We start from the raw sequence: 55767 nt of genomic DNA, 5'->3' as shown, positions 1-55767 counted from the left end.
ACACGACCGTTAAGCCCTCTAGCGCCGATGGTACTTGGACCGCAGGGTCCTGGGAGAGTAGGACGATGCCAAGCAGCAAGACCGCTGTTGAGACTCAGTTCTCGATAGTGGTCTTTTTTGTGTCCACATGTGAATAACTCGTATGGAAATGCAATGAGTTATCCATGTGGATAATAGGTTCAAATTTCTTCAATCCACAGCTAAATAGCAGACTATCCACGGTTTGCTCCACATTTCGTGGTTTTTCCACATTCAAGCATGAGTTATTATGCACAATTCCCTTGTTTATCCACGGGTTCATCCACATCACACACAGCTTATACACGGCATGTGAATGGCGTTGTTTTCGCGCGAATATTTATCCACAGTTCATAAATGTTAGATTAAATGTGTCAAAACGAAAATATGAAGTGCATCTTCATGCGATTTGCGATATCCTAGTGTTATTGTGTTTAAAAGCAAAGGTACAAAGAACTCTATTCAATAACATCCAGAATATGTAAATTACAAGTTTGATGAGGTGCATGATATGTTGATGATCGGGATTGACGTAGGAACAACGAACAGTAAAGTAGGCGTAATGGACGCGAAAGGTAAAGTGCTTGCAATTGCCAGCCGTCCGACAATTTCATATATGCATGAAGAAGGATTCTCGTATTATGATCCCGAACAGATGTGGGACGATATTGCGGGTATGATTCAAGAAGTTACAAACAAAGTCGATGCAGCACAAATTGCTTCGATCGGAATCACGAGTATGGCCGAGAGCGGGCTGATTCTTAATGAGGAGACAGGCAAACCGCAATCGACATTCGTGCCATGGTTCGATACATGTTCACAAGATCAGGCACGCCATATTGCAGCCGAATCCGACGCAATGGAACAGTTCACGAAGTCTGGATTAAATTTATCTTTTAAACTGGGCCTGGCCAAAATTCTTTGGATTCAAAGTCGCAATCCACAAGCACTTGAACAAGGGAAGTGGTTGACGGTATCCGGTTATATTGCATACCGCTTATCTGGTGTGATGGCTTGCGACTATACATTAGCTGCACGTACGTATGCATTCGATTTGAATACGAAATCATGGGATCGCGCGTTCATCGCTCATTTTGGCGTAAATCCAGACTTATTCCCAGAACTGGTTCCAAGCGGAGCACCTCTGGGGAAAGTTACGGATGAAGTACGTACACTTGGATTGCCTGCTCATACGGTCGTAGCGATCGCAGGACATGATCATGTCAGTGCAGCGCTGGCTGTTGGGGCAATCTCTTCTGGAGATGTATACAACTCCATGGGAACGGCCGAGACTTTAGTAGGGATCATCTCTGAACGCAAACTAGGTGCTGAGGAATATCACTCTGGGTTGTCCTACGGGGTCCATGCGGTTCCTGGGCAGTATTTCTGGATGGGTGGTAATTCATCTTCTGGTGGCTCGGTTGAATGGATCCGGAAGGTTATCGGCGTCAATACATTAGACTATATGACGATGAAGGACGAAGTGGCTTCCTGCCTGCCAGGACCTACAGGCATCCTATATTACCCTTATCTCTCAGGATGCGGAGCACCGACACCGGACTCAGGCGCCAAAGCAGCATTTATCGGCTTATCCAAAAGTCATGGCCGTCCACAAATCCTTAAGGCATTGCTCGAAGGGACAGCCTATCAGCAGGAATACATCCGTAGAAGCGCAGAACAAGTTACAGGTCAGCACATTCATCAAGTACGTGTGATTGGCGGCGGAACGCGTCTTGAGCAATGGATGCAGATCAAAGCTGCGGTATCAGGTGTCGAATTGATCTTACCGGAAGTTGATGAAGCTGCCGTGCTCGGCGCAGCCATGATTGCTGCCATTGGAGCGAAGCAATATGCGAATGCGGAAGAAGCGGTCGCAGCGATCCAGCAAGAAGCCAGCCTAAGACGTGTTAGCTACGCCGAAGAAGAGCATCAAGCGTATCAACAATTCTATACGGATAAATTCGTTCCGATTCAAGCAGCGCTTAGGAATTGGGAATTATAAAACAACACAGCAGAATATAATTGCAGAAAGAGGATGACACGCGGTGTATCGAATTCTTATTGTTGAAGACGATGACAAGATTGCAGCCATTCTAAAAAGGAATTTAGAAAAGTATAACTACGAAGTGATTCGTGGATTGAATTTTGATCAGGTTAAGCAGGAAGTGATCGAACATGAGCCGCATCTTGTGCTCTTGGATATCAATTTACCGCATTTTGACGGATATTATTGGTGCCGCCAAATTCGTACCGTATCCAATGTTCCGATTATTTTCGTATCGGCCCGGACAAGCAATATGGACCAAGTGATGGCGATCGAAAATGGCGGGGATGATTTCATTACGAAGCCGTTCGATCTGGATGTCGTCCAAGCCAAAATCAAAGGTACTTTGCGTCGTATTTATGGTGAGTATGCCCCTTCGCTGGCGGCAGATCAAGAATCGGAGGAAGATAAGCTTCTTCTCCAATATCAAGGATTGCAGCTTGATCGAGGGCGGAACATCCTGTCTTGGCAGGATCAGCGCACGGAATTGACAAAGAATGAAAGTCTTCTTCTTCAACGACTGTTGTCCACACCAGGAATCATTGTCAGTCGGGAAGAGTTGTTAGAGCTCTTATGGGATGATGTGCAATTCGTGGATGATAATACGCTCTCTGTGAACGTAGGACGTGTACGGAAGAAGCTTGAGGAACTGGGCATTACGGATGCCGTGGATACGATACGCGGACAAGGGTATCGGTTCGTGCAAGAATGGGGGAAACCGCAGTCATGAGACGCATGGTTCGGCAGGTTCTCCGTTCTTATTTGAAGGATCGAATTGTCCTTATTTTCACGTATTACGTGGGTATCCTTCTTACGGTGATCTTAAGTTGGTTAGATATGTTAGGTCAGGGTCTCGGCTTCATGAAGCCAGAGAACCTGATCTATTTGCTTATTTTATCGACATTCATTCTCGGTCTCGGGCTTGCATATGATTTCATGCGGCAGCGCAGATTCCTTATGACGATGGTTCAAATGAGTAACAATACGAATCCTGACCTGCAAGAGATCATTGACATGGCTTCTGGGACAACCGAAGAACAGAAATGGACGCATGGGGCGCTACATCATCAATATCGGGCATATATGGATCAATTGAACGCACTGCAGCTAAGTCAGGAGCAGCAGCATCATTTTACCAACCAATGGGTGCATCATATGAAGACACCGGTGTCTGTGATTGATCTACATATTCAAGAGACGAAGAATAGTGAACAGTTGGAAGAGACGAAGTCTGCCTTGACGAGTATCCAAGAGGAAAATGAACGGATTCGCCTCGGACTCGAAATGATGCTGCATACGGCCAGATTGGACAAATTTGAATTTGATCTTCATGTACAGCGTATCGACCTCATTGCATTGGTTCGCCAAGTCATTAATGAGCACAAAAAGGCATGTATTCATGGCGGGATTTTTCCAAAAGTTGAATGTGATGAACCGTTGATCGAGATCGAGACAGATGAGAAGTGGATGCGGTTTATATTAAACCAATTAATCATCAATGCAATTAAGTATTCCAAGCTGAAACCGGGTACGAAGCAGCTTACGATTCGTGCAGCACGCGCAGAGGATGGTGCAGAGACAATCATACAAGTCATCGATACGGGGATTGGGATTGCAGCGCATGATTTGCCTCGCGTGATTGAACCGTTCTTTACAGGAGAGAATGGTAGAAAAGGGCCGGAGTCAACAGGAATGGGATTATTCTTGGTGCATGAGGTCATCCAGAAGCTTGGTGCGCAGATTGCATTCGAATCGACGGAGGGAGAAGGTACGACGGTTACGCTCCGGTTCCGATCCACAGGGATCTACCATGAAGTATTGAAGAAGCCAATCTTTCAATAATGTAAGAAATCGGATTTGAATTTGAAAGACGGATCAATAGGTGATCATGATTGTTTTCCATATAATGAGAAACATAAGGGATGAATAATGGAGGGGACAACTCATGACCGTTCTACAAGCAGAGCAGTTATGTAAAATATATGGTTCGAGCAAAAGCGTTCAATATCGAGCGTTGAATACTTTCGGGATTAAGATCCAAGAAGGGGAGTTCGTTGGGGTGATGGGCCCCTCAGGCAGCGGTAAAACAACCCTGCTCAATATCCTTGCGACGATCGATAAGCCTACGTCGGGCCGCGTATATATTAATGGCAAGGATCCCGCAACGCTCAGCAATAAACAGCTAGCAATATTCCGCCGCAGGGAGCTCGGATTTATTTTTCAAGATTTCAATCTGCTGGACACGCTATCGATGAAGCAGAATATCATTCTTCCGCTTGCGCTTGAGAAGATGCCGGCTGCTGAGATGGATAAGCGACTACAGGCGATTGCTGAGCTGCTGGGTATCACACATATTCTTGATAAAAGAACGTATGAGGTGTCCGGAGGTCAGAAGCAGCGTGCGGCGATTGCTCGTGCGATGATTCATACGCCATCGATTATTCTTGCCGATGAGTTAACGGGCAATCTCGATTCGAAAGCCGCGAAAGATGTGATGGAGTCTCTGAAAGATCTGAATCAAAAGATACGTGCGACGATTTTGATGGTCACGCATGATCCTTTTGCCGCAAGTTATTGTGATCGGATTGTATTTATTAAGGATGGGTGCTTCTTCTCGGAAATTCGTCGTGGTGCGAACCGCCCAGCGTTCTTTCAGCAGATATTGGATGCGTTAAGCGTGTTGGGAGGCAATTTCGATGACCTTTCGCGAACTCGCCATTCATAATATTAAAGGCAATTGGCATCGTTACGGGGCTTATTTCTGGAGCAGTGTCTTCTCCGTCATGGTCTTCTTCATCTATGCGTCGTTCCTCAATCATCCCGACATTATCCACGGCGTGATGCGTGCCGCGAAATCCGTGAAGAACAGTCTTATCATCTGCCAAGTCATCGTTATGGTCTTTTCTTTTTTTTTCGTCCTCTACGCGATTACGTCATTTATCCGGACCAGGAAGAAGGAATTCGGTCTATTCAGCTTATGCGGGATGACGTCAGGGCAGTTAAAATGGATGATCCTCCTGGAGAATATGTTGATCTCAGCGCTTGCGATCTTGGTCGGCATCGTGTTCGGGCTGATGTTCAGCAAGCTATTCTATATGGGGATCGGGGTGCTGCTTGGCAGTGAGCTACCGCTTCGATTTGCGGTGTCGATGAAGGCGGTGCTGCAGACGGCTCTCGGATTCACCCTTTTGTTCTTGACGATAACCGTCTATTCCATATTGAAAGTCGGTCGCGCAGAGATTATTGAACTGATTCAGGCGTCGCGACAGCCGAAGAAGCCGCCGATTGCGTCGAAATGGCTGCTCCTCGTCACGGTGCTCAGCCTTGGCGGATGCTACTACATGGCTTATATCATGTCTGCGCAGACAGCTCTCGTCTTCTTCATGCCCATTATGACGCTGGTGATGATCGGGACGTACTTCTTGTATACCCAAGGCAGCATTGCGATTCTGAACCGACTGCAGCAAAGCCGCCGAATCAGTTATCATGGGACGAACCTTGTCACGCTCGGTCAACTGCTCTTCAAGGTAAAAGATAACGCACGCGTCCTATTCATGGTCTCGATTCTGAGTGCAGTCGTGTTGACGGCGTCCAGTACGGCCTATATTATGGACCGGCAGACGTATGCGCAGTTTAAAAATAATTTTCCGCAGACCTATAGCTATGTGGAGCAGGGATTAAATACACACGAGGTTGTCAATCCGGATGAGTTCATTCGTGTTCTACAGGAGAATGGGCACTCACTGGATTACGCGCTGCATACGGCAGGGTTTAGGGTACGTTCAGAGCTGATTGATGACCACGGAAATATGAGAGTGCAGGACAACTTTGTGATTTCGGAACGCGATTATAATGAGGCCGTATCCTATAAAGGAAAACGGTCGATTCAGGTGGAGAAGGATCATGCCGTGCTCGTACTGCCTTTTGATGATATGGGTGCTTATCAAGCCGTGTATCCAGGGGAGGTCGTGAAAAGCATACGAAGTGACGGCAAGCCGCTCATACTCACGGTGGATGAGCAGCGCAGTGGGTCGCCTTTTTCCAGAGACTCGGGTTTCTCGCAGCTTATTGTAATGAATTCGGAACAGCATAATGCAGTAATGCAGGGCATTGCAGACCGGGACAAGTTCGTGAACTATGCGCTCGAAGTAAAGGATTGGGAGACGATTACGGATCAGACGAATCGTAAATTGATGGCTCTGGTAAAGGATAAAGCTATGTTCGATAGTCGCATGACCTACTATTTGGATGTGAAGCAAACCTCGGGGATTACCTTATTCGTCGGCATCTTCGTAAGTCTATTATTCGTGATCGCGACAGGGAGCATTCTCTATTTTCGATTGTTCACCGAGATTGAAGAAGACCGGGAACATTACCGAGCCCTCGCTCGCATGGGTATGACCGTGATGGAGATGAAGCGGGTGGTGAATGCACAGGTGGCGATTCTGTTCTTCCTGCCATGCATTGTCGGATTAATACATTCTGCCTTCGCCATGAAGGCGCTTGGCAATCTGTTATTCATAAGCACATGGGGGTATGCTTCCATTGTGGCTGTTATTTTCATAAGCGTTCAATTTGTATATTTTGTGGCAGCTAAGCGAAACTACCTTCGTCGCGTGATGGGAGAGCTCTAGTGTGATATAATAGAGGCAGCAGGTACGAGATTTGGGGGATAGGATGAATTCATTACAGATTGTCTTGTGTGTGGTTTACCTCTTGATGAATATCATAAGCTACCAAGTGATGGCGGCGGATAAAGTCCGGGCCAAGAAGCACAGGCAGAGAGTGCCTGAACGTACTTTATTTACGCTTGCGGCGCTTGGTGGTGGATTAGGTTCCATACTTGCGATGCAGCGTAAACGGCATAAAACGAAACATTGGAGTTTTCGTCTAGGTATGCCACTATTATTTCTTGTGAATGTGATTGTATATGGTTATCTATTTCAGGCGGTATGATAAACTCCCGAATCCTTTCTGCTTAATTCACACTGGAAGAGAGTGATAGGTATGTTATTCAACAACGTGTTAGTGCCTTATGATGGAACAGAACAATCGAGGAAAGCACTTGAATCTGCGATCGACATGCTTAAGCTTAATCCAGCGGCGAAGCTCTTCGTGCTGCATGTCTATGATTTCAAGAAAATGTACATGGCGGATTCGGTACTAACGGTACCCGTCAGCGTGAACATGGAGCAGTATGAGATTGCGGAACAAATTGTTGAAGAAGCGAAGCAGCGGGTTGCATCCCTTGCGAATGAGACCCATGTAGAGCTCCAGCAAGGTACACCTGCGCAGATGATTCTTGAGTTTGGGAAGAAGCACGCCATCGACTTCATCGTCATTGGCAGCAGAGGCTTGCGCCCGATCGGTGAATGGGTGCTCGGCAGCGTCAGCCACCATGTGGTGCAGCATACGCAAGTACCGGTCCTGGTCATAAAATAATAAACGTAAATCACACAAGCTGGCGTCTGTTTATCAGGCGCCAGCTTGTTATGTATAACCCCAGGCTAATGCTATAATGGTGGGGATAAGCTTGTGGTTTATAAGGTGAAATAAAGGTTCAAAAATCGACTTATTAGCACCTGAAAGTTTCCGAAGGAAACTACATCGTAAGCATAAGCTAAGGTTGGATGAAGCAGAAGCCAGACTTCCGAAGAGAGTTTTTCTTCGAAAAACTTTGAGGAGGAGCGGAGTTTAGGAGAAAACTAAATGAGCACCTGAAATGTTTCCAGAGGAAACATACTTCGTAAGCATAGGCTGTTCGAAGTTGAATGCAAGATTCGATGTCGAATTCACTTCTCGATACCCTGCGTGATAATAAGGTGATTTTTGAACTACCGTAAAGGAGTAGGGAATGAAGACATTAGTGTTGGCTGAGAAGCCCTCCGTAGCGAGGGAAATAGCAAGGGTGATGGGAAGTCACCAGAAGCATAAGAGTTACTTTGAGGGGCCCAAGTATATTGTGACCTGGGCTCTCGGGCATTTGGTCGGCCTGGCGGAGCCGGAAGATTATGACGTGAAGTATCGGACATGGGAGCTTGAGCATCTACCGATCATGCCGGAGAAGATGAAGCTGAAGGTGCTGCGCGAGACATCGCATCAATTCAAGGCGGTCCAGCAGCTTGCAGGTCGTCAGGATGTGGCGGAACTCATCATCGCGACGGATGCGGCGCGTGAAGGAGAACTGCTTGCGCGATGGATCATGGCGATGGTGAAATGGAAGAAGCCGTTCCATCGGCTCTGGATCTCTTCACAGACAGACAAGGCCATCCGTGAAGGGTTTGCGAACTTGAAGCCTGGTTCACAGTATAACCGTCTGTATGAGTCGGCACGCTGCCGTGCTGAGGCGGATTGGCTCATCGGGCTCAATGTGACGCGCGCGCTCACCTGTAAATTCAATGCGCAATTGTCGGCGGGCCGTGTGCAGACGCCATCGCTCGGGATGATTATGGATCGGGAGAATGAGATTCGTAACTTCCGTTCTGCGGAATATCATACGCTCCAAGGGGAGTTCGATGGTTTCCAGGCACAGTGGCGGCCACGCGGAGGTCAGGGTGACGGCCGAATTTTCGAACCGAATCAAGCTGAGGCTTTGCGCGGCAAAGTGGACGGAAAGAAGGGCAAGGTCACCTCGGTGAAAAAATCCGAGAAATCGGAGCCGCATCCGCTTGCGTATGACCTGACCGAATTACAACGGGATGCGAATAAGCGGTATGGCTTCTCTGCCAAGCAGACTTCGAACGTACTGCAGAGACTGTATGAGCAGCATAAGCTCGTGACGTACCCGCGTACGGATTCTCGTTATCTATCCAGTGATATGACGGACACGCTTCCAGAGCGTATTCGCTCGGTTGCTGTTGGGCCTTATGCAGCGATCGCCAAGCCGCTCTTGCGCGGCAAGCTGCCGATCACGCGTCGTGTGGTAGATGATTCGAAAGTATCCGATCACCATGCGATCATTCCGACCGACCAGACGGTCATTCTGAACGCGTTATCGAATGAGGAGCGGAAGCTCTATGATTTGATCGTAAGACGATTCTTGGCATTATTCTACCAGGCGGCGAAGTATGAATTAACGGCCTTAACGATTGATGTCGAAGGTGAGACGTTCACGACGCGTGGCAAAACAGTGATTCAGAGCGGTTGGCGCGAAGTGTATGGGCAAGAAGATAGCTGGGACGATGATGAGGATGAAGCGGGTGCCGGGCGTGAGGATGATCGTACGGGTACACAGCTGCTGCCAAGTTTGCGTGAAGGAGAAACGGTTCAGTTGAAGCGGGCGAACCTCCGTAAAGATCGGACACAGCCTCCGAAGCGGTATACCGAAGCCTCGCTGCTCGGTCAAATGGAGAAGTACGGTCTCGGGACGCCTGCGACACGCGCGGATATTATTGAGAAGCTCGTCTCAAGCGATACGATTGAGCGTCAAGGTTCTTCGCTCCATCCGACGGGTAAAGGCGTTCAGCTCATCGATCTTGTTGCTAGTGAACTTCGAACACCTGAGCTTACGGCGAAATGGGAGCAGGAGCTTGAGAAAATCGCACGTGGTCAAGGCGGTACTGAGCCATTCATGAAAGGGATTCGCCAAATGGCGGAGAGTCTGGTGAGTGGTGTAAAGACAAGTGATGCGGCGTATAAACCACATAACTTGCTGAACAGTCGATGTCCAGAATGCGGCGAGAAGATGATGGAGAAGAAGGGGAAGCGCGGTAAAATGCTCGTCTGCTCCAGCGGGGACTGCAGTTACCGGAGATCCGGCGAGAAGCAGCTTTCCAATCGACGTTGTCCACAATGCCACAAGAAGATGGAATTGAAAGATGGGAAGGCTGGCAAGTACGTACAGTGTATCGGTTGTAATGTGATCGAAGTGCTGGATGGCGAACGCGGCGGTCGCGTGAATAAGCGGGAGCAGCAGCAGCTCGTGAAGCAGTTCGAGAAAAAAGAATCGATGGGCTCGAGTCTGGGCGATGCATTGCGCGCGGCGCTTGAACGAAATGAGTGAATTGTCTGAAAATACGAACTTTAATTTAATGTAAACATTTAAATGTTCGTCTTTAAGTTGACATCTCATGTAATGGACTGATAATATAGGGATATAAAGTGGCGAGCCACGAATAAAATGATCTCGTATAATTATGGGGATATGGCCCGAAGTTTCTACCCAAAGACCTTAAATTTTTGGACTACGAGTGAAAGTTGTGCATCTGGCGAAGACAGTATTGAACTATGGGTTTTTGCTGTCGAAATGAACTGTCGATTGATGCGGGATTGGCGCTCTGTGAGCGGGATGCTGCTACGAACGAATCGACGGTGACGCGAGTGTACTAGACTCTTTCATTTAATTATTCCTAAAAAAACGGTCCGAAGATAGAACAATGTGTACGGTTGTTTACGTATACGCCTATCCGAGGACCTTATTCATTTTCATACATTACCGAATCGATAGAAAGTGGGTTATGACATGTCAGTACAAGTAGGCGTCATTATGGGCAGTCAGTCCGATTGGGAGACAATGAAGCATGCATGCGACATGCTGGATGAGCTGGGGATTGCGTATGAGAAGAAAGTCGTATCGGCTCACCGTACGCCGGACCTGATGTTCCAATATGCGGAGAGTGCCGTAGAGCGCGGCTTGAAAGTGATTATTGCTGGCGCAGGAGGCGCAGCGCATCTCCCAGGTATGGTGGCAGCGAAGACGATTCTTCCCGTGATCGGCGTACCTGTAAAGTCGTCTACCTTGAATGGTCTCGATTCCCTTTTATCGATTGTACAAATGCCGGGGGGTATTCCTGTTGCAACGGTAGCGATTGGCAATGCCGGCGCGACGAATGCAGGGCTGCTTGCAGCGCAAATCATCGGCGCATTCGATCCAGCGGTGCAAGAACGGGTGCAAACGCGTCGTGATGCAATTCGTGATCATGTGCTCGAAGGCAGTGATTCCCTATGATGGAATCGAGAGTGAGTACATCGCCTGAGAAAATCATTGCCCCGGGTTCAACGATTGGTGTACTTGGCGGCGGGCAGTTGGGACGAATGATGGCGTTAGCGGGAAGCAACCTAGGCTATCGATTCGTGACACTGGATCCGATGCCGGATGGACCTTGCGGGCAGATCGCGGAGCAGATCATCGCGAACTACGATGATAAGGATGCAGCGAGACAGCTCGCGGCGAAAGCGGATGTCATCACGTATGAATTCGAGAACGTGGATGCTGAAGTTGCAGCGATGCTGATGTCAGAATCCTACGTCCCGCAGGGCAGTAAGTTGCTTTACACCACACAGCATCGTCTACGGGAGAAGCGGGCAATTGAGGCGGCTGGCGTGCGAGTTGCTCCCTACGCAGAGATTACTAGCGAGGAGGACCTTCGCGCAGCAGTGGAGCGGTTCGGATTGCCTTGTGTATTGAAGACGGCAACAGGCGGCTATGATGGCAAAGGGCAATGGGTCATTCGTTCGATGGATGAAATCCCCGAGGCTTATGCAACCCTCGCGGCTGCGAAGACAGAGCTTGTGCTTGAACAATTCATTCGGTTTACGAAGGAGTTGTCCGTCATTGCAGCACGAAGCCCTCGCGGTGAAGTGAAGGCTTTTCCGGTGGCAGAGAATATTCACGTGAACAATATTTTGCATCTATCGATTGTCCCCGCTCGGGTGTCGTTCGATGTAAAAGATCAAGCGGAAGCGTTGGCGATACGAATTGCGGAATCGATGAATGTCGTCGGGTTGATTGCGGTGGAGTTATTCTTAACGGAAGATGGCGAATTATTCGTAAATGAATTAGCACCAAGACCACATAATTCAGGGCATTATACGATGGAGGCCTGTAGAACATCGCAATTCGAACAGCATGTGCGGGCCATTTGTAATTTACCTCTTGGAGACACGATGTTATTGACACCCGTCGTTATGGTCAATGTGCTAGGAGAGCACGTTGAACCGCTGCTTACGCATATGGCGCAGGAAGATGAGGCGGCTGTGGCATTTAATGTAGCTCCGAAAGTTCATCTATATGGGAAAAAAGAAGCGAAAGAAAAACGGAAAATGGGCCATGTGAACGTCTTAGCAGATCACTTGGATGACGCCCTCGCATGGATCGACAAAACACAAATTTGGAGGAATCAATAGATGTTAGAACGTTACAGCAGACCGGAAATGAGAGCCATTTGGACGGAAGAGAATAAATTCAATTCTTGGTTAGAGGTTGAAATCTGTGCTTGTGAAGCATGGGCGGAGCTTGGTGTCATTCCGAAGGAAGATGTTGTGGCACTTCGCAAAGGTGCAAGCTTCAATATCGATCGGATCTATGAAATCGAGCAAGAAACACGCCATGACGTCATCGCGTTCACGCGTGCCGTATCCGAATCCCTAGGGGAAGAGCGCAAATGGGTGCACTACGGACTAACTTCGACAGACGTTGTCGATACAGCGCTTGGTTATGTTTTGCGTCAAGCGAATGAAATTATTGAGAAAGACATTGTCCAATTTATCGACATTTTGAAAAATAAAGCTCTTGCATACAAACATACGCCGATGATGGGCCGTACGCATGGTGTGCATGCCGAGCCGACAACATTTGGTCTTAAGATGGCACTCTGGTATGAAGAAATGAAGCGTAACTTGGAGCGTTTCCGTCATGCGGCGAACGGTGTGCAATACGGTAAAATTTCCGGTGCTGTCGGAACATACGCGAATATTGACCCATTCGTAGAGAAGTATGTATGTGAGAAATTAGGAACAACTGCTGCTCCAATCTCGACGCAAACGTTGCAGCGTGACCGTCATGCAGAATATATGGCGACACTTGCGTTGATCGCGACAAGCTTGGATAAATTCGCAACGGAAATTCGCGCATTGCAGAAGAGTGAAGTGCGTGAGGTAGAAGAAGCATTCGCTAAAGGCCAAAAAGGATCTTCCGCGATGCCGCATAAACGCAACCCAATCGGCTGCGAAAATATTTCAGGCCTTGCGCGTGTCATCCGCGGCTTCATGGTATCGGCTTACGAGAATGTGCCGCTCTGGCATGAGCGCGATATCTCGCACTCCTCGGTTGAACGTGTGATTTTGCCGGATGCGACAATGCTCTTGAACTATATGTTGAACCGCTTCGGTAACATCGTGAAGAACTTGACGGTGATGCCAGAGAACATGAAGCGCAACATGGAAAGAACATATGGCGTGCCGTTCTCGGGACGCGTAATGACGAAGCTGATCGACAAAGGCATGAGTCGTGAGCAAGCGTACGATACGGTTCAACCACGTGCGATGCAAGCATGGGAAGAGCAACGCAGCTTCCGTGAGATTATCGAAGCAACACCTGAAATTGCAACCGTGTTAAACGCCGAAGAAATCGCGGATGCTTTCAATCCGGCTTGGCATTTGAAGCATGTCGATACGATTTTTGCGAACTTAGGCTTGGAATAGAAGAGGGAGAAGGGGAGGAACAACGTGTCTGTCAGAGCGATTTCGACTGCTGTTGATCTAGTTAAAGCGCCGCTGCTCTATAAAGGGAAAGTGCGCGAGTTGTACGATCTTGGGGAACATTATTTAATCGTCGTGACCGACCGCATTTCCGCTTTTGACTATGTGCTGGAGCCAGCGGTTCCTGAGAAGGGAAATGTACTCAATCGTCTGGCGGCATTCTGGTTCGAACAGACGGCGGCAATTGAGCCGAATCATGTCGTTCATACGGATGTCGAGAAACTAGGGGATCTAGTCACAGACCCGTCCTTACTGAAAGATCGCATCATGGTTACCAAAAAAGCAGAACGTATCGATATCGAATGCGTTGTGCGCGGCTACATTACAGGCGGCGGATGGCGGCAGTATCAGCAATCGGAATCGATTAACGGGATTAAGTTACCGCAAGGGATGAAGAAGAACGAGCGCTTCGCAGCGCCCATCTTCACGCCGGCAGCGAAAAATGATGTAGGTCATGATGAAGACATCTCCTTCGATCGTATGAAGGAGCTAGTCGGCGAAGAGTTAGCCCATGAGCTGCAAGTGAAGAGCCTCCAGCTCTACACCTTCGCACATGCATATTGCGAGCAGCGCGGCATTATCCTCGCGGATTGCAAGTTCGAGTTCGGCTTGATCGACGGCAAGGTGATTCTGATTGATGAGTTGTTTACCCCGGATTCCGCACGGTTCTGGGCGAAAGAGAATTATGCATTGAACATCGAGATTGACAGTATGGATAAAGAGCCTGTGCGCACGTATCTGGCGAACAGCGACTGGGATAAGAATAGCGTGCCGGATCCGTTGCCGGCTGAAGTGGTGGCGGAGACGACACGTCGATATCAGGATATTTATCGTCGATTGACGGAGTAGGAATGATGAGGGGATGAATTTGGAATGAGTAAGTCGGGGAGGGGTATCTCACTCCAGCCGCTTCTTGTCCGCCCTTTGCTTTGATTAGATAGGTGGTGGCAAAGGGCTCCCAAAGAGCGGACGTAGACTCTTCCGTGAGACACCCCTCCTCCTGTTTCATCCCATCTTCATCCCAGCCTACACCGTCCCCCTCACGAGGGGGAGGGGCAAGGGGGGCACCGTTTAGCCGGAGGCGTTAACGGTGTCGCGGCGGTGCGCGCGAGCGAGTGCGCCGAGAATCGGTCGCACGGCAAAGCGATAAGCGTATGGCAGTTGCCGTTCAGGCGAAGCCGAGAACGGCTTCTGCGTCTAGCGGAAATCGCAAGCAGCAAGGGCGCCGAGCATCGGCCGCACGATGAAGCTGCAAGCGAATAGCAGTTATATGACCTGCTGATCTGCGAGAAGCAGGCAATGATTTCGGAATAGTAGAGCGTGTGCGCCGGGGTTGTCGGATAGGCAGCCCCAAGCACAGTAGCGCTCCTAGCACATGGTATCGGCCGAGGCACGCCCTTTTGCATCTCCACCGATAGATTTGAAGTTACTAGATCCGCACGTATGGCAAGCGTATGTGGAACGATGTTTCGATAGTGCTAGAGGCAATATCGAAACATCGTTCCACATAAGAGCGATCATTGCACACAAGTTAGATAGATTCCGCCACAGTCAGTCATTCGACCGATTTCGGGGTCCAGGGGCGTAGCCTCTGGGGTCCCCTTTCCAGATGGAAGGGGGATTTAGGGGGATGGCAAAAAGGTTTTAAAATAAGGCCCCCTGCCCAAGGGAATAAACAATCTCCATTTTTATCAATAATTTTTCACTCTAGGAGGAAATAATCGATGTTCAAAGCAACCGTGTATGTCACTGTGAAGGAAAACGTATTGGATCCGCAAGGCGTTGCCGTTCAAGGCGCACTTCATTCCATGGGATTTAGTGAAGTAAGCAAGGTTCGAATCGGAAAGTATATGGCGTTCGAAATCGATACGACAGATCGCGCGGAAGCGGAAGAACGCGTGCGTCAAATGTGCGAAAAACTGTTGGCGAATACGGTAGTGGAAGACTATCGCTTTGAATTGGAGGGTTAAGGGAATGAATTTTGCAGTTCTCGTATTTCCAGGTTCCAACTGCGATATCGATTGCTATAAAGCAGTGGAACAGACAGTTGGGCAGCCGGTTGATTACGTATGGCATACAGCGACGGACTTATCCAAGTATGATTGCATATTGATTCCTGGTGGATTCTCCTACGGTGACTACCTACGCAGCGGCGCGATTGCACGCTTCGCACCGGTTATGGCTGAAGTAGCGAAGGCTGCAGCAGCAGGCAAATATGTGATGGGGATCTGCAATGGGTTCCAAGTATTGACGGAAGCGGGATTGCTGCCGGGTGCACTTCGTCGGAACATGTCTTTGAAATTCCGCTGCCACTCGACAATTCTACGTGTAGAGAACAATAAGACAGCTTTCACGAACCAGTATGAAGTTGGCGAAATGATCGATATTCCGATCGCGCATGGTGAAGGCAACTACTATTGTGACGAAGCAACGCTTGAACAATTGAAGAAGAACGACCAGATTATTTTCCGCTATTCGGATAACCCGAACGGCTCCATGGAAGATATCGCAGGGATTTGTAACGAACAGGGTAATGTCCTGGGTCTTATGCCGCATCCAGAGCGCGCAGTGAATCAGCTGTTAGGCTCGGAAGACGGTAAGAAAATGTTTACATCGATTTTGAATGCATGGAGGGAACAACATGACGCAGCAAGTATCGGCTAAGGAGCCAACAGCACAGCAAATCGCTGATCAGCAAATTTATAAGCAATTTGGCGTATCCGAATCCGAGTACGCATTAATCTGTGGATTTCTAGGCCGTCAGCCGAACTATACCGAGATTGGTGTATTCAGTGTCATGTGGTCAGAGCACTGCGCATACAAGAACTCGAAACCGCTGCTTCGCCGCTTTCCGGTAACCGGAGAACGTGTCCTGATGGGACCGGGCGAAGGCGCAGGGATCGTCGACATTGGCGACAATCAAGCGGTTGTATTCAAAATCGAAAGTCACAATCACCCTTCCGCGGTTGAGCCGTACCAAGGTGCAGCGACAGGGGTGGGCGGGATTATCCGCGATATTTTCTCGATGGGGGCAAGACCTGTTGCTCTATTGAATTCTCTACGTTTCGGGAAACTAGAATCTGAGCGTGCGAAATATTTGTTCGAGCATGTCGTGTCCGGGATTGCGGGATACGGGAACTGTATCGGGATTCCTACCGTTGCAGGGGAAGTCATGTTCGATGAGAGCTATGAAGGCAACCCGCTCGTCAATGCTATGTGTGTGGGCCTCATCGATCATGATAAAATTCAACGCGGCGTTGCCAAAGGAATTGGAAATCCAGTGTTCTACGTTGGGCCTCCAACAGGACGTGACGGGATTCATGGCGCGACATTCGCATCCGAGGAATTGACAGCTGAGACGGAAGCCAAACGTTCGGCGGTACAAGTCGGCGATCCATTCATGGAGAAGCTGGTTATGGAATCAACATTGGAATTAATTAATGCCGGTATCGTTGTCGGTATTCAAGATATGGGTGCAGCAGGCTTAACTTGCTCTAGCGCAGAGATGGCGAGTAAAGCAGGGAATGGCCTTGAGCTATATCTGGATGAAGTGCCGCAGCGCGAGCCGAACATGTCGGCCTATGAAATGATGCTCTCCGAATCGCAAGAGCGGATGTTGTTCGTCGTTGAACCGAAGGACGAAGCGCAAGCGATGGAAATCTTCGAACGTTGGGGCGTTATTTGTGCCAAAGTCGGAAAGGTAACCGATGATGGTCGTCTGCGTCTGATCCATAATGGCGAAGTGGTCGGCGATATGCCAGTTCAAGCACTTGTTGACGAGTGTCCGGTATACAACAAACCATCGGCCGTTCCTGCTTATTACACAGCGAACGAGAACGTTGATACGACGCGTTATGCAGAAGTGACGGACTTGAACCGTGCATTAGAGCAAGTTCTTGCTTCCCCAACGGTAGCAAGTAAAGAGTGGGTCTACAACCAATATGACCACATGGTTCGTACGAGCACAGCGGTTCGCCCGGGTTCGGACGCAGCAGTTGTTCTTGTAGACGGCACGCGCAAAGGGCTTGCAATGACAACGGACTGTAACGGTCGTTACGTCTATCTTGATCCTGAAGTAGGCGGACGCATCGCGGTTAGTGAAGCGGCTCGTAACATCGTTTGTTCCGGTGCTGAACCACTAGCAATTACGGATAACCTCAACTTCGGCAGCCCGGAGAAACCGGATATTTTCTGGCAAATGGAACGTTCTGTAGATGGCATGGCTGAAGCTTGCCGTGAGCTCAATACACCGGTTATCGGCGGAAATGTCAGCTTGTATAACGAGAACAAGAACGGCGCGATCTACCCGACACCAGTCGTCGGGATGGTAGGGCTTGTACACGATACAGATCATATTACAACGCAAGCGTTCAAGAACGAAGGCGACGTGATCTTCCTACTTGGAGATACGCAAGCAGAGCTTGGCGGTAGTGAGTTCCAATATGTCGTTCATGGCGTAACCGAGGGCAGACCGCCGCAGCTCAATCTGGCGACAGAACGCACATTATTGAACACGGTGCTTGGTGCAATCCAGCAAGGTCATGTGGCATCGGCGCATGATTTGTCCGAAGGCGGTCTAGCTGCAGCCGTAACAGAGAGCTGCATTAGCGGCAACATCGGCGCTGCGGTAAATTTCGCAACAGAATTACGCCCGGATTTCGCATTATTCAGTGAGAGCCAATCCCGTATTCTATTAACAGCATCTGCATCACAAGCCGAAGCATTGGCGACTTATGTGCGTGAGCAAGGGGTACCTGTTCAGCAAATCGGAACTGTGCAAGGCAGCGATCTAACCATCACGGTGAACGGCAAACCTGCAATCGCAGCTCCTGTATCTCAATTTGCGAAGGTTTGGAAGGATGCGATTCCATGTCTCATGAAATAAATGCATCTGAGACCACTCCGAAGTTGTGGGTAGGCGAGTACTACAATGAGGGTATGGGTCGAGACGATATTTTTGACAAGTTAAAAGAGGAATGCGGCGTGTTCGGGGTGTTCGGTCACCCCGACGCAGCTTCCTTGTCGTATTATGGCTTGCACGCTCTTCAGCATCGTGGTGAAGAGAGTGCGGGGATCTGTGTCACAGATGGCGGAGACTTTAACTATCACCGCGGGATGGGACTTGTAAAAGAGGTGTTCGATAAAGACCTTTTAGCGTCCTTGATCGGCTCCCGTTCTATCGGTCATGTGCGTTACTCGACATCAGGCGAGAGTAAGCTCGCCAACGCGCAGCCGCTTGTGTTTAAGTACCGTGACGGAGATCTTGCGATTGCGACGAACGGAAATATCGTGAATGCGAATCAAATTCGTCGTGAACTCGAGTCCTCGGGTTCGATTTTTCAGACATCGAGTGATACCGAGGTGCTCGCGCATCTCATTGCGCGGTCATCCAAAGATTTCGTCACGGCGACGAAAGAAGCGCTTCAGAAGCTGGTTGGCGGTTTTGCGTTCCTCATCATGACGAACGACAAGTTGATCGTTGCTTCTGACCCGAACGGGCTTCGTCCGGTTACGATGGGTCGTCTCGGCGATGCGTATTTGTTCGCTTCGGAGACATGTGCGTTCGAAGTCGTTGGCGCAGAGTTGGTTCGCGATATTCAACCCGGAGAAATGCTTATTCTGGATAGCACAGGCATGAAGGAAGATCGTTATACCGAGATGCAGCGTCGTTCGTTATGCGCGATGGAATACATCTATTTCTCCCGTCCGGATACGGATTTGAACGGTTCCAATCTTCACGCCGCTCGCAAGCGGATGGGCAAGAAGATGGCACAGGAATCCTTCGTGGATGCGGATATCGTCACAGGCGTACCGGATTCCAGTATCTCGGCCGCGATCGGTTATGCCGAGGAGACAGGAATTCCTTACGAATTAGGATTAATTAAGAACAAATATACAGGCCGGACCTTCATTCAACCGAGTCAAGAACTGCGGGAGCAAGGCGTGAAAATGAAGCTTAGCGCCGTACGTAAAGTCGTGGAAGGCAAGCGCGTCGTTATGATCGATGATTCGATCGTGCGCGGGACAACGTCTCGTCGCATCGTCAACTTGCTGCGGGAAGCGGGTGCGACAGAGGTCCATGTGCGGATTACATCGCCACCTTTTAAGAACCCATGTTTCTATGGAATTGATACCCCAAGCCGCAAGGAATTGATCGCTTCCTATCAATCGATTGATGAAATTCGTAAGGAGATTAATGCAGATTCGCTCGCTTTCCTCTCCAAAGACGGATTGATCGAAGCGATTGATAGCTACTCGACGAATGAGATGAATGGCGGATTGTGCCTGGCTTGTTTTGACAATGATTACCCGACAGAAGTGGAGTTTCACGGGACAGAGAAATTCGGTTGCGGATGCGACTAATTGAATAGATAGATCGAATTGTGAACGATAGATTGACCACCAGATTGTAAAAGGAGTGTACATGATGTCCTCAGAAGCCTACAAAGAAGCTGGCGTCGATATCGCAGCAGGAAATGAAGCAGTCGAGCGTATGAAGAAGCATGTCAAAAGAACGTTCCGTCCTGAAGTGATGACAGACCTCGGAGGATTCGGCGGTTTGTTCGGATTGAACAAAGACAAATACGAAGAGCCTGTTCTCGTATCGGGTACCGATGGTGTAGGGACGAAGCTCAAAATTGCATTCGCAATGGATAAGCACGATACGATCGGTGTGGATGCGGTCGCGATGTGCGTCAACGATATTATCGTTCAAGGGGCAGAGCCGTTGTTCTTCCTTGATTACTTAGCTTGTGATCGTGTCGTTCCGGAGAAGATCGAAGCGATTGTCAAAGGGATTGCGGATGGCTGTTCGGAGTCGGGTTGTGCGCTAATTGGCGGCGAGACGGCAGAGATGCCGGGCATGTATGCCGAAGGTGAATATGATATTGCAGGCTTTACGGTCGGCATTGTCGATAAAAAGAAGATCATTGATGGTTCTACGATTGCTCCAGGCGATGTTGTGCTCGGTCTTGCATCGAGCGGCGTGCACAGCAACGGATTCTCGCTTGTACGTAAGCTGTTGCTCGAGAAACACGGCTATCAATTGACAGATACGTTACCTGAACTTGGCGGCGCAACACTCGGTGCAACTTTGCTCGAACCAACGAAGCTTTATGTGAAGCCGGTTCTGAAATTGATTGAAGACGTGAAAGTCAAAGGGATGGCTCACATTACAGGTGGCGGATTTATTGAGAATATTCCGCGTATGCTGCCGGCGAACGTGAATGTGAACATCGAATACGGCACATGGCCGATTCTGCCGATCTTCCAGCTCATGCAGTCGAAGGGCGAGATCACGAATCGGGATATGTTCACCACCTTTAACATGGGGATCGGCATGGTGATTGTGGTGCCTGCGGATCAAGCAGAACAAGCGGTTGCTGCACTGGCATCGCAAGGTGAGCAAGTCTATCGTCTAGGCACCGTTACTGAAGGAGAGCGTGTGGTTACCTTCACAGGAGCGGATGTGTAATGGAACGATTGCGCATGGCGGTGTTTGCTTCCGGGAACGGGAGTAATTTTCAAGCGCTGGTCGATGCGATTCAAGAGGGACAGCTCCATGCGACGATGGAGCTGCTCGTCTGTGATAGACCAACTGCGAAAGTCGTTGAGCGCGCTGAGCAGGCCGGTGTTGACACCTTCCTGTTCCATCCGAAGCAGTATGCGAATCGCGAAGCGTATGAAATGGAGATCTTGAAGCAACTGGAGGAGAAACAGATCGATTTGGTTGTGCTGGCGGGTTATATGCGAATCATAACAGAAACGCTCGTGACGCCTTACTACGGTCGACTGATCAATATTCATCCGTCCTTGCTTCCCGCCTTTCCAGGGAAGGACGCCATCCAGCAAGCGCTAGACTACGGAACGAAGGTGACGGGGGTCACGGTTCATTTCGTCGATGGCGGCATGGATACAGGTCCAATCATTGCCCAGCGTGCTGTCGCGATTGAAGAGGGAGCACATAGTGAAGACGTTACACAGTCGGTTCAACGCATTGAACGTGAACTGTATCCGCAAGTGGTACAGTGGTTCTGCGAAGGCCGCATTCAACTAATAGATCGAATTGTTCATATCAATTATTCATAGCATGAGGGAGGAATCAGACGTGGCTATTCGTAGAGCGCTGATTAGCGTATCGGATAAGACGGGGATAGTAGATTTTGCACGTGAGCTTGCAGCAGCAGGGGTTGAGATTATTTCGACGGGCGGCACGAAGAGCTTGCTCGAGAAAGAGAACGTTCCAGTCATCGGCATTTCCGAAGTAACAGGATTTCCTGAGATTATGGATGGCCGTGTCAAAACATTGCATCCAGCGGTTCACAGCGGATTGCTCGCAGTTCGTGATAATGAAGAGCATACGGCGCAAATGAAAGAGCTTGGGCTTGATTATATCGATATCGTGGTCGTGAACTTGTATCCGTTCAAAGAAACAATTGCGAAACCGGGCGTCTCGTACGAGGATGCGATCGAGAATATCGATATCGGCGGACCGACGATGCTGCGTTCCGCGGCGAAAAACCACGCGTTCGTGACGGTGGTTGTGGATGCAGCGGATTATGCGAGCGTGATCGAGGAAGTGCGTGCTGGCGGCGATACGACCCTAGAAACGCGTAAACGTCTTGCGGCCAAAGTATTCCGTCACACGGCTTCGTACGATGCACTCATTTCGGATTATCTCTCCAAGCAAGTGGGCGAGCCATTGCCTGAGACATACACCGTGACGTATGAGAAAGTTCAAGATCTTCGCTATGGGGAGAACCCGCATCAGAGCGCAGCGTTCTATCGCAAACCACTAGCTGGACTCGGGAACATTACAACGGCAGAACAGCTTCACGGCAAAGAGCTATCTTACAACAATATTAACGACGCAAACGCAGCGCTCTCGATCGTTCGTGAATTTGACGAGCCTACGGTTGTTGCTGTTAAACATATGAATCCTTGCGGCGTAGGGATTGGTACAACGATCCATGAAGCGTATCAGAAAGCATATGCGGCTGATCCAACATCGATCTTCGGTGGCATTGTCGTGGCGAACCGTGTCATCGGTGCAGAGACAGCGACGCTGCTCGGCGAGATTTTCCTCGAGATCGTCATGGCACCAGACTTCACACCTGAAGCATTCGATATCCTAGCGAAAAAGAAAAACATTCGTCTGCTGAAGTTGGGCGAGTTCTCCGCTTCAACGGATCGCAAGACAGAATTCTCCGTGACATCGGTCGATGGCGGAATGCTTGTTCAAGAGACGGATATTCGCCAATTGGACGAATCCGATCTGAAGGTTGTAACAGACCGTCAACCGACGGCTGAAGAGCTGAAGCAATTGTTGTTCGGTTGGAAAGTCGTTAAGCATGTAAAATCCAACGCGATCGTACTTGCCAAAGACGACATGACAATCGGTGTAGGCGCAGGCCAAATGAACCGCGTAGGCGCGGCTCGTATTGCCATCGAGCAAGCGGGCGAGAAGGCGCAAGGCTCCGTGCTGGCGTCCGATGCATTCTTCCCAATGGGTGATACCGTAGAGTTGGCTGTCAAAGCTGGCGTAACCGCGATCATCCAACCAGGCGGATCGATCAAGGACGAGGAATCCATTCGCGTGGCGAATGAGCACGGCATTGCGATGATCTGCACGGGTGTGCGTCATTTCAAGCACTAATAATCTATATATTGCTACATGGCGGGTGCAGCGTAGGGGACGGAATCGTGCTGGAAAAGCGTAGCGTTCGCCTTTGTCCTCTGATTTCATCCATTCGAATCAGTAATCAGATCAAGAAATCAGAGGACAACAGCGATTGGAAGGACGATCCGTACCCGGAGCGGTTGCCTTGCGAGAGTAGTGTTTTATCATATTAGGGGGTGCAAGGATGCGTGTTATGGTTATTGGCCGCGGCGGGCGTGAGCACGCGATCGTGTGGGCCTTGAAGAAGAGCGAGAAAGTGAAGCATCTCGTCTGTGCGCCGGGTAATGCGGGAATTGCGCAGCTTGCTGAGTGCGTCGATATCGCAGAGAGTCAGTTCGAAGAGCTTGCGCAATATGCGCTCGATCATGCAATGGACCTTGTGGTCGTCGGACCAGATGATCCGCTGGCAGCTGGAATTGTCGATGTCTTCGAAGCGAAGGAGATTCCGGTCTTCGGGCCGCGCAAGAATGCAGCGATTATTGAAGGCAGCAAGACGTTCATGAAGGATCTGCTGCGCAAGTACAGTATTCCGACAGCCGCATATGAGAAGTTCGATAATTACGAGGATGCCCTTACCTATTTGCGTCAGCAGTCCGCACCGATTGTCATCAAGGCGGACGGATTAGCAGCGGGTAAAGGCGTGATCGTCGCGCAGACGATGGAAGAAGCGGAGCAGGCACTGCAAGAGATGATGGTCGGCAAAGTGTTCGGCAATGCCGGGAACCAAGTCGTCATCGAAGAATTTATGGCAGGCCAAGAAATGTCGATCCTCGCCTTCGTCGATGGAGAGACGGTTCGTCCGATGAGTCCGGCACAAGACCATAAACCAGTTTATGACGGAGATAAAGGGCCGAATACAGGCGGAATGGGGACGTATTCACCATTGCCGCATATTCCGCAGTCCATCATTGACGAGGCGATTGAGACGATTGTGATTCCGACAGCCAAAGCCATGGTCGCCGAAGGTCGTCCATTCCGCGGCGTCTTGTTCGCAGGTCTAATGATTACTCCGGATGGTAAGCCGAAGACGGTTGAGTTTAATGCACGTTTTGGCGATCCTGAGACGCAAGTGGTGCTGCCGCGCCTGAAGACGGATCTCGTCGATATTTTCTTGGCCGCTGTGAACGGAACCTTGCATGAGCTTGAGATCGAATGGAGCGAAGAAGCGGCGGTATGTGTCATCTTGGCTTCGGGCGGCTACCCAGCATCGTATCCCAAAGGATTGCCAGTGAAGGGGCTGGATGAAGTGCAGGAAGCGCTCGTGTTCCATGCGGGGACGGCAACCAATGAACAGGGGCAATTTGTAACGAACGGTGGCCGCGTATTTGGTGTTGTAGGCCTCGGAGCGACGATTGCTGAAGCACGTGCCAAAGCATATGCCGATGCTGATCGGATTCAGTTCGAAGGCAAGCAGAATCGTTCGGATATTGCGAATAAAGCGCTCGTCTAGTCAAGATCACTCTTTGCGGAACAATTGAGTACGGTTCTTATACACGTAAATAGCAGCATACAGAACGATGAGAATCAGTACTATTGGCTGCCAATATGCACGTAGAAAGTCTAGAAAAGTCATAGTCGACGGACGCTCCTCTGTGAACTGGGAATTGCCCCTATTGTTACCGATCCGGGGCATAACTATCCAGAGCACCTAGTTGATCGGTTGAAGCTTAAGCAGATGCTTAAGCTTTTTTTTCTTGTCTCCATGCATAGAATGAGGGACTCTTTTGCCACACTAGCGAAGAAGCAATGAACAGCATGCTAAAGTGGGGTGATGGAGAATGGAGCGTTATGACGTGAACTACGGTGAGCAGGATGAGTCGGTAACGGCTGCTCAAGAGGTTCAGAGTACAGCGGATGCGACGGATGCTGTTACCTCGGAAGTGGACCAAGCAGGTGTAGAAGTCAATCACAACGATACGAATTTCTTGTTGAAGCAATTCTATGGGATGTACGAGTAAGCTTGTAGACTTACGCGATGTCCTGGGACAAAGCCAATGGATCTGACTCCTAAGGGTCAGGGCATTGGCTTTTGTTGTTCTTGGACATGACGTACAGTAACCGCAGGCCGATAGCCAAATAACTGGCGGAGCAGCAGGGCGGCGAATCGAAAGACGATTTCTGCGAGGATGATCGCACCGACCGCATCCAATAAGGCATGCTGCTTCACGAAAAAGGTTGAAATGATGATCGACCATGAAATCGAACCAATAATCATTTTGACGGAGAAGGGGATGGCATGACATTTTCGCGCTCCGATCCAGAGCAGATAGCTCGTCAATACATGAATGCTGGGGAAGCAGTTGTACGGACCATCCAGCGTATAGATCCCTTTCACCATTTGAATAAGTAGACCGCTGCCGTGAAGCTCAGGTCTTGGTACGGTCGTCTGAAAAACATAATAAATGAGGTAGCTTCCTATCAGTCCTAGGATGACAGCGAACAGCGTCTGGTAATAGATAGAGCGATTTTTAAGGCATAACAGGACGAAGACCCCAATCAGGAAGGGATACCAGAGCACATAGGGAATGATGAAGACCGGGAGGAACGGGATCGCATTGTCGAGGTCTGTCATGAGATTGTATACTTGCTCTCCGCCGTGGTTCAGCACCATGTAGAAGATATTTAGCACAGGAATGACGAGCAACCAGAGGAGCGGGAACAGGGATTGCAGACGAGTGTTTCGTTTCACGATAGATTCTCCTTTTTTGCGTGCCGCAGCACGTTGATGAATTTATCGTAACGGGAGAATCTGTAGATTCGGCAAAGAGATAACTAAAGAAAGTCTGAAGATATAGATCGCTGCCAAAAATCATTCTATATCTGTCCCGTTGACAGTGCTTGGAGGTTCATGATAATATGATTTTAATAATTCACAGTAAGTTTATCGGAATTAAAGGTTAAAGGATATGGAAGTAGGGAGATGAGCGTATGGAACGTCATATTACGATCAAACACGAGGATTTGCAGCTTGCAGGAACGATTCATTATCCGGAGGGTGTCTGCTCTGCAGGGAAGCAAGGCCATGAAGGCTTTCGGGTTCCGCTAGTTGTCATTTGTCACGGGTTCGTGGGCAACCGGATCGGCGTCGATCGATTGTTCGTGAAGACGGCGCGCGAGCTGGCGCTTGCAGGCAACCTAGTGCTTCGATTCGATTATGGCGGATGCGGGGAGAGCTCGGGTGAGTACGGAGACCTTGGACTCGAATCGATGATCGCCCAGACGCGTACGGCATTAGACTATGCGCTGGATTGCTGTGATGTGGACTTGTCGAGAGTTACGCTGCTCGGTCATAGCCTGGGGGGAGCGGTTGCGCTTCTAACAGCGGTGAAGGATCGCCGTGTGAAAAGACTCGTTATGTGGTCGGCCGTAGGCTATCCTTTTAATGATATCGTGAAAATTATTGGACGGAACGGGTATGATGAATCGAAGCTCAAAGGGAAGACGGACTACGCGGGATATAGCTTTACACCGAAATATTTCGATTCTCTCGGGCTCTATCAGCCTTTCCAAGAAACGAACAGGTTCTCAGGAGATGTCTTATTGATTCACGGGACAAGTGACGATGTAATTCCTGTAGACTATAGTTTCTTGTATGAGAAAACATTCTGGCTGCGGAGTGATGGCCGGTGCGATAAAGAAATTATTTTCCAAGCTGACCATACGTATTCGACAGGGACACATCAGACACAGGTAATTGGCAAGACGAAGATGTGGCTGCGTGCACTGGAGGAACGTAATTCTGATTGGCAGCACTGGAGTATATAAGTTCATAATGCGTGTAAGCAGGGGCTGATTTCATCGCGGATTCCTAGTACAATAGAGATTAGTTGGCATGGAAATGTTGCGTGAAGGAGTCGGCAGATGAATAGCAAACAAGAAATAGAACGTCAGATGACACAGCAATTTGAACGGGATGAGCGTATGATGATTCTCGTATTTGTACAGTGGTGCATCAACAATGATTTGGATCCTGTTGCACTGTATACGCGGGCCTATCCGCAGCAAGCGGATAATGTGGAGCTGCGCGAGGCGCTGAAGATTGCCGTAACGAAGGAAGAAGCGGGACCAATCGGTGAGCACATCGTGCTGGGCATGCTTGCAGCTTATAACAATGATGACCTCGCAGCAGTTGTGACCGAGGAAATTGCACGATTGAAGAAGTAGTACGTTATTTAGGAAAAAGAAGAACCTTCGGTTCCCTGCCAAAATGAGGGGGATCGAAGGTTCTTTTGTATTAATCGCGTCGTTTCATCTTCGCTATGAAGCTAGCCGCACCAATGACGACGATCGCTGCGTAGATGATGCCTGCCATCGAGCCGATATATTCGAGTCCTAAGGGAAGCAAAAGGGTAAGAACTCCGATCGTCACATATGCGATACCCACGGTCTTCGCAAGTTTGTCTTTATTCCCCGTAAACGTCTCTTCGCGATATCCCGCGATGAGGACGAGCATTTTCTTCACGCCAATCAAATAGCCGAAGACGATAAACAACAATCCGAGCAGTCCCATGACTAGAATCGAAGAACTCAATGATCTCACCTCGTGCTATAGAATCTATTAATTATAAGGGGAGGGACCGGGAAAGTCGAGTGTAGGGGAGGTCAGATGTAATATCAAAAAACGCCCCCCGCATGAGAAGCGGAGGGTGTATTTCCAATGTGCCATTATTGATAGCTATTCGCTCGTTCCTTACGGCCGAACAGGCGGCGGATGTAAGGGATGACGAAGTAGTCAAGTCCGATGCGGCCTGCGTTGAAGCCAGCGACGACGATGAAGATCTCAAGGATGAGCATTTGTGCGTTCGTGCTCACGGTACCTGCCATCAGGAAGGCGAAGTTCATGACCATACCCATTAAGACGGCGAATGTTGTAAATGTACCAAGGATGAGTCCAAGGCCGACTAAGAATTCTCCCCATGGGACGAGGACATTGAATAGTTTGACGTTCGGCAGTGCGAAGTGCTCTAGGAAGTTCGCGAACCAAGGTTGTACGGCAGGGTGATCGCCTCCTGCTTTAGCGATTGCGCCTTGCATAAATCCTGCGGCATCAAAGCCTCCGCCTGTGATTTTGCCCCAGCCGCCCGTGATCCATTGATAACCAAGATATACGCGGATAATGGTGAGCAGCCAAGCTGCGACGATGTTGTTTCTTAACCAATGTGTGAACATTGATACCAGCTCCAGTCCGTTTTGTTATTTATTATTGTTGTTCTCTATGGCTTAATCATACATTCAGTCTTCTCCTCAACATGTGATTTTTATCACATTATTAGCCTGAATTTGAAATTTATGAATTTGAAGTACATACTTTGTTCACATTTTCACAAGCGCAAATATCACACTTTTCCAAATACATTTTTCCATAGCTCTCAAGCGTCGAAAGAACAGACAAATCTTCCAATATATGCTTAAATAAAGACCATGGACATCGCTTATCCAAAATTTTGTCAATTGAAAGGGGTCTTCATGAAGTCGAAATCATTCTATCGAACACTCGGCATACTATGTATTCTACTGACGCTGCTTCTCAGTGCTTGCACGAGTAAAACGCCTGAAGCTGAGAGCACACCTGAGCCGCAATCCACGGAGCAGCCAGCACCGGAACAGGAATCGGGGCAAGATCCTACCAAGGCTTATATTGCGCCATTAACAGGCTTACCCACTACAGAGCCAGTAACCGCGAGGCCAATCGCAGTCATGATCAATAATATGTCCAAGGCAAGACCACAGTCTGGACTCACCCATGCGGATATGTTGTATGAAGTGCTCGCAGAAGGCGGGATTACGCGGATTGTGGCCATTTTCCAGAGCGAGAATTTCCAGGAGCCCATTGGTCCAATCCGCAGCATCCGCCCATATCTCATTGATCTTGGCGATAGCTACCAAGGGGTCTTGGTGCATGCCGGGGCGAGTACCGACGGGTATGCGGTCCTTCAACGTCAACACAAAGAACACTTGGATGAAATTTTGAACGCCGGGCCGTTCTTTTACCGGGATAAATCGCGAAAAGCGCCGCACAATCTGTACTCAACGCTAGAGAAGCTGCGTGAAGGCGCTGCGAAGAAGAAGTATAAGGCAGATGTGCCTGTGACGACGTATCCTTTCGCCAAAGAAGAGGACATGCCTGTGGGGGAAGAGGCGGCGAAAATTACGATCAACTTCCTGCTCAAGAACTATAAAGTGACCTATGATTATGATGCGACGAGCAAGCGTTACAGCCGTTCGATCAACGGACAGCCGCATATCGATCTGAATACGAAGGAGACGCTTACGGCGACGAATGTCGTTGTGCTGGGAGCAGATCATCGTACGCTAGACGATGTGGGACGCTTGGATGTGAATTTGATGAAGGGCGGAGAAGCCGTACTCTATCAACGCGGCAAAGCCATCTCTTGCACGTGGTCGCGCAGCAAGACAAGTGATGTCATTCGATTGTATAAGGATGGGCAAGAGTTGCCACTCTACCCAGGGAAGACAATTTTCAACATCGTTCCAAACACTCCAACATTTGAGAGTCATACCCAAGTGGGATAATTTGTTAAATCCGGCAAGGATTCCTTGTCGGATTTAATTTTGTCGAGCGGACTGGATAATTGTAGGCGAATATCGACAAACTGTTAAAAGAAATTCACGATTTTGTTTTACAATTCCTTTACAAGCACTATGTCACTTGTGATAAGATAACAAAGGTTATAATTCTCATTATTAAGGTAATCTAAGCAATTTGAAGCAGAGGGGACAGCGTATGTTTAAGAAGAACGATGTATTTTTTCAAAATCTGCAAAATATGGCCGATGCCATTGTCCAAGGCGCGGATATTTTTGCGAAGTATGTAGCAAAGCCAGGAGATACGACAGCTTTCACCAAAGAAATGAAAGAGCTGGAGTCGAAATGTGACGTATTCACCCATACGATTATTAAAGAGTTGAATAAGACGTTCATTACGCCGATTGAGCGTGAAGATATTATGTCGCTGGCTACCTCGCTGGACGATGTGTTAGACGGGCTTGAAGCTTGTGCATCGCGCTTTGATATGTACCATGTGAAGGAATACGATGCTTCGATCGAACAATTTGGTAAAGTGCTGCTCGATAGCGCATTTGAAATCCAAAAAGCGATTCGACTATTGTCACAGAAAAAATTGCTCGCGATTCGCGAACATACGATCCTTATTAATGACCTTGAGAACCAAGCAGACGATATTCTGCGTAAGAGTATCAAAGATCTATTCGCTGCGGTGAAAGATCCGATTGAGCTGATTAAGAAAAAAGAAATCTACGAGCGTCTGGAGCAAACGACGGATAACTGCGAAGACGTTGCTAATATTCTTGAAACCATTATTATGCGCAACTCCTAAGGTCGCGTGAACGATAGGTGAAATAAAGGAGGACAGAGTTGCGCGGGAACACCTAAATAGTGTGTTTCAAAAAGTTACCTTTTTGAAGAACCTCTAGTCGTTCTGTGCAATACATTTCTATGGATCATACAATGATCGTTTTAGGTATTGTTATCTTACTAGCTCTAGCATTTGACTTTATTAACGGATTTCACGATACGGCGAATGCCATCGCGACATCTGTCTCGACGCGCGCACTCAAGCCGCGGCATGCGATTCTGCTCGCAGCAACGATGAATTTCATCGGTGCCTTGTCCTTTACCGGGGTTGCGAAGACGATCGGGGGAAGCGTCGCAGACCCCTCCAAGCTGGATAATGGGGTAGAGATTGTAATAGCGACCTTAATCGCCGCGATCATCTGGAACCTTGTGACTTGGTGGTTCGGAATTCCTTCGTCCTCATCCCACGCACTCATTGGTGCACTCGCGGGTGCAGTCTTTATAGGAGCGGGTTCAGACAGCTTGAACTATGCCGGGTTTACGAAAATCGTAGAAGGACTTATCTTCTCACCGCTTATTGCATTTGCTCTTGGTTATATCGTGATGACGATCCTGAAGTTTATTTTCGGTCGAATGAGTCCGCATTCGGTCAATAAAGGCTTCCGCACAGGGCAGATTATGACGGCAGCGCTTCAGTCTTATACGCACGGGACGAATGATGCGCAAAAGGCGATGGGGATCATTACCTTCGCTCTTGTCTCAGCAGGAATACAAGATAATTTGGATGTTCCGTTATGGGTTAAAATTTCGGCGGCAACAGCGATGGCACTCGGTACATCTGTCGGCGGGTGGAAAATTATTAAAACGATGGGTACGAAAATCTTCAAAATCGAACCGATTAACGGTTTTGCAGCGGATTTATCGTCAGCTGCTATTATTATGACTGCAACGCTAGCGCATTTGCCCGTTAGTACAACGCATGCGATTACCTCAGCGATCCTCGGTGTAGGTTCCGCGAAGCGTTTTTCGGCGGTAAAATGGGGCCTAGCAGGTCGTATTGTCATCTCTTGGATCGTGACGATTCCGATTGCATTCGTGCTTGCGATGGCCGTGTTCAAAGTGATTGATCTATTATTTTATAGATAAATGTGGAGAGAAGCTAACCTTCGGTGAAGAGGGTTGGCTTTTTTTGTATGGCGGTGCTCCGATGCATGTGCATTCATCCTGAAATTTGCGCGAAAGTGATCTAACGAGCGAAAATAGGAGGTTTCGAGAGATTCGTGTCATTCATAACGCTTTCATGACGATTTCCAGTATTTTCAGATTCCATTTAGAACCAATTTAAGGTTTTACAAGTTGCAACGCGAGGAGTATGATACGATTCATGAACATTGCTGAGTCCTTGCACGTGCAAGGAGCGGGGGAACCAATAAGTCATGAACCTGTGGCTCGTGTGAGAGCGAGAGCAGGAACATGTGGGGTGAATCCTTGGTACAACGGTACCGAGGTAGGGTGACTCTCACCATCCGAATCCGACAGCTAACCTCGTAAGCGAATGAGAGAGGATGAAGGAAAGTGTAGACGAATGTTGGCTGCAGATGCGAAACAGATCTGTGGTTATGATGTGAAATAGATTGATGAAGCTATGAAAAATGTTTTACATGTCTTTAACGCTGAGTCTTTGCTATGGCAAAGAGCGGGGGAACCAACGGTCAGCTGAGCTGACCATGGGGTGAATCCGAGGCACCGTCTTGTACGGCGCTAAGGTAGGGCGACTCTCAAGGCCCGAATCCGACAGCTAACCTCGTAAGCGTCTCGAGAGAGGCAACTTGAACGTATTCAATGAGTGCGCAGCATGGTGATTCGCCATGCCCATTATTGAAGCCGCGATGGATAACCTCCCCCGCAGGCTTCTTTTTTTATGCCTTTTTTTAGAGGGAATGAAAAAAATTAACTTTTTTCACGTTGATTAAAATGTTGTTGAAAAGGGAGATCGACTATGAACTGGGGAATGGATTTATTGCAAATCGTGATTGTTATCGGGCTGCTGCTCTTGATCGTGAAGCCGCTCGGTACGTATATCTATCATATATTTTCGAACGAGCCGAACCGGAGTGATCGGATATTTGGTCCGGTGGAGAAAGGGATCTTCTGGATGATCGGGCTGAAGAACCGCGGCGATATGTCTTGGAAAAGATATGCGCTTAGCTTGCTCCTGACGAATCTCGTATTAACCTTGGTGGGGTTCGGCGTCTTGCTGACACAGCGCTGGCTGCCGCTCAATCCGAACGGCATTGACAATATGGAGCCGACGTTATCTTTTAATACGATTATCAGCTTTATGACCAATACGAACTTACAGCATTACAGCGGGGAGTCAGGCTTATCTTATTTCTCGCAAATGATCGTCATCATGATGATGATGTTCACCTCAGCGGCTACGGGTATTGTGGTGGCGATTGCCTTTATCCGCGGATTAACGAAGAAGGGCACAGGGCTAGGCAATTTCTTCGCGGACTTCGTGAAGGCCCATACCAGATTGTTGATTCCAATGGCGATCGTAATGACACTGGTGCTCGTTGGACTCCAAGTGCCGCAGACGCTAGACGCTACGGTTCAAGCGCACACGATTACGGGCGAGACGCAGCAGATCGCGATTGGTCCTGTAGCATCGCTCGAGTCGATTAAACATTTGGGGACGAATGGCGGCGGATTTTTCGGAGTGAACTCCTCGCATCCATTCGAGAATCCGAACCCGCTTACGAATGTGCTCGAAATGTTGATGATGTGGTGTATCCCAGCATCCTTGACGTATACGTACGGACGATTCGCTCGGAATCAGAAGCAGGGCTGGATCGTGTTCGCCGTTATGAGTATCCTGTTCGCAGCTTTCCTAAGTCTTGTGTATATCTCGGAAAGCAACGGCAACCCGGTCTTGAATACGATCGGTGCAGACACATCTCAAGGCAGTATGGAGGGGAAAGAAGCACGATTCGGGATTGCGCAATCCGCTCTATTCACGACCGTGACGACTTCGGCAACGACGGGTACGGTCAACAATATGCATGATACGTTAACGCCGCTCGGTGGTCTTGTCCCGATGTCGCTCATGATGCTGAACGTGGTGTTTGGCGGTGATGGTGTAGGGCTCGTCAATATGCTGATGTATGCGATCCTCGCGGTGTTCTTGGCTGGCTTAATGGTCGGTCGTACGCCGGAGTTCTTGGGTCGGAAAATTGAACCGCACGAGATGAAGCTGATTGCGATTGCGATTCTCGTCCATCCGCTGATCATCTTAGGCCCGACGGCCATTGCTTTCTTAACCGATCTAGGATCGGGTGCCATTACGAATCCAGGGTTCCACGGCATCTCGCAAGTACTCTATGAATACACCTCATCGGCAGCGAACAACGGCTCCGGGTTCGAGGGCTTGGCGGATAACACGCCGTTCTGGAATATGACGACAGGGATTGTGATGTTCCTCGGTCGATACGTCTCCATCGTGGCACTGCTCGGTGTAGCAGGTTCGCTCGTGCGCAAGAAATGGGTGCCTGAGACAATTGGGACATTCCGCACCGATAACAAGCTATTCGCCGGGGTGCTGCTCGGAACGGTCATTCTCATTGGTGCATTGACGTTCCTGCCTGTACTCGTCCTTGGGCCGATTGCAGAGTTCCTGACATTAGGGTAGAGATCAATTAACGAGGTGAAAGAACATGGATTCGACCATGAAACGTAAATCATTAATAACTTCAGATATCGTGAAATATGCGCTAGGCCAGAGCTTCGTCAAATTGAACCCGCTGATCATGATCAAAAATCCGGTCATGTTCGTGGTAGAGCTAGGAACGTTCATCGTCCTGCTGTTAACGCTGTTTCCATCCGTATTTGGCGCGGAAGCGAATTTCGGCTTTAACTTAACGGTATTCATTGTCTTGCTGTTCACCGTCTTGTTCGCAAACTTCGCCGAAGCGATCGCAGAAGGACGTGGGAAAGCGCAGGCGAATGCGCTGAAGCAGACGAAGAGCGACGTGATGGCGAATAAAGTGCAGCCAGGTGGTGGCGTGAAGCAAGTGCCAGCGACAGAGCTTCGTAAGGGGGATGTCGTCGTCGTATCCATGGGCGAGATGATCCCTGGAGACGGTGAAGTGATCGCAGGGCTGGCGACGGTAGACGAATCCGCGATAACCGGTGAATCTGCGCCAGTCATGAAGGAAGCGGGCGGCGACTTCAGCTCGGTAACGGGCGGAACGCGGGTTGTCAGTGACCAGATTAAAGTACGGATCACGAATGATCCGGGTGAATCGTTCCTCGATCGCATGATCTCCCTCGTCGAAGGGGCCGAGCGTCAGAAGACGCCGAACGAAATTGCGCTTAATATTTTGCTCATTACTTTGACCGTGATCTTCTTAATTGTAGTTATGACGCTAGCGCCAATTGCCAAGTATGTAGGGGTCGACTTAGAAATTCCGGTGCTGATCTCCTTGTTAGTCTGCTTGATCCCGACGACCATCGGGGGCTTATTGTCCGCGATTGGGATCGCGGGGATGGACCGCGTGACGCAATATAACGTACTCGCGATGTCCGGGAAAGCCGTTGAAGCGGCAGGGGACATTAACACAATGATTCTGGATAAAACCGGGACGATTACGTTCGGGAATCGGATGGCGAGTGACATAGTGCCCGTGGGGAAAGCCACGGTCGAAGAAGTATCCCAATGGGCTGCAGTGAGCTCCATGCAGGATGAGACGCCGGAAGGCCGTTCTGTGCTGGAGTGGGTACGAAAAGAAGGTTATGCCTTTGATGATAAAATTGCGAGAAATGCCGAGTTTATCGATTTCAAAGCCGAGACGCGGATGAGCGGCGCGGACCTAACCAATGGATGGAAGGTTCGTAAAGGTGCAATCGATGCGGTGAAGCGATGGGTACTGGATCAAGGCGGCGTGATTCCGGCTGATCTGACAGACAAAGGGAACAAGATCGCCTCGGAAGGCGGAACGCCGCTTGCAGTAGCGGTAAATGATCGATTGTTAGGCATTATTTATTTGAAGGATACCGTCAAACCGGGGATGCGCGAGCGGTTCGAACAGCTTCGCCGTATGGGCATCAAGACGATTATGTGTACGGGCGATAATCCGCTCACGGCTGCGACGATTGCGCGTGAAGCAGGTGTAGATGACTTCATCGCTGAGAGTAAGCCGGAGGACAAAATCGCTGTCATTCGCAAGGAGCAAGCGGAAGGCAAGCTCGTCGCGATGACAGGCGATGGCACGAACGATGCGCCAGCGTTAGCGCAAGCGGATGTAGGGCTCGCAATGAACAGCGGTACGATTGCGGCGAAGGAAGCAGCGAACATGGTGGATCTGGATTCCGACCCATCGAAGATCATTGAAGTCGTATCGATCGGGAAGCAGCTGCTCATGACGCGCGGTGCGCTGACGACGTTCAGTGTGGCGAACGATGTGGCGAAATATTTTGCGATTATCCCCGCGATGTTCATGTTGGCCATTCCGGAAATGCATGTGTTGAACGTGATGGGGCTCGGGTCACCGATGTCCGCGATCTTATCGGCATTAATATTTAATGCGGTTATTATTCCGCTCTTAATCCCGCTTGCGATGAAGGGTGTAGCGTATCGGCCAATGAGCGCGAGCAAGCTGCTGAGCCGGAACCTGTTGATCTATGGTCTTGGCGGCGTGATTGCGCCGTTCATCGGGATTAAAATAATAGATTTGTTCGTTCATATCTGGATTTAGCGTGGCATGGAGAGAAGGAAGGATGGAATAATCATGAATATGAATCTGCATACAAATACAAATGTTGAGGTGCCTGCCCGAACGTCGGTGGGCTCGATCATCTCGGTAGCTATACGAATAAGTCTTGTCTTTATTATCCTCTGTGGGTTGGTGTATCCGCTCCTATCCACAGGCCTTGCGCAAGTGCTGATGCCGAAGCAGGCGAACGGCAGTCTGATCAAGGACGCGAACGGTACCGTCATCGGTTCCGAGGTGATTGGGCAGATGTTCAAGGATCAGAAGTATTTCCAAGGGCGGGTATCCAGCATTGAATATAACGCAGCGAGTTCGGGATCGAACAACTATGGGCCTTCGAACCCCGATTTGTTGAAGCGGACACAGGAATCGGCGGCGGAATGGACGAAAAATAACCCGGATGTGCCGCTCAGTGAAGTGCCAATTCAACTGCTCACGAACTCGGGATCGGGCCTAGATCCGCACATATCACCAAAGAGCGCCGAAGTACAAATTCCGCGGATCAGTAAATTGACGGGGATCAGCGCAGGAGAGCTGGAGAAGCTTGTTGAAAGCCATACCGATGGCCGTGACCTGGGTGTGTTCGGGGAACCGCGTGTGAATGTATTGATGCTGAATATTGATTTGCAGAAATTAATGAAATAATGCGGATGTGTCCACTCGGTCGCTTGGATCGGGTGGACATATTCATGTCAACATATAAGCCAAAGGGGTAGGGGCATGGAGCAGTTTCGAAGGAAAACACCGGAGGAAATTCTGGAGTCGATTACGCGGTTGTCGCGAGGTTATCTGAAAATTCTGATCGGAGCGGTCAGCGGTTCGGGGAAGACGTACCATCTGCTCCGTGAAGGGCACCAGCTGGCTAAGCAAGGGGTGGATGTTGTCTTCACGGCGATTTCCACGCGGCAGCGGCCCGAGACGATGGAACAGATCGGCGATCTGGAGCGGATACCGAGCATCCATTGGATGAAGGGTGGCGTCGAACAGAAGGATATCGATCTGGAGGCGCTCATACAGCGGGATCCAGAAGCGGTGCTCATCGATGGACTCGCGCATCGCAATCGACCTGGCGCGCTCCATGCCACACGGCTAGAGGATATTCAATATCTATTGAAGCAAGGCATTAGCGTGACGACGACGGTCAATGTCTACGAACTGCAGGAGGTCGCGGAGCTTGCCGAGCCGTATATCGGCTTTAAGCCTGAGATTACGGTGCCTACGGATACACTCGAAATGGCGGACGAAGTCCGGTTAATCGACGTCACGCCAGAGACATTATTGAAACGAATGGCGGAAGGGCATCTGGATGGACTGCAGCTTCCAGCAGATGTCTCCGTGTTCCGGCATGGCAATCTGGCTGTTCTGCGGGAGCTCGCGCTGCGGCTGGTTGCGGAGGGCGTCAATGACTCGCTGGAGCGGCACCGGGAGCGAATGGGGCTCATCGGACCGTCTTGGGCTGCGGAACGGATTCTTGTCGCTGCCCAATACCATTGGAATGGCTCGATCTATATTCGGCGCGGTCAGCAGATTGCGAAGCGGTTGAATGGGGATCTGCGCGTCGTCACGTTCGTGAAGCCAGGGATGGAGCTGACGAAGGAGATGGCGACGTTCAAGCGGTCGATCGTGAAGCTGACGGAGAAGATTGATGCGCCATTCGAAGAACTGCCCTTGTCCTCGCAACGTCTTCTTCCGCGCATACTCATGGATTATGCGTTAGAGCATCAAGTGACGCGTATTGTGATCGGGCATTCGAAGATGACGAGGTGGCAGGAGCTTCTCAAAGGCTCCGTCTTGAATGGATTAATCGCGCGAATGAACCAGGTGGATATGTTCATCGTGGCGGATCGGGCGGAGTCGGATGGGGAACGGATTCTGCCGACCAAACGGTTAGCGTTACGTGGAGACGTGGACACAGCGGGTGTACCTAGCGGAGAAGAGAAAATGTTGCACGGCAAGGTGCGTGTCCGAGGTCAGCTGGGGGATTTGGAGAAAAACCGATACCGCCGATTGACACAGGAAGAGATTGATCGCGAAGTAGAATCGATGCAGCGCGGGCATTTCAAGGTCTATATTGGTGCGGCGCCGGGCGTAGGCAAGACGTATACCATGCTGCGGGAAGGCAATGAACTGCTCCGCAAGGGGGTGGACCTATGTATCGGGTATTTGGAGACGCATGGTCGCCGCGAGACGGCGGGGCAAGTGGGCGCACTGCCGCTCGTGCCAAGGCGTAAGGTCGATTATCGCGGCGTACAGATGGAAGAGATGGATACGGATGAGATCCTGCGTCGCAATCCGGAAGTTGTCTTGGTCGATGAGCTGGCCCATACGAATGTACCGGGGAGTGAGCTGAAGAAGCGTTACGAGGATGTTGAGCGGCTGTTGGCCGCTGGGATCTCGGTCATCTCGACGATGAATGTGCAGCATTTGGAGAGCTTGAATGATGCGGTGGAACAGATTACAGGGGTCCGCGTGCGAGAGACGGTGCCAGATCATATTTTGCGGTTAGCCGATGAAGTGGAATTGATCGATGTGGCGCCGAAGACGCTGCAGCAGCGGCTGCGGGACGGACATATTTATCGCAAGGAACAGGTGGAGCAGTCGCTGAATCATTTTTTCAAGACCGGGAATCTGATTGCTCTGCGGGAATTAGCGTTGCGGGAACTGGCGGATGACGTGGATGAACGTCTGGAATCGTGGGAGCGGAAACCATCGCTTCGCGGCCCCTGGCGTCGGAAGGAAGTGATCTTCGTCGGGGTGACATTAAGCTCGAATGCGGAACGGTTAATCCGACGCGGATTCCGCATCGCATACCGCTTGAAGGCGGCGCTCTATGTGACCTACATTCACACAGGGGGACCGCTGACGGCGGAGCAGCAGGAGCGGGCGGATGCGATTGGAGCGCTCACGGAACGTTTTGGCGGGACATTCAAGGTTAGCCACGCGCCGCATGCGAGGAAGATGGCGGGCATATTCATGCAGGAAGCGAATCAAGTGAAGAGTACCCAGTTGATTCTTGGGCAATCGGCGCGTCCATGGCATGTGCGTCTGCTGCGTGGGTCGGTGATTAACAAGCTGCTGCGGATGGCCCGGCATATGGATGTGTTGATCGTCGCGAAGCCTAAGGGCTAAGTGGGGCAATAGGGACATGTTCATAGAGCTGGTGTGATCGGGCGGTTGAAGCCGCTGGATAACACCAGCGAAGAGAGCGGTGAAAATGATAAATAGGCTGAGGCGAGGGGGCTTCGGCCTATTTTTGTATGATGAGGGGAGGGGGAGGAAGGGGAATCTATCTTTTGTAGCTTTTGTTGCCTTTAGAGCTGGTAGGACGGCGGTGTTGTTTCGATTTGTTGGTCGATTGGCGTTTGCGTTTGCGGCGCCGTCTGCGTTTGGACCAATCGTCATCATCTTTTTTCTTTTTTTTGCTAGGGAGCAGGACGTCGGCCATCAATTTCATGACAGGCGCCAACTGGGAGACGCTCTGCATCACCTCCCGAACCTTGGTCACCGTGCTCACAATCCCGTCAATGCCGCCCATGCGGTCGATGAACCCTTTGATATCACCAATATTGAAGGGAAACTTACTCTTGGTGGCGACGGGTGTGACGGGGGTTACGGATGGATCAACAAAGGGGATCATGGAAGTAGATTCGGCCAAGTCAATGGCTGCGGGTGTCGTCTCGGGAATCAGCGATTCTTGCAGGGGAGGCCGATTATATGGATTGCGCACGCCGGGGTACGGAGAGACGTGATGTGAGCGCACGTGAGGGTGCTGAGGCATGGAGATTTCACTTCCTTTATGGGTGGATGTATAGAATACTGTATGTGATAGGCGAACAACATGACTGGACGAATGCCCGGTTTTTGACAAAAAAGTGTGGGCAGATTTTCGCTCTGTAGTGCAGGAAAACGGTAATGCTTGAAATAGATTTGCACTCTACGTTACAATGGGGGTAAGTACCAGTAGCTGGGGGATGAGAATAAGTGCAACTCAAGAAACTTAATGATAAAACAATCGATCAATTATTCGAAGCAGTATTAACGTTGAAGTCCGTAGAAGAATGCTATGTTTTCTTCGATGATCTGTGCACGGTGAATGAAATCCAATCGCTGTCGCAGCGTCTGGAAGTGGCAAGAATGCTCGGCAAAGGCAGCACGTATAATCAGATCGAAGCGGAGACGGGCGCGAGCACGGCTACGATTTCGCGTGTGAAGCGTTGCCTCAACTATGGCAATGACGGTTACACGATGGCTCTCGAACGATTGGAACGATAACACATGCGTCCGGGTATACTGATCATTAGTCACGGGTCACGGGACGCTGCTTGGGTCTCACTCGTGGATGAGGCCGTGGAGCATGCGAAGCTGCCTGAGGGGATACCTGCTGAGGTTGTGTTCCTGGAAATCGTCGAAGGTCGACTTATACAAGATGGCATCGACCGTCTCGAAGCAAAGGGAGTTACGGACCTGTTCGTGATTCCTTTCTTTGTGTCGGGCGGAAGTACGCATGTCGATGAAATTGCGTATGCGCTCGGGGCGAAGAAAGCCGCGTCCTTTGATACAGATCTGCAGCCGTTCCGCGTTCAAGCACGCGTCTGGTTCGGGGAGCCGATGGATGTCGATCCGGTGGAGATGGCGCAGATTGTGATGGAACGCAGCCGCGGATTGCTGGGTGGTCGCCAGCCGGAGGAGACGGTACTCATGCTCGTAGCCCATGGCAGTGATCACCCTCTATTCTATGAGCGCTGGGTAGGCGGGGTGCAGCGGGTGGCCGTCAGGATTCAGCGCGAGATGAATTACGCTGCGGTAGATACGAGCCTACTGCTTCCGGAGCAATTATATGATAAGATAATAAAATGGCAGACAGAGACGGACTACACCGTGATGGTGGTGCCGTTATTTTTGAGTTCGGGCTATTTTATTAATCGTGTAATACCGAATCGTATTGGGCAGGCTGTATGTGTATATGACGGTCAGGCACTCTTGCCGCATCCGCTCGTATCGCGCTGGCTATCGAGGCAAGTGCATCAGGTTATGCAGCGACGGTGACCCGTACGAAATGAATAAACAGGTGGCAGGTAAAAATGGGTATGGATCGAATCACGAAAAGAGCGAGGCTCATATACAATCCGACATCCGGCAGGGAAGAGATGCGGCGACGGCTCCCTGATATTCTGCAACGGCTGGATCTTGCCGGCATTGAGACGACTGCGCACGCGACGATCGGCGAAGGCGATGCAACCGCATGTGCGATCGATGCAGTGGAACGCGGCTATGATATGATCATTGCAGCGGGCGGGGATGGGACCCTCTATGAGGTGATTAACGGCTTGGCGCCGCTTGAGAAGCGTCCACCACTCGGCATCTTGCCCGTCGGAACGACGAACGATTTCGCACGTGCGATGAACATTCCGCGGAATTGGAGTGACGCTTGCGATCTCATTCTGGGACAGCACACGCGGCCGATTGACCTTGGGCTTGCAGGAGATCGTTATTTCATTAATATTGCAGGCGGCGGCTCATTGACGGAGCTGACCTATGAAGTGCCGAGCAAGCTGAAGACCATGATCGGGCAATTGGCCTATTACGTAAAAGGTCTTGAGAAAATGACGCGGCTTCGCCCGTCTCAGCTGTATATTCGCGCAGATGGTATCGGCGAATTCCATGAGGAATTCATGCTCTTCCTGATCGCGAACAGCAACTCGATCGGCGGTATGGATAAGCTTGCGCCGAATGCGCGGATCGATGATGGATTATTCGACGTCTTGCTCGTGAAGAGATGCAATCTCGCAGAATTCATTCGTATCGCGAGTCTCGCGATACGCGGCGAGCATATGACGGATCCGCACGTGGTACATTTCCGTACCTCGCAGCTGGAAGTAACATCGCCGGAATACGTGCAGTTGAACCTGGACGGCGAGCTCGGCGGAACGCTGCCATGCAACTTCTCGGTGCTGCCGGCACATATTGAGATTTTTGCGGCGGAGTAGGGAAGCGGGAGCGTTAGCGATTTCCGTAGATCACAGGCGTATGAAAGAAGTAGTGAGCGTAAACATTGGGGGGATTGCGTTTGGCTCTGGAAAGGGCAGGGCGGTCCTCTTTTTGATGTAATGAAAGTGGAAATGATGGGGAGTGCGAATGAGGTTCCCTTTAACATATATTATGAGTTGGGCGGGGTTAGGTAGATGACAAGAGGTAGAAATCGCGGAGGAAATTCGCGCAATAGCAGCAAGGCACCATCGCAGGCGATACTCGATTTGCCCGTGGCGAAGAACGAAGACGTGGAAGTCGAGATCATCGGCTTAACGCATGAAGGCGAAGGCGTGGGCCGCGTAGAAGGCTACACGTTGTTCATTGGCGGCGCATTGCCGGGTGAGCGTGTGCGTGCGAAAGTGCTGAAAGTAAAGAAGCAGTATGGGTATGCGAAATTGCTAGATGTCTTGGTGGCAAGTCCGGATCGGATTGCGCCGCCTTGCGAGATTTACAAGCAGTGCGGCGGCTGCCAACTGCAGCATTGGTCGTATGAAGCGCAGCTCGATTGGAAGCGTCAGCATGTGGTGGACAACCTGGAGCGGATTGGGAAGTTGAAGGTTGGTGGCGATGCTGAGGGTGAGACCAGTGAGGGATTGAGCGAAGAGGCAGGGATTGTGGTTCATCCGACGCTTGGGATGAACGATCCGTGGCGGTATCGGAACAAGGCGCAGGTCCCGATGGGCATGGCGGAAGAGGGCGGCTTGATCGGTGGCTTCTACGCGCGTAATTCCCACCGCATCATCGATATGGATGCTTGTCTGATTCAGCATGATCAGAACGATGATATCGTGCGTCGTGTGAAAGCGATTGGTCGTGAACTCGGTGTGACGGCTTACAATGAAGAGACTGGTGAAGGTTTGTTGCGTCACGTTGTAGTTCGCGTCGGCTTCCGTACGGGTGAGCTGATGGTCGTGCTAGTGACGAATGGGGCCAAGCTACCACGTGTTGAGGCATGGATTGAAGCCATTCGTGCGCAAGTGCCGGGCGTAGAGAGCATCTGTCAGAACATTAACACGAAGCGCACGAACGTCATCTTCGGCGATGAGACGAAGACCCTCTGGGGCCGCGATGTTATTTATGACTACATCGGTGATGTGAAGTTTGCCATCTCGGCGCGGTCGTTCTACCAAGTCAACCCGGTACAGACAGAGGTTCTGTACGGGAAGACGCTAGAGTATGCCGGCCTGACCGGCTCCGAGACGGTCATCGATGCCTATTGCGGGATCGGTACGATCTCGCTGTTCTTGGCGCAGCACGCCAAGCGCGTCTACGGCGTCGAGATCGTCCCCGAGGCGATCGAGGATGCGCGCGCAAATGCGGCATTGAACGGGATTAGTAATGCCGAGTTTGAGGTAGGGGCTGCGGAAGGTGTCATGCCGCGATGGCTGGAGCAAGGCGTGACTCCGGACGTTGTGGTCGTTGATCCGCCGCGCAAGGGGTGTGATGAGCGGTTGCTTGAGACGCTCTTGACGATGCAGCCGGAGCGCATCGTGTATGTGTCGTGCAACCCCGCGACCTTGGCAAGGGATTTACGGGTGCTCGAGGATGGAGGGTACCGTGTGAAGGAAGTGCAGCCGGTGGATATGTTCCCGCATACGGTTCATGTGGAGAGCTGTGCACTATTAGTTTGTCACGGAAAGAATGAGTGAGAAGTTAATGTGGGATTGCCCTCTCTTGAATGAGAGGGTATTTTTTTGTCTTCATAAAGGAGCGGGAGTAGGGTGCCATAAGACACTAGGGGGTGGCTTAAAGCCAAATGAATGGTTCTGTTAGCAATATAGGGTAGTACACATCTAATCAGCAACTAGATGGAAAAAGTTGAACGATACGAGAGGAGATTCCAACATATGGTACAATAAAACTACATAAAAAAAACTGGAAGGAATCATTTGAGAGGTATTCAATATTCCATCTGGATTGAGGCAGAACAATGGGCAGATGGAGAATGGAACATACATGATGATAATACTGATGTAATTGTCAAGTTTAAAGATGGATCAAAATGGGTTGCCTCATTTTACACATATAAAAACATACTAAGACTTGCAGAAAAAAAATCAACTAACTGGCGAGTGTTTATATGGGAAGTATTTTTGGGGGAGCGATATGCTACTTGTGGATGAATGTACTCGTAATCGCATTGAAGAAGTAATTGAACATCTAATAAAACAGAGTGTTTTCGAATCGATATTTAGTATACGATTAAAACGAGGAATTTAAAAGCAGGGTGAAATTCATGGGATGGGAATCTTATAATTTTTTGCTATTTGCTAAAGGTAATAAGGCAATGATAACACCAGATGAATATGGTGAAAATTTGTTGGATATTGTTTGCTTCAATGCACTACTCTCTAAATGATGGTAATAGCATCATTGAAATTAACTGTGGGGAGTTTTCAGAACAAATTGAAGAGATTTCGATTAGATTTGCTGTCAAATTTAGATCAACGTATTTTGAAATATAAAATTAGCCAACAACTCAGTAAGGTTGTAGGCTAAATTACGGTGAGCCTTACCATAAATAAGGGCAAGTTTTCAGGTTTAGATGCAATAGGGACATTAAGCTGTCGGAGGTTGTTATTACAATCTCAAACTTAGCAAGAATAGTTACGTATTCTTATAAAACCAAATAATATTTGTAAGAATTAACTGTCGTTTTTTGGTATGTCTATATTATAATCATGATAAAACCATTTAGTATTTAGGGGAGTATAAATTGAGAGCATCTTTACATGTTATGCATTACTCAAGCAGCAAAGTTGGGCAAGTACTAAAGAGAAGGTTTTTAGACTGGAAAAAAATGATAGTATATCTAAGGAAAACAAAGGATCTTGGAAAGAATGCTTTTTTTGAACATTTAAATAAAAATTATGCTATCGGAATGATTACATCAACTGCCGGAGATGTATATTTTTATTCTACTTGTGCGATTAAAAATCGGGATGCATATCTTACTTTCAAATTAAAAGTCGATAAACACAAAAACCATAAATGGGATGAAATGGTAAGAAACTTGCACTTTAATTCTCATTCATTCTTGTATTCTTATTTAGAGGTAGACCGATCAAGAGGAATTAGAACACCGACCTCTTGGTGCAGGAAACACGATAGTGAGAGTGTGATTTTAGAGAAAATAAGCGAGTATATGTTTAGTCATAGATTATTTGATTGTGAGGTTTTCATTTACTCACAAAAAGAACCTTGCCTAAATTGTGAAACTGTGTTTCAGCAATTTTTAGAGAGGCATTCATTATTAAGACTAACAATATTCTATAATCAAACTAATTATCATCAATTACCTTCAAAATATAATTGGAGATATAAATAGTATGGAAATGAAAATTGATAAGAAATTTATGGATGCAATTATTAAAGATGAAGAAGAATTAAGACTTGAGAATTTATTCACTAGTCAGGAGTTGATAGATTTTACAAATTCAAGTTTAAAAGATAATCTCGAATTGGACACGAATTATTATTATATTAAAGCAGTAGATCGAACAATTGATGACCTATATTTGTTGTATACTGAAAGTGTAAAAACACGATATATATTAATTGCAACTTGTACATATAATTTATTAAAATACTACGAATCGGATATTTTTTTTCCTTTTCAAAAAGAATACATTTCAACAGATAATAATGTAAAAGCGAAACCAAAACCAATTGCAAAGTTTTTTAAAGAAGTTTCGGATTTAATGAAAAACAGACTAGTTTCAAATGAAACTCAAATGAGTATTAGTTATTTACCTTTAGTGGCAGAATATATTCTAAAGTTAACTGAAGAATTATTCTTACTGACTCCAGTTCACATGAGCGATGGATTCAAGGAATTAAACTCAAAGATATTACAAATTATTGAATAATAGATAAAGGGATAGACATAGAATGCTTTTCGTATTCTTATTTGATTGCTTCCGTAATTGCGTATCCCCTAAAGGTAGAATTATCTTAAAAGCAATTGTTCAAGGGTGGAATCCAAAGGGAAAAGGCTTACCGTTAGTATGACTGGGATAATACTAATTTGAAAAGCAAGTAAGTTGATTAAATAAAAGAGAAGTTCTATGCAAAGAAACCACTCCATTGTCAGGAGTGGTCTTGTCTTTATATACTGATGTATATTTTGTGGTCAAGTTGTACTTTGTGCTTAGATGTGCTGCGGTGAACCGTACCATAAATGACAGGTCAGGTCATTAAGCTAACGCAGAACGATAGCTCAATTGAAACATCGGCAAGTCTAAGACTGTTATTTTCAAAACCCTAAGGTATTAAAAGAGAGGATAATTTAATGGATAGAAAGTCAGAATTGGATTGGATAGAGCTTGAGTATTTCGGTCGTTACGGGGGAGGTTATTATAAACTTCATTTCGACCCTCAGGGGATAATCGAATACGAGGGAAATTTAGTACCTCTGCAGGGCCATCACAAATGGTTTGTGTCTACACGTGTGTTTAATAACTTAGAAGTGCTCCTCCTTGAGCGCATCTGGGAGAAAGAGATTGATCTAGTGGGGAAAGATTTCATAGTTTGCGATGGATGGGCCGAGACACTACGCTGGTCCATTAAAGGGGAAATAAAGGAATATAACGTCGAGATCGGCATCGGTCCTCAGAGTATTATAAAAGTGATAAGACGGATTAATAAATTGGTGAGTGAAGAAGCAAAGAAACACCCACCTAGAATTAGAATTGATTGATAGCTATACACACTCGCTAATATTTCCGAAAAGGAAGCCAAGAAAATAATTAAGGAAGAAATTGACCGTAAACGATATGGATCCGACAAAGGAATAAGAAAACTATAGTTGGACGATTTCACTTATATATGTTTCTAATCGCTTCTCGTTGAAGATCACATCGTCACACATTAGACTCTCCATTCGCTAACAGTGATGTCGATGTCGCATTCATACTCGTTACCCACTATGCTGACTTCTTTTATATAATCATTAGTATTCCCACTATGTCTTCCCCGGTGCTCACAGGTGGTCACCTTCCATCTGAATCAACATTGAGGATTTCGAAAAGGTTAGAATAGCTAAAAAGGAAGAGAGTGGTGGGTTTATGGAGAAGTTGATGCTGATTAGTGTTAATGAATAGATTTGCTTAATATCTCACAGCAATAGAAAGGGTTATATACTACTATCTCTATTGCTGTAACAAATAGTCATGAACTCCAAACACAACTTACAGCCGCGATACTGAATCGGGCTATTTACTGTGTGATTAGGACTACATAGCATATGCTATCGTAGACCAAATGTACTAATCATGATATGCTTTTTATGGATAAATTTAGTGTGAGATTTTATATCGAGTATTAGGAAGATCAATGTTTTCCAGTACCATTCCACCATTATGGTACCTCAATACAGTCAATAACAGAAGTTCAAAAAGTTGTGTCTCAGCATAGCTATTTCAGTAAGAATCGTAAATCCGACGTTGCCATTAAATGCCTAGAATATCTTTGTGAATCATTGAAGAGTTATTATGCAGGCTGATTAATATCTGGATTAATTGCCATTCAAGAATGCTTAGATCAATTATGTAAAATAGGATTCACGAAAACTCTAGAGGAATCAATTAAAAATCTCTCACCTATATCCGTGCTAACATAAAGGAGGCATAGGAAATGTCATATAAATTATGGAATAAGGTCATAGCAGAGCATTTTTTTCATCCCGAGATGGATGGTCGTGAAGTATTGTTGTTCATAGATGACCAAGTTATTAATGAGCTTGGAAAATCAATTGGACAGGATTTACGTGGTTTTATTTCAGCTGTAATTCAGGGACCTTTTAAATGGCGTGATGAAAGTATCAACTTGTGTCAAAAGGCTTATTCGGTTTTTTGTGATTGGCGCAAGAAAGATGCAAGGTACCCACCATACATCGCTTATCTTGCTTTATTTGTGCTTGCAGGTAGTGCGGACAACGAGAACTTTTCTCCCAATGCTTATTACCCCAAATTACGCAAATTGCTTGGAGAAGAAGAGATACAGGGGCAGTACCCTAAATTTGACCAAATGGGGTTGTTATGGAGGGACTTGGAATTATGGAGCAAAAAAGATAAGAATGAATCATTAGGACGATTTACTGTAAGGGTTAGAGGACATAAGAGACACGTCGGAATTCCACAGTCTCAGTCCATCTTATCAGCAAATGAAAGACGAGCCCTCCCGCTTTTATTTCATAGAGGTGATCTTTATCCAACCAGCCCACCACTTAATAACGATTTAGTTAACGTACTAATTAACCATGGACAGGATATTTTTTCAAGAAGGACCATGCGCTTATTACAAGGTGAAGAAGAATATCGGGAACTTTTTGAAGCCTTAATAGACTTAGTAAGGGATGATCTTGTTCATTGGAATGGGACGATACCGAGCACGGCATTATCAAAAGTTGAAGGGAAAGTGCGCTCTAGTTTGTTTCTCTGTTTGGATCATGACAAGACTAAGAACAGTCCGAAATTTTCCTTTAGGATTTTTTCCAATAATACATTCCCTGAGGAACCGCTAAATCTAATAGCAAATGGAGTTAAGGGCACATTTAATTGTAAAGGTAGCCTACAGAATTGGTCTACTGTCCTTCAAGATGAAAATAATAAGATGTTAGAAATCACAAACATTGACCTATCTCGAAGTTGGATCTTTGAAGATAAAGATAACAAGTGGTCTACAAAGTTGGTAGGGAAGCATGTCCGTGTATTTACAAGAGGACAGAGATTGGGTCTTAATAACTATTACGTAGAAATCCCCCAATTGCAACGCGGAGCTCAGTTTGCGTTGTTATGTCACAGTTATGTTGTTGAGAAGATTATAAAATGGGGTAAGGAAGCCTGCGATGCTTTTGGTCAAATTCCAAATAGTATCCTTCCGAAAGGATGGGTTCTATTTCAAGGGATAAATCCTAAAATTTCGTGTAATGGTATCGCCGAGCTCACATTTTCAAGCCAAGTACAAGTTCGGCTATCTGGTGGTATTCGATTAGGTAACAGCAATCGATTTTTAGATGTTGTACTACCAGCCGCAATAATCGAAAATACGGATCATTCAGAGACCCTTAAGATAAATGACCAGCGCTTAAAATATAATGCAGAACATGATTGTTGGACTTTACCTCCAGGGTTACCATTGAATGAGCCATTAGTACTGCAAGTTGATGGAGAACTGGATGAAATGAGAAAAGTAACTTTCCAGCTCGTAAAACCTGCTATTCGTATTAAGAATAAATCAATGTACTTGGAACAGGTGAGAAATGCTACTGACAATACCGAAACACTTTTAATTGGTCCTAACGTATACAATCGTCCGGATTATGTTATTGAACATTACTCCCTGCCTACATTTCTGTCAAATGAAATTATTTTTATTGGAAGGCAAATTGGTCAAGTAATTCACTGGGTGCGTAATTCTGAAAGGGAACAATTTTTATGGAAACCTGTATGGGCTATTGCAAAAGAAGGCCGAAACAGATGGAAACTTCATTACTGCAGTCCTGACAGAATTACTCGTAGTAAGCCAGTAGCCCAGAATGGTGATTATACTAATGTGTCTCAATGGAAAGATGCAATTCTTTTGATGCCTAAGGTCATGGAAGCGCCTACCTTTGAGTTTGATTTGCTACATGAGTTATGGAACCAATATGTCGAGGTGGCAGAAAATGCTTAACGATGTTTTAACAGTAATAAGTTCTCTTGGTAGGGTAACATTTGAAAAGTTTAGATCCATTTATGAGACCCTAATGCTGACCCGTCTAGAGTGTGACGAACTTAAATTGAGGCCGGTTTCAGAAGTTTTAATTCACCTAGAGGCACTAGGACATTGCGAAGTGAATTACGAAACGAGGCATGTTACCGTTTGTCCACCAACGCTGGCTTTGCTTCCACAATTAGGTCTCCCTGTAGCTGTTCTAACCGGGGGAAGGGATGAAGCCCTTTTACATAAGCTGCTAAACTCAGCTCAAAAAAACCAACGTTTTTTTAAGGTATCAATACAAACTGATGAATCAGCAGAGGTCCCGGTGCTTCCCTCTGTTATTCAAGTAGTCGCAACAAGTATATATATTCTTTCTCAATTGGCGGAGCGCTTAAACTTAGAATGTCATTTAGAGTATCCAGCCGCTTATTCTGTACTTACGATGGCTTCAAACTTAGAGGAGATTGAACATTCACTTGTTTATTCCGACCAATCAGAGCCCAACTGGAAATGTAGCGTGTTTAGCCCCAACAGATTACGATTTGTCGAGGGGAGAGACAATTCTATGAATAAGTTGATGATGTATACGAACCCCATTACACAACAGCAAATAATATGGTTTTGGGCTGGAAAAAAGGCTGCTGCTGTAGATAAAAATTGGGGAAGGTACCTATCACTTCAACGTCATAACATAAGTGTTTTACTATATGATGTGAAAAAACAAAGAATGGCCGTTCCACTTACGATTCCCCTTCCAAAACCGATACATCGAGCCGCGGTTCTTTGCTCTGGTTTATATCCAAGAAAAGGAGAACTTATGCAATCCGTTGGATTGTTAAAGGAACATATGTCGTTGATTATTTATGAGAGAGTCCCTGACCTCATGGCTAAGTCCATTTCAACAAAGCTGGGTCAACAGCAATTGCACGAAACAAACCTAATATAATAACAGGGGGATTCTATGTCTAATCCATTTTTGGCTTTCGAAGAAATTCGGGAAAATTTTATCAGATATGTACAGACCGCATTCGGTACTAGGTACCCCTCTCTCGAGAAGGAGCGCAAACAGCTACTATTAACACCGGGGGTTTTATCGCAAGACCCTTGGATTGAACCTTTGCCAAGATACAAAAGTTCTCAAATGCAAATTAATGATCTATCGAAACATGATTTACATGGCTTCACTCCAAAAGAGATAAATTTATTTCAGCAGTTGGCCACTTGCGGGCTATTCAAAGAAGATCTTCCTTTATACACTCATCAAAAGCGTATGTTGTCGACAGCTCTAACTGGAAAACATTGCGTTATTACTTCAGGAACAGGCTCAGGTAAAACAGAGTCCTTCTTACTTCCGTTATTCGCATATTTAGCAAAAGAATCTGTAAGCTGGAACAATCCAGAACCCCCACATCCAAGAGTGAACGATTGGTGGAAAAACGAGGACTGGCATGACACATGCAATCCGGTGGTAGGGAAAAAACATAGCATGCAACAGTCGTTCCGTGTGCCTCAAAGAGGGCATGAGACCCGCCCCTCTGGCGTACGTGCAATGATTTTATATCCGATGAACGCACTTGTAGAAGATCAATTAACACGGCTTAGAAAAGCGCTAGATTCAGATAAAGCTAGAGAGTTCTACCAAAGGGAACTAAATGGTAACAGAATTTATTTTGGAAGGTACAACGGATCAACACCTGTTGCAGGTCATGAACTCAAGAAGACTGGTAACCCCAACACCGGTAAAATCAAAGAATTGACGGATATAATGAGCAGTGTGGAACAAGTAAGTGTCGAGGCGGCACGATACGCTCAGGAAGTTGGTAAGAGTGATATACCATACTTTTTCCCGAGACTGGATGGTTCAGAGATGAGATCTCGATGGGATATGCAGGATGCACCTCCAGATATATTAATTACTAACTACTCCATGCTTAGCATTATGATGATGCGTCATGTCGACGGAGGAATTTTTGAGAATACAAAGAAATGGCTTGAGGAAAGCAAAGATCATATATTTCATTTAATTATTGATGAGCTTCACTTATACCGGGGGACGTCAGGAGCTGAAGTATCTTATTTGTTGAAGATCATGCTTCAACGTATAGGCTTGACCCCAGATCATCCGCAATTGCGGATTTTGGCATCCAGTGCATCATTGGAGCCTGAAGATCAAGATAGCCGGTTATTTCTTCAAGATTTCTTTGGTGTTCCAGAGGAGCGTTTTGAGATCATTACAGGTGTTCCTGATGAGATTCCTACAGAATCAGGAGTCATCTTACCGAGTCAGGTTTTTGCAGACTTTCAAACAATGTATACTACGGTGCCAGATCAGGCAGTTTCGATCTTGGTCAAAAACTTAGGATACACAGGAGAAAAAGACGGAATTGTTGCACTAAAAGATACGTTAGAGTCCAAAGGGTTGAAACTCGCTTCGACCATGCTCGCCGCATGTAAAGATGAAATAACCAATATGGTTCGTGCGGTTTCAATAGATACTTTTTCGGAAAAACTCTTTGGAACCCATATTAAGGAAGAGGAACGGAATCTTGCATTAACTGGTCTTTTTACAGCACGTGAGTTGTGTGATACAAAAAAAGAGCTAAGCAGTCTACCATCGTTTCGTTTCCACTGGTTCTTCCGTAATATCGAGGGATTATGGGCATCCACTACATTAGAAAATCCGGCTAATCCCGTTGGTAAGCTCTACGCAAAACCTGACATTGTCGATAGTAAAGGAAAGCGTATTTTAGAACTCCTATATTGCGAACAGTGCGGTACAGTGTTTTACGGTGGTAACCGAATGAAATTAGCAGATGGTAACTTAGAATTGCTGGTTACTCATCCTGATATTGAGGGAATTCCGGATCGAAATCGTAAAAACATAGTAGAACAAAAAAAATATAAAGACTACGCCATTTTTTGGCCTTCTAATACCGAGTCGCTACATAAAGATGTCCGTCCTTGGAAACAGAAGAACCCTAGAAAACAAAAGCAAGAGGTGAATGCTGAATGGAAGCAGACGTCACTTAGCTCTGCAACAGGATCCGTGACCTTTACACATGAAGCTGCAGATGAAGATCCTGCTAATTTTATCAAAGGATTTCTGTATGATCTTGAGTGTAATGATGATGAGATTGAAAAAGATTTCAACACGCTTCCATCTGTTTGCCCATGTTGTTCAGCAGATTATTCCTTGCGTAAATCTAGAAAAAGTCCTATTCGGGGATTCCGAACTGGCTTTTCGAAGGTGAGCCAAATCTTATCCAAAGAACTTTTTCACCAAATTTCGAGCGATGATGAGAAAAAATTGGTTATCTTCTCTGATAGTCGAGAAGATGCTGCTCAAATATCCAATGGGGTAGAACGTAACAATTATAACGACTTGTTACGTGAAATTGTTGTGAGCGAATTGCGATTATGTACCCTAGGGGAAGCCCAACTACTAGATTATTTGGAAAATGATGTTCCTCTTACTGATTTAGCCAGAGAGTATATGTCCGTCTTTCCAGAAGCAGAGACGGGTTTGAAGGATTGTATCGAAATGGCCCAAATGCTACGGCCTACAAACTCAATATTTCGTGCAGCATATGATGATTGTCTGGAAAAACTTGGGCGAATTAGACAAAGAAAAGAAACAGCGATCTATCAGTGTAAAGAATTATTTCATGCCAGTTCAGATAGGGAATGTGGGCGTCTTATTTCCCGATTCATTGCCCTTGGTGTCAATCCGGCCGGTAATAATATAGAGTTCCAATCCTTTAAATGGGGACTCAAAGAGCACAGATGGACTGAATTATTTGACTTCAATAAAAACAGTTGGGTGGAGGATTTACCACCCGAAGCAGGAACGGTAAAAAATAAAATTATAGCCAAAGTCAGGGAATCACTTAGTGATCTTTTCTTCAGTCGACTTTATTTTAGTTTTGAATCATCAGGCTTTGGATACCCTGCTATACAACTTGATGACTCTCTTTTGGAAGGTACTGCGGCGGACTTATCGATTAATGTGGAAATATACAAACAAATATGTAATTCTTCGATTCGGATTTTAGGTGATCTTTACCGTCATGAGGGTTCTGATTTTCCACAACACTCTTGGATAGAGTTTAAGAATGCAAGAAGTACATTTAAAGATTATATAAGCTCAGTTTGTAGCGTGAATGGCATTCCATCTAGCCGCATAGAGACGCTAGGAAACAAAGTTCTCCAATCCATAAACCGCTCCGGTCATGAAGGCGCGATGATTATTACAGATAAACTCGATTTAAAAGTATCTTCACCAGAAGATTCATTTTGGAATTGTCCTAACTGCAAACGACCACATCTACATCGTTCTGCTTCAGTTTGTACAAAATGTTATACAAAACTCGCAGATGATCCAGATGGTTCATGTGGAGATCTGATGGATAAGAATTATCTTGCATATATGGTTTCGAATGATCGGAGGCCAACCCGCTTGCATGCCGAAGAGCTCACAGCACAAACTGATGATCAAGCGGAACGGCAAAGGCTTTTTCGGGGTATTTTGCTTGACTCGAATGGAACACAACAAGTTAAACAAGTAGATGAAATTGATATTCTCAGTGTTACTACGACCATGGAGGTAGGCGTTGATATTGGTAACTTGCAATCTGTTATGTTAGCCAATATGCCTCCAATGCGCTTTAACTATCAGCAGCGTGTCGGTCGGGCTGGACGAAGGGGTCAAGCTTATTCTTATGTCCTCACGCTCTGTAGAGGAGGCAGAAGCCACGACGACCATTATTTCCAAAATCCCGCTGCTATCACTGGAGATCCTCCTCCGGTCCCGTTTATTACCACGAACCAACCACAAATCATTAAACGGTTGATTGTGAAAGAAAGCTTGCGGCGGGCATTCATTGGAATTGGTGTAAAGTGGTTTGATGGACCAGATAATCCACCAGATTCTCACGGAGAATTCGGACTTAAGTCCGATTGGCCTGAAAGGAAAGACAAGCTTAAAGCTTGGCTAAAAAATAATACAATCGTCTTAAAAGAGGTTGTTCGGGCGATTATTCCGATTTGGGAACATGATGTCGAAAACATTAATCATTATCTAGAGTATATTCAAAAAGATATCGTCTCTGAAATTGAAAGATGCTATGAAAACTCTGAACTCACTGGGGAGGGGCTAGCAGAATGCTTGGCTGAAGGAGCTAAATTGCCGATGTTCGGAATGCCATCCCGGACGAGATATCTGTACCACGGAGGTGTGGAAGAAAGGTCACCGGCTGTTTTGAACATAGATCGTGATATTGAGCTTGCGATTACTGAATTTTCACCAGGTGCCCAAAAAACTAAGAATAAGGCGATACATACGGCAATTGGCTTTACTGCGCCATTGAGAAAGGTACAAAACGCATGGAAGCCGTCGGATCTTAGAAACCCCTTACCACACCGGTATCAAATAGCACACTGTAATGCTTGTGGTTATTTGAGAGTCAATCAGCCATCGGAGATGTGTGCACAATGCGGAACTCCGAAAGGGACAGCCTATAGAGAGATAAATGTCGCCATTCCGATAGCTTTTAGAACTGATTATTCGAAGGGGCAAGATGCCATGGAGGAGGAGTGGACGACTTCTGGTGCCCCGGCCAACATAGCTGAAGGGACACATGTTGATTTTAGGACAATTAGTAGCTCTAACACTTCAATCAATCTAAGCAATGAATCACGTGTATGGAGAATCA

The 55767-nt window shown here is 47.7% G+C and carries 46 protein-coding genes and 3 riboswitches (1 of these 49 cut by a window edge); of the genes, 42 read left to right on the top strand and 4 right to left on the bottom strand.

Translation table 11 applies throughout. The annotated features are described in order from the left end of the window. Positions 1 to 529: 529 nt before the first annotated feature. From AC3WU2_RS26505 to AC3WU2_RS26400, 22 genes are all read left to right on the top strand, one after another. Positions 530 to 2020, top strand: coding sequence for an FGGY-family carbohydrate kinase (locus AC3WU2_RS26505; RefSeq protein ID WP_492457951.1), 1491 nt, complete (start codon positions 530 to 532; stop codon positions 2018 to 2020). A gap of 43 nt (positions 2021 to 2063) precedes the next feature. Beyond that, positions 2064 to 2792, top strand: a complete 729-nt coding sequence (locus tag AC3WU2_RS26500) for a response regulator (RefSeq protein WP_492457950.1) — start codon at positions 2064 to 2066, stop codon at positions 2790 to 2792. Next, positions 2789 to 3904, top strand: a complete 1116-nt coding sequence (locus tag AC3WU2_RS26495; RefSeq protein WP_492457949.1) for a sensor histidine kinase — start codon at positions 2789 to 2791, stop codon at positions 3902 to 3904. Before AC3WU2_RS26500 ends, AC3WU2_RS26495 begins: the two co-directional genes overlap by 4 nt. 103 nt (positions 3905 to 4007) lie before the next feature. Next, positions 4008 to 4787 carry an ABC transporter ATP-binding protein gene (locus tag AC3WU2_RS26490; RefSeq protein ID WP_492457948.1) on the top strand — a complete coding sequence of 260 codons (780 nt, stop codon included), beginning with the start codon at positions 4008 to 4010 and terminating at the stop codon, positions 4785 to 4787. After that, the gene (locus tag AC3WU2_RS26485) at positions 4759 to 6696 is read left to right on the top strand and encodes an ABC transporter permease (RefSeq protein WP_492457947.1); all 1938 of its coding nucleotides are present in this window, start codon (positions 4759 to 4761) and stop codon (positions 6694 to 6696) included. The genes AC3WU2_RS26490 and AC3WU2_RS26485 overlap by 29 nt, the downstream gene beginning before the upstream one ends. A 43-nt stretch (positions 6697 to 6739) precedes the next feature. Then, a complete protein-coding gene (locus tag AC3WU2_RS26480) occupies positions 6740 to 7018 on the top strand; it encodes a DUF1294 domain-containing protein (protein ID WP_492457946.1) in 279 nt (92 codons plus the stop codon). A gap of 51 nt (positions 7019 to 7069) precedes the next feature. Then, positions 7070 to 7504, top strand: a complete 435-nt coding sequence (locus AC3WU2_RS26475) for a universal stress protein (RefSeq protein ID WP_018758434.1) — start codon at positions 7070 to 7072, stop codon at positions 7502 to 7504. A gap of 412 nt (positions 7505 to 7916) precedes the next feature. After that, the gene (locus tag AC3WU2_RS26470) at positions 7917 to 10064 is read left to right on the top strand and encodes a DNA topoisomerase III (protein ID WP_492457945.1); all 2148 of its coding nucleotides are present in this window, start codon (positions 7917 to 7919) and stop codon (positions 10062 to 10064) included. Positions 10065 to 10167: 103 nt separating this feature from the next. Further along, a riboswitch (purine riboswitch) is annotated at positions 10168 to 10268 on the top strand. A gap of 255 nt (positions 10269 to 10523) precedes the next feature. After that, positions 10524 to 11009, top strand: a complete 486-nt coding sequence (gene purE / locus AC3WU2_RS26465; protein ID WP_492457944.1) for a 5-(carboxyamino)imidazole ribonucleotide mutase — start codon at positions 10524 to 10526, stop codon at positions 11007 to 11009. After that, a complete protein-coding gene (purK, locus tag AC3WU2_RS26460; protein WP_492457943.1) occupies positions 11006 to 12187 on the top strand; it encodes a 5-(carboxyamino)imidazole ribonucleotide synthase in 1182 nt (393 codons plus the stop codon). The genes purE and purK overlap by 4 nt, the downstream gene beginning before the upstream one ends. Beyond that, a complete protein-coding gene (purB, locus tag AC3WU2_RS26455) occupies positions 12188 to 13483 on the top strand; it encodes an adenylosuccinate lyase (RefSeq protein WP_492457942.1) in 1296 nt (431 codons plus the stop codon). 24 nt (positions 13484 to 13507) lie between these two features. Further along, positions 13508 to 14389 (top strand): phosphoribosylaminoimidazolesuccinocarboxamide synthase, encoded by an 882-nt coding sequence (locus AC3WU2_RS26450; protein WP_492457941.1) that lies wholly within the window; start codon positions 13508 to 13510, stop codon positions 14387 to 14389. 266 nt (positions 14390 to 14655) lie between these two features. Further along, on the top strand, positions 14656 to 14787 hold the full coding sequence (locus AC3WU2_RS26445) for a hypothetical protein (RefSeq protein ID WP_492457940.1): 132 nt from the start codon (positions 14656 to 14658) through the stop codon (positions 14785 to 14787). Positions 14788 to 15264: 477 nt separating this feature from the next. Beyond that, positions 15265 to 15510, top strand: a complete 246-nt coding sequence (gene purS / locus AC3WU2_RS26440) for a phosphoribosylformylglycinamidine synthase subunit PurS (RefSeq protein WP_314588382.1) — start codon at positions 15265 to 15267, stop codon at positions 15508 to 15510. Between the two features lie 4 nt (positions 15511 to 15514). Beyond that, on the top strand, positions 15515 to 16204 hold the full coding sequence (gene purQ, locus AC3WU2_RS26435) for a phosphoribosylformylglycinamidine synthase subunit PurQ (RefSeq protein WP_379349016.1): 690 nt from the start codon (positions 15515 to 15517) through the stop codon (positions 16202 to 16204). Continuing rightward, positions 16182 to 18425, top strand: coding sequence for a phosphoribosylformylglycinamidine synthase subunit PurL (gene purL / locus AC3WU2_RS26430; protein WP_492457939.1), 2244 nt, complete (start codon positions 16182 to 16184; stop codon positions 18423 to 18425). Before purQ ends, purL begins: the two co-directional genes overlap by 23 nt. Continuing rightward, the gene (gene purF / locus AC3WU2_RS26425) at positions 18410 to 19903 is read left to right on the top strand and encodes an amidophosphoribosyltransferase (protein ID WP_492457938.1); all 1494 of its coding nucleotides are present in this window, start codon (positions 18410 to 18412) and stop codon (positions 19901 to 19903) included. The genes purL and purF overlap by 16 nt, the downstream gene beginning before the upstream one ends. Before the next feature lie 64 nt (positions 19904 to 19967). Then, positions 19968 to 21014: a phosphoribosylformylglycinamidine cyclo-ligase gene (purM, locus tag AC3WU2_RS26420; protein ID WP_492457956.1), complete on the top strand. Its 1047-nt coding sequence runs from the start codon at positions 19968 to 19970 to the stop codon at positions 21012 to 21014. Further along, positions 21014 to 21628, top strand: coding sequence for a phosphoribosylglycinamide formyltransferase (purN, locus tag AC3WU2_RS26415; RefSeq protein WP_492457937.1), 615 nt, complete (start codon positions 21014 to 21016; stop codon positions 21626 to 21628). The genes purM and purN overlap by 1 nt, the downstream gene beginning before the upstream one ends. A gap of 19 nt (positions 21629 to 21647) precedes the next feature. After that, on the top strand, positions 21648 to 23195 hold the full coding sequence (gene purH / locus AC3WU2_RS26410) for a bifunctional phosphoribosylaminoimidazolecarboxamide formyltransferase/IMP cyclohydrolase (RefSeq protein ID WP_492457936.1): 1548 nt from the start codon (positions 21648 to 21650) through the stop codon (positions 23193 to 23195). Between the two features lie 208 nt (positions 23196 to 23403). Further along, positions 23404 to 24669 (top strand): phosphoribosylamine--glycine ligase, encoded by a 1266-nt coding sequence (gene purD / locus AC3WU2_RS26405; protein ID WP_492457935.1) that lies wholly within the window; start codon positions 23404 to 23406, stop codon positions 24667 to 24669. Positions 24670 to 24997: 328 nt separating this feature from the next. After that, a complete protein-coding gene (locus AC3WU2_RS26400) occupies positions 24998 to 25177 on the top strand; it encodes a hypothetical protein (RefSeq protein WP_492457934.1) in 180 nt (59 codons plus the stop codon). 56 nt (positions 25178 to 25233) lie between these two features. On the opposite strand, the gene AC3WU2_RS26395 is transcribed toward AC3WU2_RS26400, so the two are convergent. Further along, the gene (locus tag AC3WU2_RS26395) at positions 25234 to 25908 is read right to left on the bottom strand and encodes a phosphatase PAP2 family protein (protein ID WP_492457933.1); all 675 of its coding nucleotides are present in this window, start codon (positions 25906 to 25908) and stop codon (positions 25234 to 25236) included. Between the two features lie 239 nt (positions 25909 to 26147). Here AC3WU2_RS26395 and AC3WU2_RS26390 point away from each other — a divergent pair, with 239 nt between their 5' ends. Both AC3WU2_RS26390 and yxiS read left to right on the top strand, forming a co-directional pair. Then, positions 26148 to 26984: an alpha/beta hydrolase gene (locus AC3WU2_RS26390; protein ID WP_018758451.1), complete on the top strand. Its 837-nt coding sequence runs from the start codon at positions 26148 to 26150 to the stop codon at positions 26982 to 26984. 96 nt (positions 26985 to 27080) lie between these two features. Next, a complete protein-coding gene (yxiS, locus tag AC3WU2_RS26385; RefSeq protein WP_018758452.1) occupies positions 27081 to 27383 on the top strand; it encodes a protein YxiS in 303 nt (100 codons plus the stop codon). Between the two features lie 70 nt (positions 27384 to 27453). Here yxiS and AC3WU2_RS26380 read toward each other — a convergent pair whose 3' ends face one another. Next, the gene (locus AC3WU2_RS26380) at positions 27454 to 27729 is read right to left on the bottom strand and encodes a DUF3784 domain-containing protein (RefSeq protein ID WP_492457955.1); all 276 of its coding nucleotides are present in this window, start codon (positions 27727 to 27729) and stop codon (positions 27454 to 27456) included. A gap of 155 nt (positions 27730 to 27884) precedes the next feature. Then, positions 27885 to 28388 (bottom strand): DoxX family membrane protein, encoded by a 504-nt coding sequence (locus AC3WU2_RS26375; RefSeq protein WP_492457932.1) that lies wholly within the window; start codon positions 28386 to 28388, stop codon positions 27885 to 27887. A gap of 297 nt (positions 28389 to 28685) precedes the next feature. On the opposite strand from AC3WU2_RS26375, the gene AC3WU2_RS26370 reads away from it, so the two are divergent. From AC3WU2_RS26370 to AC3WU2_RS26340, 7 genes are all read left to right on the top strand, one after another. Beyond that, positions 28686 to 29753, top strand: coding sequence for a DUF3048 domain-containing protein (locus tag AC3WU2_RS26370; protein ID WP_492457931.1), 1068 nt, complete (start codon positions 28686 to 28688; stop codon positions 29751 to 29753). 211 nt (positions 29754 to 29964) lie between these two features. Beyond that, positions 29965 to 30576, top strand: coding sequence for a DUF47 domain-containing protein (locus AC3WU2_RS26365; RefSeq protein ID WP_379349042.1), 612 nt, complete (start codon positions 29965 to 29967; stop codon positions 30574 to 30576). Between the two features lie 119 nt (positions 30577 to 30695). After that, on the top strand, positions 30696 to 31700 hold the full coding sequence (locus AC3WU2_RS26360) for an inorganic phosphate transporter (RefSeq protein ID WP_492457930.1): 1005 nt from the start codon (positions 30696 to 30698) through the stop codon (positions 31698 to 31700). Between the two features lie 236 nt (positions 31701 to 31936). Beyond that, positions 31937 to 32123, top strand: a riboswitch (cyclic di-AMP (ydaO/yuaA leader). A 92-nt stretch (positions 32124 to 32215) separates the two neighbouring features. Continuing rightward, positions 32216 to 32383: riboswitch (cyclic di-AMP (ydaO/yuaA leader) on the top strand. 182 nt (positions 32384 to 32565) lie between these two features. Continuing rightward, positions 32566 to 34245, top strand: coding sequence for a potassium-transporting ATPase subunit KdpA (gene kdpA, locus AC3WU2_RS26355; RefSeq protein WP_492457954.1), 1680 nt, complete (start codon positions 32566 to 32568; stop codon positions 34243 to 34245). A 25-nt stretch (positions 34246 to 34270) separates the two neighbouring features. Further along, entirely contained in the window at positions 34271 to 36310 is a 2040-nt protein-coding gene (gene kdpB, locus AC3WU2_RS26350; RefSeq protein WP_492457929.1) for a potassium-transporting ATPase subunit KdpB, read from the top strand. 33 nt (positions 36311 to 36343) lie between these two features. Then, positions 36344 to 36970, top strand: coding sequence for a potassium-transporting ATPase subunit KdpC (gene kdpC / locus AC3WU2_RS26345; RefSeq protein WP_492457928.1), 627 nt, complete (start codon positions 36344 to 36346; stop codon positions 36968 to 36970). 75 nt (positions 36971 to 37045) lie between these two features. Further along, on the top strand, positions 37046 to 39454 hold the full coding sequence (locus tag AC3WU2_RS26340; RefSeq protein ID WP_492457927.1) for a histidine kinase: 2409 nt from the start codon (positions 37046 to 37048) through the stop codon (positions 39452 to 39454). Positions 39455 to 39611: 157 nt separating this feature from the next. On the opposite strand, the gene AC3WU2_RS26335 is transcribed toward AC3WU2_RS26340, so the two are convergent. Further along, entirely contained in the window at positions 39612 to 40103 is a 492-nt protein-coding gene (locus AC3WU2_RS26335; protein WP_492457926.1) for a hypothetical protein, read from the bottom strand. A 203-nt stretch (positions 40104 to 40306) separates the two neighbouring features. On the opposite strand from AC3WU2_RS26335, the gene AC3WU2_RS26330 reads away from it, so the two are divergent. The 11 genes from AC3WU2_RS26330 to AC3WU2_RS26280 all read left to right on the top strand — a co-directional run. Beyond that, positions 40307 to 40597 carry a YerC/YecD family TrpR-related protein gene (locus AC3WU2_RS26330; RefSeq protein ID WP_018758465.1) on the top strand — a complete coding sequence of 97 codons (291 nt, stop codon included), beginning with the start codon at positions 40307 to 40309 and terminating at the stop codon, positions 40595 to 40597. Positions 40598 to 40600: 3 nt separating this feature from the next. After that, positions 40601 to 41371, top strand: coding sequence for a sirohydrochlorin chelatase (locus AC3WU2_RS26325; RefSeq protein WP_492457925.1), 771 nt, complete (start codon positions 40601 to 40603; stop codon positions 41369 to 41371). 35 nt (positions 41372 to 41406) lie between these two features. Continuing rightward, on the top strand, positions 41407 to 42312 hold the full coding sequence (locus tag AC3WU2_RS26320) for a diacylglycerol kinase (RefSeq protein WP_492457924.1): 906 nt from the start codon (positions 41407 to 41409) through the stop codon (positions 42310 to 42312). Between the two features lie 195 nt (positions 42313 to 42507). Next, on the top strand, positions 42508 to 44004 hold the full coding sequence (gene rlmD, locus AC3WU2_RS26315) for a 23S rRNA (uracil(1939)-C(5))-methyltransferase RlmD (protein ID WP_492457923.1): 1497 nt from the start codon (positions 42508 to 42510) through the stop codon (positions 44002 to 44004). A gap of 240 nt (positions 44005 to 44244) precedes the next feature. Next, a complete protein-coding gene (locus AC3WU2_RS26310) occupies positions 44245 to 44478 on the top strand; it encodes a hypothetical protein (RefSeq protein WP_492457921.1) in 234 nt (77 codons plus the stop codon). A 593-nt stretch (positions 44479 to 45071) separates the two neighbouring features. Next, the gene (locus AC3WU2_RS26305) at positions 45072 to 45683 is read left to right on the top strand and encodes a deaminase domain-containing protein (RefSeq protein WP_492457920.1); all 612 of its coding nucleotides are present in this window, start codon (positions 45072 to 45074) and stop codon (positions 45681 to 45683) included. Between the two features lies 1 nt (position 45684). Continuing rightward, positions 45685 to 46224 (top strand): hypothetical protein, encoded by a 540-nt coding sequence (locus AC3WU2_RS26300; protein WP_492457919.1) that lies wholly within the window; start codon positions 45685 to 45687, stop codon positions 46222 to 46224. A 422-nt stretch (positions 46225 to 46646) separates the two neighbouring features. Continuing rightward, entirely contained in the window at positions 46647 to 47054 is a 408-nt protein-coding gene (locus tag AC3WU2_RS26295; protein WP_492457918.1) for a hypothetical protein, read from the top strand. Between the two features lie 935 nt (positions 47055 to 47989). Beyond that, complete coding sequence (locus AC3WU2_RS26290; protein WP_492457916.1) at positions 47990 to 50029, top strand: hypothetical protein; 2040 nt, start codon at positions 47990 to 47992, stop codon at positions 50027 to 50029. Next, the gene (locus tag AC3WU2_RS26285; RefSeq protein ID WP_492457915.1) at positions 50022 to 51002 is read left to right on the top strand and encodes a hypothetical protein; all 981 of its coding nucleotides are present in this window, start codon (positions 50022 to 50024) and stop codon (positions 51000 to 51002) included. The genes AC3WU2_RS26290 and AC3WU2_RS26285 overlap by 8 nt, the downstream gene beginning before the upstream one ends. A gap of 15 nt (positions 51003 to 51017) precedes the next feature. Then, positions 51018 to 55767: the 5' portion of a DEAD/DEAH box helicase gene (locus tag AC3WU2_RS26280; protein WP_492457914.1), read on the top strand. It continues 956 nt past the right edge of the window; only the first 4750 of its 5706 coding nucleotides appear in the window; its start codon is at positions 51018 to 51020; its stop codon lies off the right edge, out of view.

The sequence above is a fragment of the Paenibacillus sp. EB106-05-06-XG162 genome, from assembly GCF_058791655.1.
This window is presented reverse-complemented; position numbering and strand designations above follow the sequence as displayed.

Bases quoted from the DNA above. Each gene is read 5' to 3' on its own strand.
- AC3WU2_RS26505 (WP_492457951.1), top strand. From the start codon at position 530: ATGTTGATGATCGGGATTGACGTAGGAACAACGAACAGTAAAGTAGGC.
- AC3WU2_RS26495 (WP_492457949.1), top strand. From the start codon at position 2,789: ATGAGACGCATGGTTCGGCAGGTTCTCCGTTCTTATTTGAAGGATCGA.
- AC3WU2_RS26490 (WP_492457948.1), top strand. From the start codon at position 4,008: ATGACCGTTCTACAAGCAGAGCAGTTATGTAAAATATATGGTTCGAGC.
- AC3WU2_RS26485 (WP_492457947.1), top strand. From the start codon at position 4,759: ATGACCTTTCGCGAACTCGCCATTCATAATATTAAAGGCAATTGGCAT.
- AC3WU2_RS26480 (WP_492457946.1), top strand. From the start codon at position 6,740: ATGAATTCATTACAGATTGTCTTGTGTGTGGTTTACCTCTTGATGAAT.
- AC3WU2_RS26475 (WP_018758434.1), top strand. From the start codon at position 7,070: ATGTTATTCAACAACGTGTTAGTGCCTTATGATGGAACAGAACAATCG.
- AC3WU2_RS26470 (WP_492457945.1), top strand. From the start codon at position 7,917: ATGAAGACATTAGTGTTGGCTGAGAAGCCCTCCGTAGCGAGGGAAATA.
- purE (WP_492457944.1), top strand. From the start codon at position 10,524: ATGTCAGTACAAGTAGGCGTCATTATGGGCAGTCAGTCCGATTGGGAG.
- purK (WP_492457943.1), top strand. From the start codon at position 11,006: ATGATGGAATCGAGAGTGAGTACATCGCCTGAGAAAATCATTGCCCCG.
- purB (WP_492457942.1), top strand. From the start codon at position 12,188: ATGTTAGAACGTTACAGCAGACCGGAAATGAGAGCCATTTGGACGGAA.
- purS (WP_314588382.1), top strand. From the start codon at position 15,265: ATGTTCAAAGCAACCGTGTATGTCACTGTGAAGGAAAACGTATTGGAT.
- purQ (WP_379349016.1), top strand. From the start codon at position 15,515: ATGAATTTTGCAGTTCTCGTATTTCCAGGTTCCAACTGCGATATCGAT.
- purL (WP_492457939.1), top strand. From the start codon at position 16,182: ATGACGCAGCAAGTATCGGCTAAGGAGCCAACAGCACAGCAAATCGCT.
- purF (WP_492457938.1), top strand. From the start codon at position 18,410: ATGTCTCATGAAATAAATGCATCTGAGACCACTCCGAAGTTGTGGGTA.
- purM (WP_492457956.1), top strand. From the start codon at position 19,968: ATGTCCTCAGAAGCCTACAAAGAAGCTGGCGTCGATATCGCAGCAGGA.
- purN (WP_492457937.1), top strand. From the start codon at position 21,014: ATGGAACGATTGCGCATGGCGGTGTTTGCTTCCGGGAACGGGAGTAAT.
- purD (WP_492457935.1), top strand. From the start codon at position 23,404: ATGCGTGTTATGGTTATTGGCCGCGGCGGGCGTGAGCACGCGATCGTG.
- AC3WU2_RS26400 (WP_492457934.1), top strand. From the start codon at position 24,998: ATGGAGCGTTATGACGTGAACTACGGTGAGCAGGATGAGTCGGTAACG.
- AC3WU2_RS26390 (WP_018758451.1), top strand. From the start codon at position 26,148: ATGGAACGTCATATTACGATCAAACACGAGGATTTGCAGCTTGCAGGA.
- yxiS (WP_018758452.1), top strand. From the start codon at position 27,081: ATGAATAGCAAACAAGAAATAGAACGTCAGATGACACAGCAATTTGAA.
- AC3WU2_RS26380 (WP_492457955.1), bottom strand. From the start codon at position 27,729: ATGGGACTGCTCGGATTGTTGTTTATCGTCTTCGGCTATTTGATTGGC.
- AC3WU2_RS26375 (WP_492457932.1), bottom strand. From the start codon at position 28,388: ATGTTCACACATTGGTTAAGAAACAACATCGTCGCAGCTTGGCTGCTC.
- AC3WU2_RS26370 (WP_492457931.1), top strand. From the start codon at position 28,686: ATGAAGTCGAAATCATTCTATCGAACACTCGGCATACTATGTATTCTA.
- AC3WU2_RS26365 (WP_379349042.1), top strand. From the start codon at position 29,965: ATGTTTAAGAAGAACGATGTATTTTTTCAAAATCTGCAAAATATGGCC.
- AC3WU2_RS26360 (WP_492457930.1), top strand. From the start codon at position 30,696: ATGGATCATACAATGATCGTTTTAGGTATTGTTATCTTACTAGCTCTA.
- kdpA (WP_492457954.1), top strand. From the start codon at position 32,566: ATGGATTTATTGCAAATCGTGATTGTTATCGGGCTGCTGCTCTTGATC.
- kdpB (WP_492457929.1), top strand. From the start codon at position 34,271: ATGGATTCGACCATGAAACGTAAATCATTAATAACTTCAGATATCGTG.
- kdpC (WP_492457928.1), top strand. From the start codon at position 36,344: ATGAATATGAATCTGCATACAAATACAAATGTTGAGGTGCCTGCCCGA.
- AC3WU2_RS26340 (WP_492457927.1), top strand. From the start codon at position 37,046: ATGGAGCAGTTTCGAAGGAAAACACCGGAGGAAATTCTGGAGTCGATT.
- AC3WU2_RS26335 (WP_492457926.1), bottom strand. From the start codon at position 40,103: ATGCCTCAGCACCCTCACGTGCGCTCACATCACGTCTCTCCGTACCCC.
- AC3WU2_RS26325 (WP_492457925.1), top strand. From the start codon at position 40,601: ATGCGTCCGGGTATACTGATCATTAGTCACGGGTCACGGGACGCTGCT.
- AC3WU2_RS26320 (WP_492457924.1), top strand. From the start codon at position 41,407: ATGGGTATGGATCGAATCACGAAAAGAGCGAGGCTCATATACAATCCG.
- rlmD (WP_492457923.1), top strand. From the start codon at position 42,508: ATGACAAGAGGTAGAAATCGCGGAGGAAATTCGCGCAATAGCAGCAAG.
- AC3WU2_RS26300 (WP_492457919.1), top strand. From the start codon at position 45,685: ATGGAAATGAAAATTGATAAGAAATTTATGGATGCAATTATTAAAGAT.
- AC3WU2_RS26295 (WP_492457918.1), top strand. From the start codon at position 46,647: ATGGATAGAAAGTCAGAATTGGATTGGATAGAGCTTGAGTATTTCGGT.
- AC3WU2_RS26290 (WP_492457916.1), top strand. From the start codon at position 47,990: ATGTCATATAAATTATGGAATAAGGTCATAGCAGAGCATTTTTTTCAT.
- AC3WU2_RS26285 (WP_492457915.1), top strand. From the start codon at position 50,022: ATGCTTAACGATGTTTTAACAGTAATAAGTTCTCTTGGTAGGGTAACA.